Genomic DNA, 57,671 nt, shown 5'->3' with positions numbered 1-57,671 from the left:
CACGGTAAGGATTGTTTTTTGAAACAGCCCTTACCGTGCATAAGAGCTTTATATAACGATTCAACGATGGGCGGGTCGCCCATCGTTGAAGGTTAGTTGCTGATTTTATTCTGTTACGAACCATTCAGCAGGGCTGTTTTGACCAGATACGTCATATTCAACTCCGCCGACACGTGTGTTGAGTGCCTTAATTTCTTCTAGTTCCGCGATGTAAAGCATCGGGAGGTCTTCGTTAACGATCTTCTGCCATTCTACATACAATTCTTTGCGTTTTTCCTGATCAGTGCCGACGATTTCGATATCAAGGGCATCATCGAGCAATTGATCTGCTTCTGGATTGTTGTAGCGTGGGTAGTTCCAAATTTGGTCAGACTTCCAAGTAGGGGTTGGATCCGGGTCGGTCCCGGTACCCCAGCCGCCGAAAAATGTTTCGATAGAAGCGTCATCTTTTTCGACCATATCGTAGTAAAGGTTCACTTCAACCATTTCCACTTCGGAACGCAGTCCGACTTCTTCAAAATACTGTGCAATTTGTTGGGCACGCGATTCGAATGTCGGGTTGCCTGTCGCATAATGAGAGAATTTCACGACAAACTCGTCGCCGTTCGGATCTTCGCGGAATCCATCATCGTTCGTATCGACATAGCCAGCTTCATCCAGCATTTGCTTCGATTTTTCTGGATCGTATTCATATTGAATCAATTCGCTGTCATCGGCTGCATTCCAATGAGAAGACGGAACTGGCTTGTTGACGACATCAGCATAGCCGAAGAAGAATGCATCCACCCATTCCTGGCGGTTCAACGCATACATCATCGCCTGGCGAAGTTCTTTGCTTTGGTATTTCGGCAGTTCTTCTGTGATTGTTTGGGATGCGTTATCGAATTTACCGAGCTTGAATCCTACATAATAATAAGTCAACCCAGGGTAAGTAACGATTTCTACATTTTCTAGAGGTTCTACTTCAGGGCCGGATACCGGCTGAAGGGAGATCATATCGATGTCATTGTTCTGCAAAGCGCCGACAACAGAAGAGTTGTCGATAACGCGCAGGACGATTTTATCCAAGTTCACGTCGCCATTCCAATACTCGTCGAATTTCGAGAATTCAACTGACTCCCCAGGAACGATTTTGTCGACTTTGAATGGCCCGATTCCGATTGGAGTCGAACGCACCCATTCCGAGGCTGACATTTCGGCAACCGGGACATCGCCGAGAACAGATTCAGGCAGCGGGTATGCCCATAGGTTAGTCAAGTTGTTGACGCGTGCTTCGTCGAAAGTGATGTTGATTTCATAATCGCTGACCACTTCGATGCCTGAAATGGAATCTGCATCGCCAGTGCGGTATGCCTCGGCGCCTTCAATCGTTTGCACGTTTGCATAGCGGGGGCCGTCATAATCGGGATCTGCAATCGTTTCAAGTGCAAAAACCCAGTCGTTGACAGTCAATTCTTCGCCGTTATGCCATTTTACGCCTTCTTCGAATGTGAAATTGAAGACTTTATTGTCTTCCGTCTCCCAAGAAGCAACGTTCGGTTCCGGCTCCAAGTTTTCGTTATAGTTGATCAACGCTTCATCGAATAGCTCGATAACTTCGAAATCAGTGGCGATGCCATAAAATGCGGAAGAGAACAAGCCTTCCGGTGGAGCGTCAAGACCGTACACGAGCGTTCCGCCTTTTTGCGGTTCGCCTTCTGCTGCACCTTCAGAACCTTCGCCTTCTGAGCCTGACTCATTGGAAGCATCATCGCCGCCGCATGCCGCAAGGAACGCGGACAGGATCAGCACAAGCGCGAAGAGCCAGAGCAAGGATTTTTTCTTCATCTCTTTTCCCCCTAAAAAGTTTTTTTGATCAATACAAATGGCACGCAACTAGATGGCCTGGCCTTGCTTCTGCCAACGCTGGTTTCTCTTGTGAGCAGATTTCCATCGCCACCGGGCAGCGCGTATGGAACGGGCAGCCGGCAGGCGGGTTTTGCGGGCTCGGCACATCTCCTCTTAAGACAATCCGCTCTTTCCGCTTCAATGGATTCGGTTCCGGAATCGCGGAAATAAGCGCTTGCGTGTAAGGGTGCAGCGGTTCTTTGTATAAATCTCTATTTGAAGCAAGCTCTACGAGGTTGCCCAAATACATCACGCCGATTCGATCGCTCATATGCTTTACGACACTCAGGTCGTGTGCAATGAAGAGATAAGTCAGATCGAATTCGATTTGCAGTTCTTTCAACAAGTTCAACACCTGCGATTGCACGGAAACATCGAGAGCGGACACCGGTTCATCCGCTACGATCAGCTTGGGGTGCAGTGCCAGCGCGCGGGCGATTCCGATGCGCTGTCTTTGGCCGCCGGAAAATTCGTGGGCGTACTTATAATAAGCCTCTTCAGGCAAGCCAACTCGTTTCAGAAGTGTTTTAATTTCCTGCTCCAGCTCTTTTTTATTGCGCTTTTCATAATTCAGGATTGGCTCGGCGATAATATCGCCGACCATTTGAGTCGGATTCAGCGATGCGTATGGATCTTGAAACACCATTTGAAAATCACGCCGCGCTTTTTGCAATTTGGATCCAGATAAACGGGTGATGTCTTTTCCTTCAAAGAGGATCTCGCCTCCTGTCGGTTTCATCAACCTCAAAATGGTCCGCCCCGCAGTTGATTTGCCGCAGCCCGATTCGCCGACCAACCCAAGCGTTTCGCCTTTTCTGATAGCGAACGACACATCGTCTACCGCTTTGACATTGCCGATGGTCCGCTTGAAAAAACCGCCGGTTACCGGATAGTATTTTTTTAAGTTGCGAATTTCGAGGAGATTGTCACGCTTATCTAAGTAATCGATGCGGTCCTGGATGAAATCCCTAGTGGTCATAATGCGGCGACTCCTTCTCTTTCCCTTTTCCCGTTCGCGGACCAGCTTTCTTCATATAACAGGCATGCAGCTTCATGGCGATCGGCCACTTCCGCAAGTTTTGGCGTCACCGCCAGGCATTCCGCCATCGCCTTCGGGCAGCGGTTCGCAAAGCGGCAGCCCACTTGCGGCATATTGACGACGGACGGCACCAGACCTTCAATCGTCGCGAGCTCTTCGACGTCTTCATCCATTCTCGGGATCGCTTTCATCAATAATTCGGTATACGGGTGTTTTGGATCGCGGAACAAATCTTCGACAAAAGCGCGTTCCACGATTTTGCCTGCATACATGACCAGTACTTCGTCGCAAATTTCTGCCACTACCCCTAAGTCATGTGTAATGAGGATGATCGACATATCGTTCGCCTCCTGTATGCCTTTTAACAATTCGAGGATTTGCGCTTGAACTGTGACATCCAATGCTGTTGTCGGTTCATCGGCGATCAACAGTTTCGGCTGGCAGGCAATCGCCATTGCAATCATGACCCGCTGGCGCATCCCTCCGGATAATTGGTGGGGATACTCCGTGACGATTTGTTCGGCACGCGGAATTCCCACTTGCTTCAATAAAGCGACCGACCGCAGCCGTGCTTCTTTTTTCGTCAGCTTCTCATGGTTCAAGATTACTTCTTCTATTTGATAGCCGATGGTGAAAACCGGATTGAGGGAAGTCATCGGTTCCTGGAAAATCATCGAGATATCTTTTCCACGAATGCTGTTCATGCGCTTATCCGAAAACGCGGAAATGTCCTGTCCTTCGAATTCGATTTTACCGCCGCGAATCTTTCCGATGCCGTTTGGCAGCAGCTGCATAATGGACAATGACATGACACTTTTACCGCAGCCCGATTCGCCGACCACTCCGACGATTTGCTTCGGAAGGACATCGAAACTGACGTCCTCAACCGCATTATAATAATCTCCGTCTATTTTGAAACCTGTCTGGAGGTTTTTGACCCGCAAGAGCGGTGTAGTCTCTTTAGATCCATACATAGCTGTCATGAAAACACCTCAAAATTCTATTTTTTCTGTCAATTCTAACTAGTTTTAAGCATATTACAAAAGTATTACATGCGCAATATAATTTTTGTATTTTAAGCAATGATTACCAAAAGAGAAATACATTTCTTCACTTCAACCCTTGCTGTAACTGCATTTCTGCCACCAATCACCAATTGCATATTTTTACCATTATAAGAAATGGATAATAAAAAAAGCTCCCGGCATCGGGAGCTTTCCAATAAGTCTTAAACTTTTTTCAATACGAGTGAAGCGTTATGTCCGCCAAAACCAAGTGAATTACTCATCGCATACGAGAATTCCGCAGTTCTAGCTTCATTCGCCACATAATCCAAATCCAATTCCTCGTCTGGAGTTTCGTAATTGATCGTCGGCGGCATGACGCCTTCTTTCAAAGCTAATGCCGTAAAGATCGCTTCGATACCGCCAGCAGCGCCAAGCAGATGCCCGGTCATTGATTTTGTCGAGCTCATGCCAAGTTTGTAGGCATGGTCGCCAAACACGGTTTTGACTGCCATTGTCTCGAACAAATCGTTGTACGGTGTGCTTGTTCCATGGGCGTTGATATAGCCGACATCCGTTTTTTCGATGCCTGCATCTTCAATAGCCTGCTGCATGGCACGAGCTGCCCCTTCACCGCCTGGGGCTGGAGCTGTAATATGATGCGCGTCGCCTGTCGAACCGTAGCCGACGAGTTCTGCGTAGATTTTCGCACCGCGAGCTTTTGCATGTTCATATTCTTCAAGGATGACAATTCCAGCCCCTTCACCGATGACGAAACCATCGCGGTTTTTATCGAATGGGCGTGATGCAGTTGATGCATCTTCATTTGTCGTCAATGCCGTATTCGCCGTAAAGCCAGCCACGGACAAGCGCGTGATCGGGGCTTCCGCGCCGCCCGAAATCATGACATCGGCATCGCCGCGCTGGATGACTTTAAAGGCATCGCCGATCGAGTTGGTGCCGGATGCACATGCTGTCACCGAGCAGGAATTGATCGCTTTTGCGCCGAAATGGATCGACACTTGTCCAGATGCCATGTCCGGAATGATCATCGGCACGAAGAACGGGCTGATGCGGCGAACGCCTCGGGAGTTCAATACGTCCATCTGGTTTTCAATCGTTTCCATCCCGCCGATTCCAGACCCGATCCAGACACCTGTGCGAAGAGCGGTCTTTTCATCCAGCTCCAGCGCTGCATCTTTCATGGCCATGATGGATGATGCAAGTGCGTAATGGGTGAAGCGATCCATCTTGCGCGCTTCTTTGCGCTCGATATAATCTTCAATTGAAAAATCTTTTAGTTCAGCGGCAACTTTTGCAGGGTATTGATCCGCGTCGATGCGCATCAACGGGCCGACGCCTGAGCGGCCAGCCTTCACCGCTTCCCACGTAGATTCTGCATTATTTCCAAGCGGTGTTACGGCACCGATACCTGTAATGACTACACGACGATTTTCCATTTCTTTTACTTCCTTTCGCATATCCAATTATTTCCCCCACTTCATGGCAATTGCACCCCATGTCAATCCGCCCCCGAAGCCGACCATGACAACGACATCATCGTCTTTGATACGGCCTTCCTCTAAATCTTCCACCAAGGAAATCGGAATCGACGCAGCTGAAGTGTTTCCGTATTTTTGTATGGTCTTTGACATTTTCTCTATTGGCAAATCCAGACGGGCCCGGGAGGATTCCATGATCCGGATATTCGCCTGATGCGGTATGAGAAAATCGACATCTTCTTTGTCCAGTCCGGCTTTTTCAATGACACTGATGGCGGATTCGCCCATTTGGCGCACCGCGAATTTGAATACTTCACGGCCATTCATCACCAAATGCTTGTCTTGATACAAATGTTCTCCGCCTGAGCCATCCGCCCCGAGTTCGAACGATAGAATCCCACGGCCTTCCGACACTTTGCCGATCACAGCAGCGCCAGCACCGTCGCCGAACAAGACGGCTGTATTCCGGTCTTCCCAATTGGTGATTTTTGAGAGCTTCTCAACACCAACTACTAGGACGTATCGATAGGTATCCGATTCGACAAATTGTTTTGCTGTAATGACGCCGTACATGAATCCCGCACATGCCGCAGAAATATCCATAGCTGCCGCATTCACCGCACCGATCTGTTGCTGAATATCACACGCGACAGACGGAAATGGGCGGTCGGGTGTAACTGTCGCCACCAGGATCAATCCGATGTCTGCTGGATCGATGCCAGCAGACGCAATCGCCTTTTGTGCCGCGACCCGTGCCATATCCGATGTATCTTGTTCATCGTTTGCGATCCGGCGCTCTTCAATCCCGGTCATGGTCCGGATCCATTCATCCGAGGTGTCCATGCGCTGCTCTAAATCAAAGTTGGTCAATTTATCTTCCGGTAGGCATCTGCCGGTACCGATGATTCCAGCATTCATATCTATGTCCCTCATTTCAATTAACATCAATTATTAGTACCTGGTGTTAATAATACGCCCTTTTCTCTTCGATTTCAAGTTGCCGCCATATTTCTGACAAAAACTTTCGAAAGGCGCGAAACTTTCTTTCTGAAAAGGCTTCCTTATGCTATGATAAGGCTAGTTATTCTATATATAGAGGTGAAAACAGATGCAATATATCGGAACACTTTTCTGGTCTGTCCTTATTATTTCAATGCTGAACTACGTAGTAAGCGCCGTGCAAAACGTGCCATTCGACTTCATGATCGGTATCTTCATGGCAGTGGCAGTGACTGTATTGGTCATCGTGATGGATGCCATCATCCCAAAAGAAGCAGCGAAAGAATATTAATAACGATAAAAAACGGAAGCCCGAGTGGCTTCCGTTTTTTTTTTTGGCTGAATCTGGCGGTTTACATAAAAGCAAGGTCGAAAGTCGTATTTTCCAAAGCTTATCGTATGACTCCGTGGGCTCGCGCCCAAGCCTCCTCAGCCGCTCGAAACCTTTGTGCTCAGCTAGGCTTCGCCCATTCACTTCTTGCGGGATTTCGGTCGTCTCGCTGATCCACTTATTGAGCAGAAGGATTTACGAGCGAACACTTCTCCAAATACTTAGATAGATCATTAATTTTGAATGTCGAAAAGATGAACCTCTTTAATTCATCAATGGCTATTAGACTTCTTCAACAATTTGAAAAGCCGCATTTCAGTGAAATGCGGCTCTCCTTATACAGTGATAAGCAATTGTTTGTTGGCGTCCATCGAGACTTTCAACGTAGACCCTGGAGTGAAATCCCCCTTGATCAATTCCTTGGCGATGCGCGTCTCGATTTCACGCTGGATAAAGCGTTTCAGCGGGCGCGCGCCAAACACCGGGTCGGTTCCTGCTTCAATGATATAGTCGATGACCGAATCTTCGACTTCCAAGGAAATTTGCTGTTGTTTCATCCGGGCAGCCAGTTCGCCGATCATTTTCTTGGCGATGCCATAGAAATGTTTATTGGACAATGAATGGAAAATGACGATATCGTCGATGCGGTTCAACAATTCGGGACGGAAATGCTTGCGCAGCTCCATCATGACGATATCTTCCATGTCGTGATCATCGCTTTTTTCGCCGATGTGCTGGGAACCGATATTCGATGTCATGATGACGACCGTATTCGAGAAGTTCACCAGTCGCCCTTGGCTGTCGGTGATGCGCCCGTCGTCCAGGATCTGCAGCAAGATATTGGCGACATCTGGATGGGCTTTCTCGATTTCATCCAACAGGACGACGGAATATGGGTTGCGGCGGACCGCTTCTGTCAATTGGCCGCCTTCCTCGTAGCCGATATACCCTGGAGGCGCGCCGACCAGCCGCGATACGCTGTGCTTTTCCATATACTCAGACATATCGATGCGGATGAAATGGTCTTCCGAATCGAATAAGTTCGCTGCCAGCGCTTTCGCAAGCTCCGTTTTCCCGACACCGGTCGGCCCGAGGAAAATAAACGAGCCAATCGGTTTTTGTTCGTCCTTAATGCCCGCCCGTGCACGCCATACGGCTTCTGTCACGAGTTCGACGGCTCTGTCTTGCCCGATGACGCGCTCTTTCAGCGTATCGCCGAGGCGCAAAAGTTTTTCACGTTCCCCTTCGACCAATTTCGTAACCGGGATGCCCGTCCAGCGGGCGACAATACTGGCAATTTCTTCTTCAGTCACTTCTTCGCGAAGCAAACGCTCGCCGCCATCCCCGGCAAGTTCCACTTCCATTGCACTCAGCTCTTTTTCAAGCTCTGGAATTTTCCCGTGGCGCAGCATCGCGGCAGTATTCAAGTCATACTTATTTTCGGCATCTTCCAACTGGCGACGGTATTGATCCAATTGTTCGCGCTTGGCCTGGATTTTCTGAAGCGATTGCTTTTCTTCGTTCCATTGCTGCTGCATGCCTTCAGAAGAAGACTTCAGCGCTTCAATCTCTTCGCGCAGCGCAGCGAGGCGTGTTTTGCTCGCTTCGTCTTTTTCTTTTCGAAGCGCCTGCTCTTCAATTTCGAGCTGCATGAGGCGCCGCGTCACTTCATCCAGTTCCTGTGGCATGGAGTCGATTTCTGTCCGGATCATCGCACACGCTTCATCGATCAAGTCGATTGCCTTGTCCGGAAGGAATCGTTCTGTGATATAGCGGTCAGACATCGTCGCGGCTGCAACGATCGCCCGGTCATGGATGCGTACCCCGTGGTGAAGCTCGAAACGCTCTTTCAACCCGCGGAGAATCGATACCGCATCTTCGACAGATGGCTCGCGCACCATCACTTGTTGGAAGCGCCGCTCAAGCGCTGCGTCTTTTTCGATGTGCATGCGGTATTCATCGAGCGTGGTGGCTCCGATGCAATACAGCTCTCCGCGCGCAAGCATCGGTTTGAGCATATTTCCGGCGTCCATCGCGCCTTCCGTTTTACCTGCGCCGACGATCGTATGGATCTCGTCGATAAACAGGATGATCTGCCCTTCGCTGTCTTTCACTTGCTTTAATACGCTTTTCAGCCGTTCCTCGAATTCCCCCCGGTATTTTGCGCCGGCAATCAGCGCACTCATATCGAGTTCATAGATGACGCGATCCTTCAAGCCTTCCGGCACATCGTTGCGGACGATGCGCTGCGCCAAGCCTTCCACAATTGCCGTCTTCCCGACACCCGGTTCTCCGATCAGTACCGGATTATTCTTTGTCTTTCTGGATAGTATCCGGATGACATTGCGGATTTCCTGATCGCGCCCGATGACCGGATCCATCTTTCCGGACTGTGCTTGTTCAACCAAATTGCGGCCGAATTGTTCCAATGGCGATTTTTGTTCTTCGTTTGGGTTTTGGAATTGAACCAATCAAATCACGCTCCCTTGATTAATTTGACCATCTTTGACTAATTTGATTATATGATTGCCCCGCTCCTTTTGCAATGGAAATGCTCATTAAAAAAAGCTGCAAGGAATTTCTTCCTTGCAGCTTTTTGCTGTTTTTTTAACGAACGCCGAGTGCCATTTTGGCATAGCGCGACATATGGTCTTTGCTCCAGACAGGCTGCCAGACGATTTTTACATCGACTTCCTCAACTTCCGGCAATTCATACAAAGATGTTTTGACCATCTGGACGATTTGCGGCCCCATTGGGCATCCCATCGAAGTGAGTGTCATAGTGACCACGCAAAACCCATCTTCGGATAATTCCACATCATATACAAGGCCCAAATTGACAATATCAACACCTAGTTCCGGGTCGATGACATTTTCGAGTGCGCCTAATAGGTAATCTTTTGTTTCTTGATCCATTCGGAATCCCTCCTTTTCCTGTTAATGCCTATCTTACCAAACATCACAGTGAAATGAAATCGACTTGCTTATTCGCATAAACGGTCGGCGATCCAGGCAGTCACAGATAGCATCCCTTTGCGGCTGACCGCGTGCGCAGCTTCTGTTTCTTTCATAAATGCCAAGCGCTCGGGATAAGCGGCATAATCCTGTTGCAGTGCATGGAAAAGCCGGTTGGTTGGTTCAAAAGGAACGGTCGGGTCTTTCACGCCATGCCAGAAAAAGACCGGGCGCCCGTCAAATGCCTGGCGGTTTAAACTGATATCAAAACGCGATAGGGCCTGAAGCATGCCTTCGCGTTCTTCTTCGGTGAGCGGCAAATCGAAACCGCGTGATTCGTATTGCCGCATTTGGGCTTTCGCGAGCTCCACGTAATTTCCGGAACCCATCATGACGGCTGCCGCTTTGATCCACGGATGGGCCGTCAATGCACCGAGCGTCGTGATGCCACCCATCGATGTGCCTCCGACAGCCGGTTCCCCGCTAGTCAATTGGCGCTTATGCAATTCAGCATGCAAAAATCCGAGTTCTTCGATGGACGTCAAAACAATCTCCCAAAAACGTAAACTGATCTGGACTTCATCGAGTGACTGATCCCGCTCCCCGTGAAGCAATGCATCCGGTAAAATGACACGGAGGCCTTTTTGCGCCCATTGCCAAGCATAATGCAAATTATGCTCTTTGGCACTCGTATGCCCATGGAGAAAAATTACGGTCGGCAGCGGGCCGCCCGCGTGGCCTTCAGGTGTTATATGTAAAATCGGGATATGTCCCCATAATTCGTTGGCTACTTTCATGCGTTTCACTCCTCACCCTAAATCCTACCAATTTTTTTCCGTTCCCGCAAATTCCGGCATTGCCGTCAGGTTTTTTTGACGGATAGCCTCTATTATCGCTAAACTGAAGATAGATAGAAGGGAGCCGGATTTTTATATGAAACAACATTTAATCGTACTCGACTTGGACGGAACTTTATTGACCGACCAAAAAGTCATTTCACACAAAACCAAATCAATATTGGGTAAAGCTAAGGAAGCAGGCCACCAGGTCATGATTGCAACAGGACGGCCATACCGCGCAAGTGAAATCTATTACCGCGAGCTCGCCCTCAATACGCCAATTGTCAATTTCAACGGGGCTTTTGTCCACCATCCGAACGACGAACGCTGGGGACTGCATCATACCCCGATCGGATTGGATGTCGTCCACGAAGTCGTCGAATCGATGCATAATTTCGATTTCCATAACATCGTCGCGGAAGTGCTGGACGATGTCTATGTCCACCACCACGATGAGAAATTGATGGACATCTTCAGCTTTGGCGATCCGAGTATCACCACAGGCGACTTGCGCAATTACTTGAAGACCGATCCCACTTCGATGCTCATCCATGCACCTTATGAAAAAGTCCACGCCATCCACGAGCACCTTTCGGAAGTGCATGCGGAAGTCATCGACCATCGCCGCTGGGGCGCGCCGTGGCATGTTATTGAAATCGTCCGCTCGGGCATGAACAAAGCTGTCGGAATCGACCGCGTTTCAAAATCGCTGGGCATCGCAAAAGAGCATATTATCGCATTTGGCGATGAAGACAATGATCTCGAAATGTTGGAGTTTGCAGGCGTCGGCGTCGCTATGGGCAATGCCATCGAGCCGTTGAAAAACATCGCCAACGAAATCACTTTGAATAATAACGAGGACGGCATCGCCGAACTGCTGATGGACCGTTTGAAACTGAAACTCTAAAGGAGGAAGACCCATGAGATTATTTGCAGATAGCGCATCTGATTTACCGAAAGATTTTTTTGAGCAGGAACAGGTCGTCCTGTTCCCTTTGCGTGTCCATATCGGAGATGCTGAGTACGAAGATATCCGGACTATCGATTCCATGAAAGTCTATGATGCTATCCGCTCCGGCATTCATCCTAAAACCTCTCAAGCTTCTCCAGAAGAAATGCTGAAGGCGTTCGAACAACTGGCAAAAGACGGGGAACAAGGATTCTACATCGCCTTTTCCTCCGAATTGTCGGGAACGTATGCCACGGCTGTCATGGTGGCGGACCAAGTACGGGAAGAATACCCGAATTTGGACTTGACGATTGTCGACTCCAAAGCCGCTTCACTCGGCTATGGCCTGCTTGTGAAGGAAGCGGTGAAATTGCGCAATGCTGGCGAAGAGTTGGCTAGTATCGTCCAGAAAGTCCAAGGCAAGGCCAATCAGCTCGAAAGCCTATTTACAGTAGAAGATTTGGATTATATGGCAAAAGGAGGCCGCATTTCAAAAAGCAGCGCGTTTGTCGGCGGCCTACTGAACATCAAGCCGCTTCTTCACGTCGAAGATGGAAAGCTCGTGCCGATCGAAAAATTGCGTGGCCGCAAAAAAGTCATCAAGCGGATGATCGAGCTGATGAAAGAGCGTGGAAGCAATTTGGACCAGCAAGTGATGGCCATCAGCCATGCCGATGATCTTGAATTCGCTACGGCATTAAAAGACGAAATCGAAGCTGCCTACAACCCAAAAGACATCGAAATCCATATGGTCGGTTCCGTAATCGGTGCCCATACAGGCCCCGGGACGCTTGCTTTGTTCTTCTTTAATAAAACCGATTGAGGAGTGGGCTGTTAATGAAAAAAGTGATTATAGTCGGCGCGGTAGGCGGCGGTGCAACTGCAGCGGGCCAACTCCGGTTCTACGACAAGGAAATGAGCATAACGGTATACGACCGGGATTCGACAATGTCCTATGCGGCATGCGGGACGCCGTATGTAATCGGTGAGGTCATTGAAGATGAAACTTCGATCCTGATGGCCGACCCGGAACAGTTCCAGCAAAAACGCGATATCGACGTCAGGCTCGAACACGAAGTTGTGGAAATTCTCCGTTCTGCGAAAAAAGTGCGTGTCCGCAACGTAAAGACCGGCGACGAGTTCCACGATTCCTATGATGCATTGATTTTGTCTCCCGGCGGCAGCGCCATCATGCCGGATATTGAAGGCGCAGAGAAAGGCCACGTGTTTACGCTGCGCAGCTACGGGGATATGCAAGCCATCCAATCCTATATACAAAATGAAAAGCCCGTACATGGGACAATTTCGGGCGCGGGCTTCATCGGCCTCGAAATGGCGGAAAACCTTAAGCACCTCGGACTGGAAGTCGATATCGTCCATAAATCGAACGCCATCCTATCGATTTTGGACGAAGACCTGTCGCAGCTGTTACATGCTGAGCTGGAAAAAAACGGCGTTCAAGTCCATACCGATACGATTATCGAAAAAATCGATGATCGAAGCGTCCAGTTATCCGATGGAAAAAGCTTGGACACCAATTTTGTGGTCATGAGCATCGGCTTGAAACCGAATACCGCACTTGCCGAGAAGGCCGGGCTCAGCATCGGTGAAACCGGAGGCATCCGGACCAATGATTTCATGCAGACAGACGATGAAGCGATCTACGCCATTGGGGATGCATCGGAGAATTTTGATTTTATCACAGGAGACCCGAAACGCGTCCCTCTCGCTTGGCCAGCGCACCGCCAGGCTTTTCTGGTCGCGCAGCATATTACCGGAAATCCGATTCCGAAAAAAGGGCTGCTCGGCACTTCCGCCTTGAAAGTTTTCGGTTTGGATGCGGCGATGACCGGATTGACCGAAACAGCGATCAAAGAAAAAGGGCTCACCGCCAAAACCGTCATACATACCGGCAACTCAAACGCCGGTTATTATCCGGACCATGAAAAACTGACTTTGAAAGTCCATTATAATCCAGAAACGAGGCTGATTTTGGGTGCACAATGCGTCGGAGGCAAAGGCGTCGACAAGCGCATCGATGTGATTGCGACAGCAATTTATGGAGGGCTGACTATCGATGACTTGCAGGCGCTTGAATTATGCTACGCTCCCCCATTCTCTTCGCCGAAAGATCCCATCAATATGATCGGCTACAAAGCGTTTGGCTGATTTTTACTGAAAGCACCTGTTGCCAGGTGCTTTTTTCATGCAAAAAAGCTGTGACAGGAGTTTCCTGTCACAGCTTTTGATTACTTATTCTGTTTTGCCGCTTCATCCGCTTTCCGTTGCTTGCCCTTTTTCCAGACAATCCATAAGAAGCCCATGAAAATCAAATACATTAGCCCCAGAGTGACGATATAAGCCGTATTCAGCCCTCGTTTTTCCGTAATGTGGTAAGTTTCCACCAATTCACGGTCTAATGTGAGGCGGTACTGACCGTCTTCATCCGGGCGGACAATGTCGCTTTCGAACAGCCCTCGCAGTTCCATTCCTTCGCCGATGACCTCCGGCGCCAAACTCAAGTTTTTCGTTTCGGAAGCGTTATTGATCGCGATGATCCAGGCTTCTTCCTCATTCGAACGCTTATAGACCATCCAGCCTTCTTCTTCGTGAAGCAATTCCAAATCTCCCGTGCGCAATGCTTCAGATGAATTGCGCAGTGAGTTTAAATTGGTGATGTAGTCGATCAATTCCTTTTCGACCGCCATATCCAAAATCTGGTGCGATTCCGGCAACGCCTCGCCGTTCATCGCCGTTTCAGAACCGTACTGGACGACCGGGATGCCCGGCATGGTCAATAATTGCGCAAACAACATGTGCCAGCGGGTCGGCGGATAGCCTCTTGATTCGACGATGTCTGACGTAAAGCGGGAACCGTCAAGTGAATCAACACGGATCAATTGGCCTTCTGTTTGTTGCATCAACTCAGGGACATCGGCTAAGGACTGGTCAAAATTCCGATAGCTGTCGCGGAGCGTCTGTTCTACCCCTTCCTGCACGACTGCATCAAATCCAGCCTGGCGCTCCATTTCGGCATCTGCCAGCACGTAAAACCCTTGCTGCTCTTTCATGGCAGCAGAAAAGCTTTCTACAAATGCCGGGTCCAGTTCCTCTGAATCCTGCAAGCGGACTCCGTCTATTCCGTATGTATCGCGGAAGTCGCTGAACATTTCGATCAAGGCTTGTTGGACTTCTTCATTCCCTGTATCGAGCGAAAGGGTCTGGTCCCCGTTTTCAGTAAACCATCCAGGATTTTCCTGTGCCCATACATGATCTACATTCACTTGTTGTGTTGGCAAGTCGACGATGACTTTCATCTCGCCTTCATGCACTTCATCGATGAGCGACTGGAATTCTTCCGCCGTTCCGAAATGGCGTTCCAATTGGCTATAATCCAGTACTTGCCGCCCATCATAGCTTGCGGTCTGAAAGACTGGCCCAACCGATAGCACCGTAAAGCCCATATCCCGGACGTGCGCAAGTTCGCTTTCCATTCCTGAGAAATCACCGCCGTTGAATGATGCCGGATCAGTGGAGTCCACTTCATAATCATTTTGGATCTGTTTATTGAAATAGCGGTCTACGAGAACGTCGTAGATGCTTTCGTCTTCGATTGTGCGGGTCTCTTCAGCTGCCACACCAGCTGTTGACGGCAATAACAATGCTGCTGCCAACGCCCAAATCATCGTTTTTCTTTTCAAGTCCGTACTCCTCCTTCAATGAGGCCAAGATGATGCTCACCCGGTCTATTTTATCAAACTCGCCTGGCTGCCGCTATGTCAGATTCGTGAAAGCGCCGCTGTTTATGCATAGTTTCGTCCAAACTGTGAAATTCCCCCGGAGGAATAGCCCTATTTTTTCTATTTCGAGGACAACACAAAAAAGCTGCACGTTCCCCTTCAGTAAAAACCGATAAGGAACGTGCAGCTTTCAATTGGATGCAATGCCATTTATGCCAAGAAGTTAAATCCGACAGGCAACTTAAAGCCGAGGAACAAAGTCACGAGCAAGAATACTGCAAACAATGCCCAGAACAAAGTTACGGGCTTTTGTTTCTTGCCGCGCACGAGCACCATTTCCATCATGCCGATGGTCAATAGCCCGAATAGGAATTTCAAGCCGTAAAGCATGGCATCGTATGACGAATGTTCGATGAACAGTGTCAGCCCGGTAATGATGATCAAAACGTAAACCAGTCTCGTGATCATATGGACGATTTTACGCCCCTTGCTGTCGCGGTGCATAAATGCAGCCACGAGGAAAAGCACGATGCCCACTACCCACATGGTAATGTGAAGATGTGTTGTATCAGTTAAAAATCCCAAAAGCTCACCTCATTTAATATAGTCCCCTCAAGTTTACCACATGCAGGACAATTGGAAGTGATTGTTCCTTATGACAAATGTGTGACGAGTGTGCCGATTGACTGGATGGATACTTTGATCGTATCGCCCGCTTTCAAGAACTTCGGCGGATTGAATCCTTTGCCGACGCCAGCCGGGGTTCCGGTCAGGATGACATCACCCGGTTCGAGTGCCACCGATTTGGAGATTTCTGCGATCAGCTCGTCCACACGGCGGATCATGTTCTCCGTATTGCCGTTTTGGCGAACTTCGTCGTTCACTTTCGTCACGAGGGACAGATTCTGCGATTGCGGGATTTCATCCTTGGTCACCAAATACGGACCCATCGGGCAAGAGCCTGGCAAGCTTTTCCCCAGGAAGTATTGCTGGTGTTTTTCCTGAAGGTCGCGAGCAGTCAAATCGAGCGCGATGGTGTAGCCGAATACATGGTCGTAAGCCAGCTGTTTCGGGATCTTATGACCGGCTTTGCCGATCACGACAGCCAGTTCGCCTTCGTAGTCGTAAGAATCGGTCACCTCTGCATGCACAGAGACCGTTTCTTCATCGGCAGCGACGGTATTCGGCGCTTTCGTGAAAACGACCATTTCCGTTGGTGCCTGCCCGCCCATTTCTTCTGCATGGTCAGCATAGTTCTTGCCGATGCAGATAAAGTTTTTCGGAGGTCTCGGGACAGGGGCCTGCCATTCGATTTCCGAAAAAGAGTGTTTGAATTGCTCAGGGGTTTCCGATTGGACAGCCGCCTCCGTCAATTTGCGGATCTGTTCCACAAATTCCATTCCTTGCGACACTCCATCAATCAGCTTATCCGGAAATTCCGGCAATACTTCCAGCTGCTCCTGGATGGCGAGGACATCCCACACGGCTTCTTCTTTTTTAACTTTTGGTCCAAAACGTTCTTCTCCTTGAAAGCGAAACGATAGAAGTTTCATTCGTCAAACACTCCTTTTCTGTGATTGCATTCATTATACACATTCAGCGTTTTGAATTGTGGCTTTTTTCAAAATTATTTCCGTACGTCCAGCGGCGCCAGATCATTTCAATCGGCCCCCGGTTGAATTTACTGAACCACAGTTCCGCAAAAATCAATTGGACAACGAATATACCGAGAGCAATCAAGGTGCCGGTCAATAGATCCACTTGGCCGTATAAACCCAGGCCGAAGGAATAGAAAATGCTCGTCGCGATGATCGATTGCGTGATATAGATGGTCATCGACATCCTTCCTGCTTTGACCAGCGGCGACAAGACTTTGATGAATGTCACGTTGAGCGACAACAAGGCAATGATTCCAGCGTAACCGATCGAAACAAGCGGCCCGCCGAACATTTCCTGGACGTACTGATAGGCATAATTCTTATCGAAAAAATACGGAGTCGATTTTAACAGCAACCCCGCCGTAAGCGAGACGGCTGTAAGCACGAGCCAGGTCTTTTTCTTGGCAGCTGCTTGTTCGATCATACGCCATTTCGCTGCGGCCGCCCCAATCATCATGAGCGGCAGAATGGTGACGGTCATGATGATGAAGCTAAACGGATTATTGACATAATACCAATCCGTTAAGCGCCGGCTGAATATTTCAGCGAAATTGCCCGATTGATAGGCAGCTATCGACTGCTCGGCTTCCTGATAGCCGATATAGATGTTCGGGTCGACCATGACCGCCAGAAACATGATGACGGTGAACATTAGATGCGGAAGCGTGTACAGTAAGACCCCAAGGCCCAGAAGCCAAGCGGGCGGAAGCCGCAGCATCCCGATCAATAACAAGCCCATGAGTGCATAGGTGATCAAAATATCCCCGTACCAGATCAAAAAAGCATGAGCGATCCCGAATGCCAGCAAAACCAATAAACGCTTGACGGCAACCGGCATAAATGGCTGTCCAGATGCTTGGGCGCGCATAAACTGCATCATCAGCCCATAGCCGAACAGCATCGAGAATAAGGGATAAAAACTTGCCTGGACGAAAAGATCCAAGCCCGCGAAGATGGTTTGATCCATATTGCTGCTGAACCATTTATAGGGATCGATGTAAGTTAAAGGCGTGTGGAAGGCCAGCATATTGATGAGCAGGATTCCGAACAATGAAAATCCCCTCATCAAATCGATGGCGTCCACCCGTTCATGTAAAGAAATCGGTTGTAATTTCAAAATAATCCTCCTAGACTTCCACTTCTTCATTTGTAGCGAACAGATACAAGACACGCTGTTTTATCGGAATGCGCAAAATCGCTTCCACCGCTTCTTGGTAAATTGACAATTGAATCGAGTAGCGCTCTTTCATGGCCGATTGGACATTGCCCATCCCGCGCGTTTGATCCGTTTTGTAATCGAGCAGGACCCATTCACCCTTTTCCTTGAACAGGCAATCGACGATCCCTTGGACGATCTGATGGTCGCCGTCTTTATCAGCGCGTGCATAGGTGAACGGAACTTCCCGCCTGACATCCTCAGCGTCCATCAGGCGCTGTGCGATCGTACTATGGAAGAACGCCTCGACTTGTTCAGCTTTGACAGCCTGCGCTTCTTCTTTTGTAAGAATTTCGCGTCCCGTCAACTCATCGAGAAATTGACGGATTTCCGCTTCATCCATCTTCCGCTCAAGCGGCAAATGCTGCATGACGGTATGGACTGCCGTACCGATATCTGCAGCTGACAGTTTGCGGTCCAGCAGGAAGTCCGGGCGATGAGGCGCTTTCTTTTGCGCTTTCGGCTGATAACCCTGGATGAAAGATTCCGGCTCATCCGAACGCTGCAATAGCTGCAGCCGCTTCATTTCCGTCACCGATTGCTTGGAACGTTTTTCGACTGTTGCCTGGTAGGGATAAGTAAAATCGAACCGGCTGTGGATCAGTGCTGCATCGGCTTCTGCTTCCGGCCGGTCTTGTTGCGCTTCCAGTAAAGGCTGTGGCTCTTCCAAGGAAGCCGTCTCAACAATATCGATTTGGAAGCGTGAATGATGCTCGAGCACTTCTCCGCCTGCATGCAGCTCTTGTGCATCAGGATGCCTGGAAACGGCAGGGCCGATCCAATCCAAATAGGATTTTGCACGCGACCGTTTAAAATCAGGCAACAGCAAATCGCCTGATGCCGTCTTCCACTTTTCCAACAACCGGTCAATGTCTTTTACCGAGGCGGTCAAGTAAAGCTTTTCTTTTGCACGTGTCATCGCTACATACAAGACGCGCATTTCTTCGGCCTTCATCTGCAATTGCTTCATCTCTTTAACGGCAAGATAAGGGAGCGAAGTGTATTCGATGCGTGTGTCGGGATTGACGGCCTTGACCGCTAGCCCATATTGCTGGTCGAATAAATACGGTTTGTGGAAATCCATTTCATTGAACGGCCTTCCGGTCCCTGCAAAAAAGACGACCGGAAATTCCAGGCCTTTCGATTTATGGACGGTCATGAGCCGGACCACATTTTCCTTTTCGCTCAACGATTTCGCCGTTCCCAGGTCATCCCCGCGCTCGCGCATGCGGTCGATAAAGCGCAGGAAGCGGAACAATCCGCGAAAAGCGGTTTTTTCGTATTCGAGGGCTCTGTCGTGAAGGGCGCGCAGATTCGCTTGGCGCTGCTTGCCGTTCGACATGGCACCCGCCATTTCGTAGTAATTCGTATCCAAATACACTTTCCAAATCAACTCCGATAACGAGCCCCTGCGCGCCAAATCCCGCCAAGTGTGAAGGCTGTTCGTAAAGCGTGCCAGCTTGAGCCGAGTGGCTTCACCCATCGTGCCGATGCGGATAAACGCTTTCAATGCATCGTAAAAAGTGCCTTTTGCATCGGCCAGGCGGATCGCCGCCAGCTCATTTTCCTGAAGGCCGAAAAACGGCGCGCGCAAAACGGCGGCAAGCGGAATATCCTGATACGGATTATCGATGACGCGCAATGTATTGAGCATGATCATCACTTCAAGAGCATCGAAATACCCGCCGCTCAGCTCCGCGTAGAGAGGGACACCAGCCATTTTGAATTCATCGGAAAACTCACCCGACCAAGTCATCGACCGCATCAACACGACAATATCGCGGTATTCAAGCGGGCGCTCTTTTCCGCTCCACGGATCATGTACGAGCGTTCCCGCATCGATCATGTGTCGGATCTTTTGCGCAATCCAACGGGCTTCCCATTGTGACTTATCCATATCAACGGGCATTTCTTCCGCTTCTTCCGTTTCCGGTTCATGGACGAGCGTCACGTGGATCGGCACATCGTCGTCGGGATAGGGAGCTTTTGGCTTCAATGCCGCATCTTCATCGTAGCTAATTTCACCGACGCGCTCGCCCATGATCTGCGAAAAGATGTAATTGGTGCCATCGAGCACTTCCTTGCGGCTTCTGAAATTGGCGTTTAAATCGATTCGCAGCCCCGTTCCGTCCGCTTCCCGGCTAAAGCGGGAATACTTTCCTAAGAACAGCATCGGCTCGGCCAGGCGGAAACGGTAGATGGACTGTTTAACATCCCCTACCATGAATAAATTGCCATCTTGTTCACTCCCTGATTTCACAAGGCCAAGTATCGTTTCCTGCAGCATATTCGTATCTTGATATTCATCGACCAAGACTTCCTTGAACCGCGCACGGTAATCCTGTGCAATCGCGGAGGGTTGCCCGCCGTCGCTCAAAATTTCCAGAGCGTAATGCTCCAAATCCGAGAAATCCACCAGGCCGCGGTCAATTTTCAAGGCTTTGTAATCTTTCGCAAAACGCTTCGTCAAATCGACCAATGTTGCCATGAGCGGCGCCATTTCGCGCATTTCCTCAAGGAGGCGCTCAGGCGCACGGGTGAAATAGCCGTCTTTTACATCATTAAAGAGTTTTTTCGCTTCATTTCTCCGCGCTTTCGCTTCTTCCGCCAATTGCGGGTCGCAGGAATCTTTTTTCACAGATGCCAAGCGCTCCCATTTAATGTTTCGTGCATACGCATGAAGAGATGCCCAAGATTCATCCAATGCATCGAGTGCGGCACGGATCAGCGTGGCGTCCATCCGGAAATTCTCTTCCAGTACGTGAGGGCCGTCCGCACGGGTGGCTAACTCCCAACCTTCATCGAGCAAATCAAGCGCTGCTTCGAAACTATGGCGTATCGTCAATTTCAGGTCTTCCATAAATGGCAACTCATCAATTGTGGCATGTTCCGGCACATCGTAGAGCTTCGGCAATTGTTCAAGCCACGCTTCCGGTTCGGGGTGTACACGTGAATAATCGTATAATTTACCCAGCAGGATCTCCATGGCCTGGTCGCTGCGGTCAGAAGTGAAGCTGTCCGCGAGCCTGTAAACTTTCTCGCGCCCTTCGCCTTCATAAGCGGATTCGAGCACCGCTTCCATGACATCATCGCGCAGCAATGCCGCTTCCGTATCGCCCGCAATGCGGAATCCGGGATCGATTTCCAATAAATAGGCGTATTGCTTCACGACTTGCAGACAGAATGAATGCAAGGTGGAAATTTGTGCTTTATTGATCAGCCGCAGCTGCTTTTTCAAATGAACGGATTCCGGCCGTGCTGCGACTGCCTGCTCTAGGGCTGCAGACATGCGGTGGCGCATTTCAGCCGCTGACGCATTCGTGAAGGTGACGACCAGCAGCTCGTCAACGGATACCGGGTCTTGTTCATCGAGCACTTTTTCGATCATCCGGTTAATGAGGACAGCCGTTTTCCCGGAACCCGCTGCAGCCGATACGAGCATATCCTGGCCCTTCGCCCATATCGCCTGCCATTGTTCGTCCGTCCATGTGGCATCATTCGGTTTTTCCGGTATCATCAGCGCTCAACTCCTTGCGTATTTTTTCCACTGCCTGGTCAGGACTCAATACCGGCAATTTTCGGTATGTCTGGTCGGGATCGCTCGGGTCGAATTGGCACACCGCACGGAAATTACAGAATTGGCAAGGCGTGTCATCTTTCAAGCGGTAAGGAGAAACGGCTGTATGGCCGTCCAGAATGCCATTCCCTGCCCCTTGGTGTTTTTTCCGGACAAATTTGCGAATCGTTTCCATGTCGTCTTTTTCGACTGTTTTCGACGACCCTTTTGAGACCGAGCCGTTTTTATTGAGGCGGACCGGGATGACATTCGAGTACCCGTCGATCCGATCGTCCATCGCCTGTATGACATCTGGATCTTCCACGACCAAACCGTTCATCTTGAATGACTTCGCCAGTTCTTCTTCCAGTTCTTCGGCAGTCAATAATTTTGTCATTTTCAGCATCGGGTTGTGCATATGGAAATACAGCACCCCTGCCGGTTCCGCCTGCTCCCCGAGCCAGCGCTTCGAATGGGTCAGCGCCACATCCAAATAAGTGAAGGTCTGGAGCGCCAGTCCGTGGTAAACTTCGCCGAGATCCAGGCCTTGCTTGGAAGATTTATAATCGACGACCCGCAAATATGGCTTGCCCCCGATATCGGTCGAATCGATGCGGTCAATGCGCCCCCTGACATTCATCTTGCGCCCGCGATCGAGCGGAATGTCGAGCGGCGGAATCGCTTCTTTCGTGCCGAATCCTACTTCGAGCGCGACCGGCACGAAGCCGGACACTTGTGCATGTTTGCTCAACATGAACGCCGTCTGGCGGATGATGCCTTCAAGTTTGTACTGGATGTACCGGTAGCGATGCGAACTCAACAGGATCTGGTTGACGAAATAAGGGGATAATTGCTCGATCGCCCGCTTCGCGAGATCCGCGCATTGTTCTTTGCTGAGCGACGACCAGGAAACGCCGAGTTGCATCACTTCATCGGAAATCCATTTGATTGCGGCATGGAATAAATCCCCCATTGCCGGCGCCGCCAAACGGTATTGGCTGCGTTCTTCGAGTTTCAAGCCATATGCTGCATAATGGGCGAATTGGCAACTGTGGTAAGTCTCGATGCGCGATACGCTCGAGGCGATCGGCGCACCGTAAAGCGATTCCGCGATCTCTTCCGATAACTTTTCCGCTTTTGCATGGCTCAGGGGCTTGAACACCCGGTCGATGATCGATGACCACAACGGGTCTTCCCGGTAGTAATCGAGCACGGCCTGCCACTGCCCACTAAGCTCGCCGCTCCTGATTTGTGCAGCCAGGTGCGAAAGCGTTGCGCGCGGATGCGTAATGTATTCCAAGGCATCGGGTTCGTGCAGTTCTTCCGGGCCGATCGCTGCCAATTTCGGTTCAATCTGAAGCAGGTCGGTAATTTTCCTGATGTATAAAGAAGGCAATAAAGCCTTTCCTTCCTCGTCTGCAATCGGGTAAGAGACGCTCAGCCGGTCGGAAGCAGAAGAGAACGAGCGATACGCCATATACGTTTCATCCATCAACCGCATGCGTGAGCTTGGGGCGAGTTCGATGCCGATTTTCTGGAACCACTCACGTTCCGCATCCGTCAAGAGCCCTTCGTGTTCGATGCGCTGCGGCAAGACGCCATCATTTGCGCCGATGATGAAGACCGACCGGATGTCCATCAAGCGCGCCAGGTCCATTTTGGCGATGGTCACTTGATCGAGCGACGGCGGAATGCGGGAAAACTCCAATGTTTCAAAACCTTCATCGAGAATCCGCGCTGCGCTTTGAAGATCCAGTTCTTTGTCCCCGAACATCAGGACGAATTGGTCCAGCACGCCGACCCATTGATTCCACGCCTGCTCGTGCTCTGTCGCGGCAAGCAATTGATGAGCGGCTTCCTCGCGGTCTTTCAGCAGCTGGATTTTCGCATAGACATCGAGCTCTTCGATAAATTGAAACAACGCTGTGGCAAAGTCCCGGCCGGTAACACAGTCTCCAAGTCGGGTTTTCAAACGCTCAAGCGGGTCGCGGACCACATCCCTGACAGTCTGCAATTCCATCTGAAGCGCCAATTCCTCGTCTGTCTGGATGCCTGAATGAAACTCGAGCCCACGGTATTTTTTATAGACCCAGCGCTTGTCATCAAACCAGCGGTCTCCGTATATGCCATTGGCCAGGACGAAATTCTCCAGTTGGTCTCCCCGCTCCCGCCATTTGCTGACATTGCCTTCCGGAAAGAACAAATCCGTCTTCAATGCACGGAAAATCGGTTCATACGCATAATTGCCGATGACTGCTTCGAGTGCAGAACGGCTGAATTCGATCAATGGGTGATGAAGCATCGATTTTTTTTGGCTAATGAAATAAGGGATGTCGTATTGGGGAAAAATGGTATTGATCAGTTCGTCATACACTTCGGGCTGGCGGTACAGCACCGCTATATCGTTGTAGCGGCAGCCATCCATCACCTGCTGCCGGATCGAGCGGGCAAGCTCGTGGATTTCAGCGCGCCGGTTGGACGCTTCGACTACTTCGACAGCTCCTTGCCCTTGGATGGAAGGGGCAGGAAAGGTTTCGATGAACCGTTCGATATGCAAAAGTTCCTCGTTCATGAAACGTTTTGGCTCTTGCAGGTATACTTCCGGTTCCAGCCCGATTCCTTCCGATGCGGCGAGTTCCGTCAAACGGTTTGCCGTGACGGCGGATTGGTAGAATAACGACTGTTCGTCCTCTGTATTGCTCGTGTCATCCATCGGCAAGACGATTGTCACCGACTTGGCGTGCTTCAGCAACTCTTCAATGATTTGGAACTCACGTGCGGTAAAGCTGACGAACCCATCGATATAAATAGCCGAATGCTTGATTGTTTCCGAATGGCGGATCTTCTCGCTTAATAAGCCGAGGTGCCCTTCCGAATCCACGAACACTTTGCCAAGCCTGCGGTCGATTTCCAACAGAATGAGCTCTAAATCCGCTGCTTTGTCCTGCAGCGTCCTTGGGGCCCCCGCCGACTCGAGCGACGAGCGGATAGTGCCGAGTTCGTCGCAATCGATGCAATAACGTGAAAACTCTTTGATCAATTGCTCAATTTGGTCAGTAAAGCCCCGTTTGCCTGCGGCTCTTCTGAACAAGTTAAACTCATCCTTATGTTCTTCAAGCAAGCTGCGGATTAACATGCGGTAGCCAAATGTATCGATTTCCTTGCGGCTGATCCCGCCAACCTCCTGTAATACACGCCAGGCAAGGCGCTTAAAAGTCACGGCTTGTGCACGGATCATGCCATTCATGCCGTATGCGGCAGACAACCGATACTCCGTAGAAAATGACATCTGGTCCGGGACGATGAGGAAAATCGGGTCCCCATCAGCTTGATCTTTTAAGCTGGAGGCGATTTCTTCCTGCACAAAACGGGTTTTGCCGGTACCGGCACGCCCATAAACAATTCGTAAAGACATATACTGCACCCCTTCCGGTAGGAACGTTTGTTCTTAATTATACATTAAACAATTGAAAAGAACGACTTTCCCGTTAAGATAGCCGTTCTTTTTCGCGTTCTTCTTTCGCCCTCTTGAAGTCGGCTTCCACTTTTTTATTGAGCCGCTTCTCCAAAATTTTTCCAATCACATAAAGCAGCACGATGACTGCAATGACGATGCCCGTGCGGACCGGCTGTGTGAACAAGGCACGGACATCATAGCCGACGTAGGAAATCGTCAAGACCATGACGAATTTTCCCGCCATCAAGGTCAATAAATAATAATGGCGGCTGATATTCGATAGCCCCGCCACCAAATTCACCAATGCCGAAGGCGTAAACGGGAAACACAGCAGCAAGAATAAAGGCCCGAAGCCGTTGCGCTCCACCCAATGGATGAGCCTTTCAACTTTCTGGTGGCGCGTCATGAAATTCATGAATCGTGCTTGCCCAAACTTGCGGATTAGCAGGAAGACGGTATACGAGCCGGCGACCGCCCCGCCCCATGACAACAGAAAGCCGAGCCATAGGCCGTAGGCTGTCGCATTGGCGAAAACAAAGACAAAAAGCGGCAAGAACGGCAAAAATGATTCAATGAACGGCAGCAAAAAACCGATGAACGGGCCGAATGCCCGGTAAGATTGCGTTAACTCGACGATGTTTTCCATAGTAAAAAAATCCGACATAGGCTCATTCCTTTTAAATTGCGCGATTTTTCAATAATGAATCTAAAAACAGGAGAAATTATGCTATGCTATTATAATTACTTTACACTCTTTCTCCCATTTTGGAAAAGAGAAATACTTGCGGCAAAAGGAGCGGAACAAATTGCAGGAACACGGATTCTCTTCGGGATTAAAAGCCGGCGCCAGCATCGCCATCGGTTATTTCCCGGTCGCGTTGACTTTTGGGTTGCTGGCAAAGACGACAGGGTTATCGCTGATCGAAGCGACCGCCATGAGCATCTTCGTTTTTGCCGGCGCTGCCCAGTACATATCACTTTCCCTCATCACAGCCGGTGTACTCCCGGCACTCATTGTCGTCAATACGTTCATCGTCAACATCCGCCACTTTCTGATGACGGCCGCGTTGAACGAAAAGATGGAACCCGATGCACACTGGAAAAAAGCGCTATATGCATTCGGCATCACCGATGAAACGTTTACGGTATTGGCCACGCAGCCTGGCGACAAGATCCGCACCTCATTTGCGGCCGGGGTCATCGCCATTTCCTATGGCAGCTGGGTTGTGTTCACTTCGCTCGGCCATCTGATCGGCGCCAGCCTTCCTGCTTTTTTGCAGGCTTCCATGTCGATCGCCCTGTATGCGATGTTCGTCGGCTTGCTCGTGCCGTCCATGAAAGGCAACCGGAAAGTCGTCAGCCTGGCATTGATTGCCGCCCTGTTTAACTCGATGTTCTATTTCACCGGCTGGCTGTCCACCGGTTGGGCGATCATGGTTTCGACACTCGCTTCGGCGATCATCATTGAACTGGTTTCACGGAAAGGAGTTGCCGCCTGATGGGTGCCTGGTTTTGGTGGATGATTTTTGGAATGGCCGTTGTTACATATATTCCACGCGCAATACCGTTAACTTTTTTGGAAGGCCGTGAGTTGCCCGAAACCGTGCAGAATGTGTTGCGCAACATTCCGTATGCGGTGCTTGGAGCATTGATTTTTCCGGCCGTTTTCTTCATACAGGAAAACATTTGGTTTGGCGTCATCGGTGCCGTTTCCGCCTTTGCGATCGCGTTTGCCGGGGCGAACGTCATCCTCGTCGTACTCGGGACCATAGCCATTCTTTCCATATACGGAATTTGGTTCGGATAATAAAAAAAGCCGTCACTCATTTTCATGAGCTTCGGCTTTTTTTCTTTTATGATACATATTGCTCGCATACCAGAAACCAGCTGTCAACGAGGCGGCGTTGACGACGAATAATAGCCAAGTATGCGTGAAGCCGGCATAAACGGCCGCGGCAATTAAAGCCACGGTCAATATAAGGCCGACATAATGGTTGAACGTCACACGCGTAAACAAGACGACGAGAAGGCCGGGCACAAATAGCGATAGAAAAAACTTGGTCATCATTGAATCCATATGCTTCTCTCCTTACTCGACAATCAAGAGGCCCAGGCGGTGATGATCATGACGGAAGACGACATGCTGCCGCAAACGCATTTCCAGGTTATGGTCGATGACTTCCAAACGGCAATGCGCCGCATTGAGCTGGATTGCTTCGTATAATTCCGTTTCATTCGTTACGGTCGTGCCGTTTACTTTGCGGATGATTTCCCCGCGCACAAGCCCCATCTTCTCTGCAGGAGATCCCGGAAGAACGTCGATGATCATGACGCCCTGCGCTTGTGGGGTCACGGTATAATTCCCGCTGCGTTCTTTCTGCGCATAATACAAGCTAATTCCCAAGCGGAACAACGCTCCAGCAGCCAAGGCGATGATTGCCATCGGCTGCCAAAGGAAACCGAATAAGGCAAGGGCGATCGTCAAGACAGCCGACCAAGCGACCGATTTCGCGATTTTAGGGTATAGATAGACGGGCAGTGTCCGTTTACTGCGCCCTTGGAACCCAAAGACCAGCGGGAACAAAATAAAGGAAAAGGCTGTTTCCCCAATCGGGATCTGTGGCCAGTACGGTGCGTATTCCGAGATCATTTCTCCAGGTACGACCAGAACAGCGGGTATGAGCCATAGCCGGCGAGAAATATAAGCAGCGGCACGCAAACCGCGAGCCGATTTGTGCAAACGCGGTGAAGCTGCAGCGGCAGCTGACTTTTCGATCATGCGGCTTTCAATGAACAGCAAAAGCCCTGCAATCAACGCGACTGAAATGAGCCAGCCATCCGCAAGCCCTCTGCCTGCCATCTCGGCGAATCCGAGATTGATGGCCCAGTTGTTGGCACCGAATAACCAAACGACCAATGCGGCTGCTCCCGCTAAATAGACGAAAGAAGCGAGGTGGTAAAAACCTGTCAGCATGACGACGATGCTGATGATGCTGAGTGCAATCAGCCATTCCATCGGCACTGCCAGCCCGGCAGCCGCCACGATCGCTGATAAGATCAATGCATAAAGCCAACCATCTTTCAGCAAGCGTTTGAATTCCGTTCCGCCGTACACGATTCGCGTGCGGAAAATGCGGCGTTCTTTTTTTACGCGGAAATATCCAAGCATCGTCGCTGCAAATAATGCGACATAAAAAACAGGGTTGAGAAAAAACATGGCGATTGCCATCAAGAAATCCGTTAACACTCCACTGACACCATCCTTAAGCTAAATGAACTTATCTTCCATTGTACCAAAGATGCAGGGATAGCCCTACATCTTTTTCAATCAGTTAAATGCCAGCTGCAGCTGCCCCAAGATATCTTCGGTGCCTTCGATTCCGGCTGAAAGCCTGATGACGCGCTCAGTCACGCCAATCCGCGCTTTTTCCTCTGCCGATAATGCGCGGTGAGATGTGCCGAACGGATATGAGACGGTTGTTTCGACACCGGCCAAAGTCGGAACGATCTTGATCCAGCCGAGTGATGAGAAGAATTTCGACACGTCGGCTGTTTCAGGCAGTTCAAACGAAACAATCGCGCCTTTCCCCGGATACCATACCCGTGCCTTATCCTGAAGGAAATCGGCAATCGCCTGAGCATTGGCATTCTGCTTTTCCATCCGAAGCGCCAAGGTTTTGACGCCGCGTATCGTCAGCCATGCTTCGAAAGGGCTCAAATTCATGCCGAGATTGACAACACGTTTGGTGGCTTCATCAATCAAATCTGCATCGCCCACTAATACACCTGAGGTCACATCACTATGTCCGCCGAGATATTTCGTTGCGCTATGTACGACCAGATCTACGCCTTCCACATAAGGCGTATACGTATAAGGCGTTGCGAAGGTATTGTCGATCATCACTTTCACGCCGTATTGATTTTTTAACCGGACAAGCCCTTCAATGTCTTCAATCCGCAGGAATGGATTGGTGATCGATTCACTCAAAATCATTTTCACTTCCGGGAAATCAACCAAAATCTGTTCAATGAGGCTGGTATCCGAGAAATCCGCAAAATGGACCGTAATGCCAAGCCTTTTTAATTCTTCTTTCAACAAATGGAAAGTGCCTCCGTAAACATCCTCTGCAGCGAGGATATGGTCTCCCGCTTCTGCAACAGAGAGGATACCGGCTAGTATCGCTGACATGCCGGAAGACGCAGCAACGCCTTTCGGGGCTCCTTCGAGCTGTGCGACCGTTTGCCCAAGTGCATCCGTATTCGGGTTCGCAGTGCGCGTGTAGAGGTAAGTGCCATTTCCTTCGTAATAGCCTTCCAATTCTTCCAAAGAAGAAAAAGAGAAAGCCGAGGTTTGATATAGCGGCATGACTTTCGGGCGGATCGTCCGCTCTTCCATGCCGGCTGTGTGTACAGATTTCGTCTCGATTGATGTCATTATGATTCCCCCTCATTGATTTCTTCGATAAATCCATTCATCATTTCTTCATCCATCGGGCCGACAACCTTATGGAGCACACGGCCTTCTCTATCTATGATATAGGAAGTCGGAATGGAGAATGCTTGGTAGAGCGACCCGATCTCCCCATCCACGTCCATCGGAATCGGAAAGCTCAAACCGAACTCTTCCACAAATTTTTCAATTTCCGGCATGCCGCGATCTTCTGTCGTCAAATTGACAGCGACCACTTCGACATCTTTATCCTGTTGATTTTCATAAAAAGATTGCATATGCGGCATTTCCGCACGGCAAGGCGGGCACCAAGTCGCCCAGAAATTAAGGATGACCGCTTTTCCACGATAATCCGACAAACGCATTTCCTCGCCTGTTAAGCTCGTCAATTCAAAGTCAGGAGCCAATTCGCCTCTTGCCAAACCTTCGTCAGTCGGCAAAAAATCGACATTGCTGCCAAGAGCCATTTTATTCAGCGCCCGGTCTTCCTTTTGGCTGTCAAAGACTGCCCATACAGCTAGAACGATGACCAGAACGGCTGCAACCAGGAGCCCGATCATTTTTTTCGACATTCTTTTCACTCCATTCCGTTACCATCATACGATAAACGAACTGCCCGTAGCCAGTAAATTCGCCGGAATTGCCCCGCAATATATTGTGTCATTGAAAAAAACCGCTAAGGCCACTTTCCGAAACTTCACACATACTGAAGCGGAAAGAATGGCCTTGGCGGCTTTTGGATTAATACGAGAGATAATTGGCCGGATTCACGGCATTGCTGCGCGAACCGTTCCAAGAGCCCACATGAATTTCGAAATGCAAGTGAGGCCCTGTCGAACGGCCGGTATTGCCCATGCCGCCGATATATTGACGCTGTTCGACTTTCTGGCCGACCGATACGCCGATCGAGTTCAGATGAGCGTATACAGTTGCATACGGCTGTCCGTTAATCGAATGGTTGATGATGATGACATTGCCGTAGCCGCCCATGGACCCTGCGTAGGATACGAACCCTGCAGCGGATGCCACGATAGGAGTGCCTGGGCTGTTGGCGATATCATAACCAAGATGTGATTCGTGGCCGTCTCCGATATCACGCCCGCCAAATCCTGAGGTATGGCGCCCTGCAGCCGGCATCACAAAGTTTGCTGATGGCTTAACGACAGGAGCCGGTGCTGGTGTTGGTGCCGGAGTCGGTGCTGGTGCCGGGCTCGCAGTGCTGGCACTTGCGGCTGAAGACTTAGCAGCAGCTTTTTCCGCTGCTGCTTTTTCAGCTGCAGCGCGTTCAGCTGCGGCTTTCTCTGCCGCTGCACGCTCAGCTGCGGCCTTTTCGGCTGCTGCTTTTTCTGCCGCCGCTTTTCGTTCCGCTTCTGCAATACGCGCGCGTTCAGCTTCTTCTTGCTGAGCCAACTTCGCCATGCGGGATTGCTGCCCCATGATCTGCTTTTCGACTGCAGCGCTGACTTCTAGCGCTTCTTCGTGTTGTGCTTCCAAATTGTTCTTTTCTGAAGCTAAACGCTTTTGCTCAGCTTCCATTTGCTTTTTCAAGCCTGCTTGTTCTTTTTTCTGGCTATCCAATGAAGCTTTCAATGTAACCAGTTCTGCACGGCGCTCTTCTTGATTGGCGAGAATCGTTTCAACCGCTTCTTTTTTGGCAGCCAATTCTTTTTTATCGGCTGCTTGTTCACGCATGATTTCGCGGTCAGCTTCAATCAAGGTATTGACTGCCGAAAAACGGTCGATAAAGTCGATGAAGCTGTTAGCGCCCAATAGAACATCTATGTACTCGACAGATCCGCCACTCATTTGGATGGCGCGTGCACGTTCTTTCAGGAGTTCAGTGCGTTCGTCGATTTTGCGTTCGAGCTCTTCAATCGCTTCTTTCAATTCATCGATTTCTTCTTTAGTTTGATCGATTTCTGCCTGTACTGTATTGATCTTGGCTTGTGTTTCCTGCATTTTCTTATCCAATTGCTGGATTTCCGAAACGATGCGGTCAAGCTTCGAAGACGTTTTTTTAATCTCGCCTTCTTTCTTTTGGATGCCTGAACTTAAATCCTCTTCTTTTTCTTCCAACTCTTTGCGTTCTTTTTCCAATTTCTGCTGTTCTTTTTGGACTTGCTGTTGCTCTTGTTCCAATTCATCGAGCTTGCTGCTGTTTGCGTGTGCTGAAGGCATCAGCAAAGACAGTGCGAGAATTGATGAAATACCGGACAACATCCATTTAGACTTCGAATTCAAGTTCGTTTTCCCCCTCTGGATTTACGTTCTTTTTCTATGTCTGTATTTTATTTCCTAATTTATGTAAGCTTTAGGCCTATGGTTAACATGCGACCATAGGCCTTGAATTGATTATACACGTAAAAACTTGCGAATGGACATAAAACTTCCCCAAATTCCGATAAAGACACCCATCGCCAAGATCAACGCGCTCACTTGGTAGATGAAAGGTGAAAACTCCAGAAGCTGGAATAGTTCTCCGCTGAGCCGGGGCTGTGCGAATTCCGTGATTCTCTGGTAAAGCAGTATAATGAGGCCGATTGGTATAATGGACCCGAGGATCCCAAGCCACATGCCTTCCAGAATGAATGGAACGCGGACAAACCAATTGGTCGCCCCGACGAGTTTCATGATCTCGATTTCAGTGCGTCGTGCCACGATTGTGATGCGGATCGTATTCGAAATCAAGAACATCGCTGTAAACAATAACGCTAAAATAAGGACCAGGCCGACATTGCGCCCAGCGTTCAGGAAGTTGAAGAGTTTCTCAATTTTTCCTTCCCCGTATTCCACGTCTTCGATATATTCAAGGCCGGCGATTTCTGTTGCTACCGCCTCTGTCTGTTGGGGTTCTGTCGCTTTCACATAGAAAACGTCAAATAATGGATTGCTTTGCTCGAATAGGCTGAGCTCTTCACCAAAGTCAAGAACAAGATCCGTCAATTCTTCTTCCTTAGTTGAAAAATTGGCTGACTCGACGCCATCGAGCCCGGATATTTCTTCCTCAAGCTCTGCAATTTCCTCTTCTTCCGCATCGAGTGATACGAACACTTTGATTTCGACATCGTTTTCCAAGTCATCGGCTATTTTATTCAAGTTCATCATGATCATGACGAACACGCCGACAAGCAGCAAAGTTACGGTGACGGCGCTGACGGATGCAAAAGTCATCCAGCCGTTTCTGCCGAGGCTTTTGAGGCTTTCTTTGATATGGCGGCCAAATGTTCTAATCTTCATAGCCGTAATCACCTCCGGCTGCGTCGCGCACAATCAGCCCGCCTTCAATGGCGATAACGCGATGTCTTAACTTGTTGACGATTTCCCGGTTATGGGTTGCCATGATGATGGTGGTCCCTGTCGAGTTGATCTGTTCGAAAAGGTTCATGATGTCCCATGACGTATCCGGGTCAAGGTTACCCGTCGGCTCATCGGCAATCATGATTTTCGGCGTATTGACGATCGAACGGGCGATTGAAACGCGTTGCTGTTCGCCGCCGGACAATTCCCGCGGAAACATCTTCGCTTTGTGCTTTAGCCCGACCATGTCCAGCACTTCCATGACCCGCTCTTTGATGATTTGTGGCTTTTCCTCGATAACCTCGAGTGCAAACGCCACATTTTCATAGACGTTCAGGCGTGGCAATAGTTTGAAATCCTGGAACACGACGCCGATGTCGCGCCGCAGGAAAGGCACTTTCCGGTTCTTCAATTTCGCGATATCTTTCCCATCGATGAGCATTTGCCCTGAAGACGGGCGTTCTTCACGATACATCATTTTGATGAATGTGGACTTACCGGCTCCGCTCGGCCCGACGATGTATACAAATTCGCCTTGGGCAATCTCAACATTCAATCCGTTGAGTGCCACAATGCCGTTTGGATATTTTTTGTAGACATTTTTCATTTGTATCATTAATAAACCACCTATATTATTTGGCGTTACACCAAATTAGATTTCCCAAGTACATAGCAAATTTTGCAGCACGGTTATTATAACACTCCTAAACCCCTTTTTTGTTACAGTTACATTTCAATTCGGACTCAGAATCGATACAAAGAATTATCTGAAATTTTAATAATATAAGGTCTTAACACACCTTATATTACCTTATTTTTACCATTTATCTTTATTATAGCCTTGTTTTTTGTCAAAAAAAAAAAAATAAACCGGGCATAATGCCGGTTTATTGTTGGCTTGCAAGATATTCTGCTACAGCTTGTGCTTCTTCGCCTTCGATGATGTTAGGCGGCATAGAGCCTTTACCATTTTCAATGACTGACAGGATCTCTTCTTCAGAAAGACGGGACCCTACATCGTTTAATGCCGGGAAGTTGCCTTGACCTTCCAAATTTTCACCGTGGCACGAAATACAGTTTTGCTGAATGACTGCTTCTGCATCCACTGTCGTAGTCTCCGTTTCTGTATCACCGCCAGTATCCGCTGGCTCTTCAGGAGACGTTTCTTCCCCGCCGCCGCATGCACCAAGTACGAGAACTGAACCGAACAATACGGTCATCAATTGCTTTTTCATGAAACTCCTCCTCATCGTCTTGCTTTTTTACCTTCTATAGGAGTATACCAATTTTAGGCACGTTTGAAACCTTCCCCCAGCACTTCAGAAGCATCCGAAACGATGACAAACGCTTGCGGGTCGATCAATTTGACCAATTGCTTCAACTTCGTGAATTCTGTCTGCGGAATCACGACCATCAAAATCGGCTTTTCATTTCCTGAATAGCCCCCGGTTGCCGTTAATTCCGTAACGCCTCGATCGACTTCATCGTAAATGGCATCCCGGATTTCCACTTGCTTGTTCGTAATGATGTATACCATCTTCGAGCGGCTGAAACCGACCTGTACCAAGTCGATGGTTTTTGTCGTTAAGTACAAACCGATCAGAGCATACAATCCTTTTTCAATATCAAAAACGATGGCAGCTGCCAATACGATCATGCCGTCGATAATCGCGACGCTTGTACCGAGAGTCAGTCCGGTGTATTTGGTGATGATCTGCGCTGCAAGATCGGTTCCGCCAGTCGAAGCTTTGCCACGGAAAACGATGCCGAGCCCGAGGCCGACCATGATGCCCCCAAACAATGAGCCGAGCAGCGGATCTCTCGTCCAAGCTTCCCAATCTTCAGTCAGGAAGACGACGAATGGCAAAAACACGGTACCGACGGCTGTCTTGATGCCGAAATTCTTTCCGAGCAAAATGATGCCTGCGATGAACAGCGGTATATTGAATGCCCATTGGACGAATGCCGGCTTCCATTCGAACAAACCGAATAGAATCGTACTGATGCCGCTGACTCCGCCCGATGCCACTTCGTTCGGCAAGAGGAACACGTTGAATGAAATGGCGACGATCGCCGCTCCAGCCAGTACAGCGATATAATCCAGCACAGTTGTCAATACTGGATGTGGATCTTTAGATTTTCGTATATTCCGTTTACCCATAAGCAGTTATTCCTCTTCCTTCTATATTCACTTGAACCCTGTCAGAGTATAGCAGAACCACCGTTTTTTGTGAACTTCATCTGGATGAAGCAATAGACGTTACACAACGGCACAGCCAATTTGCTGCACTGTTTATTTTATTGAAGGTTTTTCAATACTTTCGATAATGGATAGATGCCGATGCTCTGAATGGCGAGCGACAGCAAAATCACCGCAAATGTTAAAGAGATCAGTACTTGGTCCTGGCCAGATGCCGTTTCTTCAAGCCAGAGAAGCAGCGCGACTGACATGGCGCCTTTAATTCCTGACCAGGCAGTTAACGTGATTGTTGAAAAATCATTCTTGAATTCACGGCGCCATTTGGGCACCCCGTATATGAACAGCGCGATGACGACAAAGCGGACGATAATGGCCAATAAGAAAATCACGATTGCGAACCACCAGCCTGAAAAAGCCAGGTATTCCGCACCGCGTATGCCGATCAACAAAAACAGCACCGCCAATAGAATCGGCGTGACGATATCCCAGAAACCATTAAGCGATTGCGGAAGTGTATCTTCCTTGATTTCCCTGCCAATTTCGTACGAAACGAATATTCCGGCTGCCACCGTCGCAAGCACGCCCGACACCCCGATGGCTTCACCGATGTAAAAAGCGCCGTATGCTCCGATGACGCTCAACATCACTTGATATTTTTTATCATGAGTGAAACGGATTGTCTTGCTCATCAACCAGCCGATTGCGACGCCAAGAATGACGCCCCCGATTGAGACGAGCAGCAATTCTGTGGTAAATTTCCCTAATGAAAATCCGTTTCCGGTTTGATACATCGTCAGGAAAATGGTGAAAAAGACGATGCTCGTTCCGTCGTTGATCATCGATTCCCCTTCCACCACGTCGGCAATCTGTTCCGCTCCGCTGCTTTTCTTTAAAATGGCCGTGACCGATACCGGATCGGTTGGTGTGAGGATGGCCGCCAGCAAAAAGGCTGCGGTGAGGGAAAGGGTAGTGAATACACCCCCCGCCAAGTAAATGGACAAGCCGAGCAGAACGACAGTGAAGATTAATCCAATTGTACTTAAGCTGACGATGATGCCGATATTTTCCTTCAATTGCTTTAAAGGAAATTGATAGGCCGAGGTAAATAAAATTGCCGGCAAGAAGACATTAAAGATGATGTCTTTTGATATATCGAATTCAGCGAAATACGGAATGAATGAAAGGCCCAAACCGACCCCCACCAGCACCACCGGGACTGGAAAAAAATTCTTTTTGATGTCGATCGTATAGACGATATAACCGATGGCCAGTAAGATCAACAATTGATGGGTCATCATGTCCATAACCTCCTCCTTGGCATATTCAAGCATCCTTACTTCTATTGCCTTTTTGAAATTTTAAAAACCCCCGACGCCGCTGCTCTTTTTTTTGAGCAGCCAGTATCGGGGGTTCTTATATTGCGAAGATTTGTGATTGGTTTTTTTCAGCTTATTGCATTTTTGAGCGCAGCATCGCGTGGATGAATCCATCAAGGTCGCCGTCCATGACAGCTTGGAGATTTCCAGTTTCATGGTTTGTACGATGATCTTTGACCATGGAATACGGATGGAAGACATACGACCGGATCTGGCTGCCCCAGCCAATCTCCTTCTGCTCGCCGCGTATTTCCAGCAATTCCTTTTCCTGTTCTTCGATCTTCAATGCATATAGCTTCGCTTTCAGCATTTGCATCGCTTTTTCACGGTTTTTGATCTGCGAACGTTCCTGTTGGCACGTTACGACTGCACCGGTCGGCAAGTGGGTGATCCGGACAGCGGAATCTGTCGTATTGATGTGCTGTCCACCAGCACCGCTTGCACGGTAAGTATCGACTTTCAAATCTTCCGTGCGGATATCGATTTCAATTTCGCCGGTGAATTCGGGCATGACTTCACACGACACAAACGAGGTGTGGCGGCGGCCGGAGGAATCGAAGGGCGAAATGCGGACCAAGCGGTGTACGCCTTTTTCCGCCTTCAAATAGCCATAAGCATTATGTCCTTTGATGCCGAGTGTGACCGACTTGACCCCAGCCTCGTCTCCCGCCAGGTAATCCAGAGTTTCCACTTTGAATCCGCGTTTTTCAGCCCAGCGCGTATACATGCGCAGCAGCATCGAGCACCAGTCCTGGGACTCCGTTCCGCCTGCACCGGGATGCAATTCCAGAATGGCATTGTTCTTGTCATACGGTTCGCTTAATAAGAGTTCCAACTCGAAATTACCGAGATCGTCCAGGAACTGCTTCATTTCTCCGCTTAATTGTTCATGAAGATCCTCATCGGGCTCTTCCCGCAAAAGTTCGAGTGTCATTTCCATATCTTCTTGGCCGTCTTCGAACTTGCGGTAACGGTTGACCGTATCCTTTAAAGCATTCAGTTCGGCAATGACCACTTGAGCCTCTTCCTGGTCGTTCCAGAAATTCGGGTCGATCATCCGCTCATCCAATTCCTGAATGCGGGCTTCCTTGTTTTCTAAGTCAAAGAGACCCCCTGAAGTCCGCCAGTTTTTCGGCTGTTTTGTCGAGCTGGTTGCGAATATCCGCTAATTCCATCATATAAAGTTCCTCCTCATAATAAGGCCGAAGAGCTTTTGCTCTTCGGCAATAAACAACTGTTTACGAAGCTGCCCCGTGGCAGTTCTTGAATTTCTTGCCGCTGCCGCATGGGCATAGGTCATTGCGACCGACTTCCATTTCCTTGCGGGCGGGTTCTTTCTTCTTGCGAGGGGCTTGGCCGCCCTCCTTCGGATTGACCGCTTGGCCTTTCGCCACTTCTTCACGTTCGAGATTGTTCTTGATTTCCGCTTTCATGGCATATTTCGCCACGTCGTCTTCAATCGCCTCAATCATCGCTTCGAACATGGCAAAGCCTTCGTTCTGGTATTCGCGAAGCGGATCGTTCTGTCCGTATGCTCGCAAGTGAATCCCTTGGCGCAATTGGTCCATTGCGTCGATGTGGTCGATCCATTTTGTATCGATCGAACGCAAGAGAACCACTTTCTCGAATTCACGCATACGTTCAGGCGTCATTTCCACTTCTTTTTCGTCATAATGCGCTGTTACTTTTGCACGCACATATTCGATGATCTGTTCTTGCGTCTTGCCTTCCAGATCTTGTTCGGTGATTGTATCTTCCGGCAAGAGATTGGCAGAAATCACTTCCGTCAACGACTTCAAATGCCACTCTTCCGGCTTCTCCGCCGTTGTATAGCTTGCGACCATGCGGCCGATCGAGTTGTCGATCATATTGTCGACAAGTTCGCGCATATTGCCGGTCTCGAGCACTTCCATCCGCTCTTTATAGATGATTTCACGCTGTTCACGCAACACATCATCATATTGCAAAAGGCGTTTCCGCGCATCGAAGTTATTGCCTTCCACCCGTTTTTGGGCAGATTCGACAGAACGCGTCACCATGCGGGATTGAAGCGGCTGGGAATCGTCCATTCCCAATTTGCCCATCATATTGCGCATGGAATCCGAACCGAAGCGGCGCATCAGGTCATCTTCAAGCGATAGATAGAATTGCGTCACGCCGGGATCTCCCTGGCGACCGGAACGTCCGCGCAGCTGGTTATCGATGCGGCGGGATTCGTGGCGTTCAGTACCGATGACCGCGAGCCCGCCTGCTTCGATGACGCCTTCACCCAATTTGATGTCCGTTCCGCGGCCTGCCATATTGGTGGCAATCGTGACGGCGCCTTTTTGGCCGGCATCGAGGATGATTTCAGCTTCATGGGCGTGGTTCTTCGCATTCAAGACCGAATGCTTGATGCCTTTTTTGGTTAAATAGGCAGAAATGATTTCGGACGTTTCAATCGCTACGGTACCGACAAGAACCGGCTGCCCTTTTTTATGGCGCTCGATAATGTCTTCGGAAACTGCTTTGTACTTGCCTTCCGTTGTCGCATAAATCAAATCGACGCGGTCGTCACGGATAATCGGCTTGTTCGTCGGAATGGAGATGACGTTCATATTGTAGATATTGCGGAACTCTTCTTCTTCCGTTTTCGCCGTACCGGTCATACCGGAAAGTTTTTCGTATTTCCGGAAATAGTTCTGGAACGTGATCGTGGCCATCGTCATCGATTCGTTCTGGACTTCGAGGCCTTCTTTCGCTTCGATCGCCTGGTGAAGCCCATCCGAATAGCGGCGGCCTTTCATGAGACGGCCGGTGAATTGGTCGACAATGACTACTTCGCCGTCCTGCACGACGTAGTCGACATCTTTTTGCATCGTGACGTGCGCTTTCAGCGATTGATTGATTGCGTGGTTTAGGCGCACATGGGTCAAATCGAATAAATTGTCGATGCTGAAAGCTTTCTCGACTTTTTCAATGCCTTCTTCCGTCAATACGACGCCTTTCGTTGTTTCATCATACGCGTAATCCGTATCTTTTTGCAGCAGGCGGCCGAATGCATTCGCTTGCATATAGAGCTGGGCAGACTTCGCCGCTTGCCCCGAAATGATCAATGGCGTCCGTGCTTCATCGATGAGGATCGAATCGACTTCATCGATAACGGCAAAATGAAGCGGGCGCTGGACCATATCTTCTTTATACAGGACCATGTTGTCACGCAAATAATCAAAGCCAAGCTCGTTGTTCGTGCTATAGGTGATATCCGCTTGATAGGCTTCACGTTTTTGTTCTTTCGTCAGGCTGTTGACGTTGAGTCCGACCGTCAAACCGAGCCAATTATATAGCTTGCCCATTTCTTCTGCATCGCGGCTCGCCAAGTATTCATTGACGGTCACGACATGGACGCCTTTTTTCGTGATGGCATTCAAATAGACGGCCATCGTCGAGGTCAAGGTTTTACCTTCACCGGTTTTCATCTCGGAAATATTCCCTTGATGAAGCGATGCGGCCCCCATGATCTGCACGCGGAATGGATACATTCCAAGCACGCGTTTCGACGCCTCACGCACTGTCGCAAATGCTTCAGGCAGCATGTCATCGAGCGGCTCGCCTTGCTCGAAACGTGCTGTGAATTCAGCTGTTTTCGCTTTTAAGGCTTCGTCTGTCTTGGCCGTGTATTCGTCGGCCAAAGCTTCGACTTGATCTGCCACTTTTTCCAATCGTTTTAAATCCCGTTTGTTCGGGTCAAATACTTTATTCAATACTCCAAGCATGTTTAACCGCTCCCTGCATGGCGATTCCGGCCGATTCCAGCCTAACAACCGCTGTTGCTCATATTTTCATTCTCTGGGTTTATCTTAATCATCATATGCAGCATTTTCAAAAAAAATCTCACCATTCATTTTAACACTGCACTATAAAGCGTGCAAACAATGCATTTTCTTGCAGATAGCAAAAAAGCACATAAATGAAGCGATTCTTGTTATATTTTCAAGTCGGTGGCCCACTTCAGTAAATCGCGCTCACAAAAAATAAAGCACAACAAAAGCCTCCCGTTACAGGAGGCTTTTACATTGTTATGAAGTTGTCTCGATTAATCCATATGAACCGTCTTTCCGTTTGTAGACGATGTTCGTGCCGTTCGACTCAGCGTCTGTGAAGACGAAGAAGCTATGGCCGAGCATATTCATCTGAAGCACCGCCTCTTCCTCGTCCATCGGTTTCAAGTCGAATTGTTTTGTACGGACGATTTTCAAGTCTTCCTCATCATCCGATTCCGAAGAACCATTGTTCTGCGCTTCGCTTTCTGCTGCCGCAAATGCCAGGCCCATCCCTTCGCGGTCACGGAATTTGCGGTTGACTTTCGTTTTATATTTGCGGATTTGACGCTCCAGTTTTGAAACGATCAAATCGATCGCTGCATAGAGATCATCGTGCCGTTCTTCAGCACGGAGTGTTAGGTTTTTCATTGGAATTGTAACTTCCACTTTTGTTTGGTTATGGTTATACGTTTTCAAGTTGACCATCGCGGTTGCATTCGCCCCATCGGTGAAGTAGCGTTCGATTTTCTCTACCTTCTTCTCGATGTGTTCGCGTATTGCGGGAGTTACCTCAATATTCTCGCCTCTGATGTTGAATTGCAGCATGTGAACTCCTCCTTCTGTTTTGCTATCTATCTATTTCTAGTTGTTCCCTTCCGAATCCTTCTTGAAACGTAAAAAGTTTCAGCACTATAGTAAAAAGGTAAACTATGTGACAAGGAGATGAAGCCCATGTTTACAAATAAAACAATTGTAGTGACAGGTGCTGCACAAGGCATCGGGAAAACCGTCGCACAGTATTTCCAAAAAGAAGGCGCAAACGTCATCGGCTTGGACATTGAAGAAGTCGAGCTCGAGGGGGTGGAATACCGCCGCTGTGATGTAGGGAGCTTTTCGGAAGTCGAACGCGCCTTTTCCGACATCCACGAAGCACACGGCAGCATCCATGTCCTGATCAACAATGCCGGGATTTCCGAATTCACGCCGCTTTGGGAACTGACGGAAGAAGATTGGGACCGCGTGCTCAATACGAATTTGAAGAGCGTCTTTATCTGCAGCCGTGAAGCTGCCCGTTATATGGATGAAGACATCCGGTCAATCGTCAATATGTCGTCGACAAGGGCCTTCATGTCCGAACAAGGGACGGAAAGCTATTCGGCTTCCAAAGGCGGGATTTTTGCGCTCAGCCATTCGCTTGCTGCAAGCCTCCACACAAAAGGCATCCGCGTCAATTCCATCGCCCCGGGCTGGATCCATACCGGCGACCCGGAAGAGTTGCGGAAAGTTGACCATGAGCAGCATTGGAGCGGGCGTGTCGGCACCACGGACGATATCGCCAGAGCGTGCCTGTTCTTATCGAATCCGGACAATTCGTTCATCAGCGGCGAATGTTTGACAATCGATGGCGGCATGACCCGCAAAATGATCTATGAGCATTAACGCAAACGGCTGCTATGCAGCTGTTTTTTTTATTGCCGATGCGCCAGTTGGCTGTTCAAGCTTACGCACGGATCAAGGTAAGGAGGCGGATCGATTCCGCTCCCGCTTCCTGTAAAATTTTTGCTGCCTGCCGCATCGTCGTGCCTGTCGTGTAAAGGTCGTCCACCAGCACGAGCTGTTTCGGAACCGCTTCTCCGTTCAATCGAAACAATTGCTTTGTCGCCATCCGTTCCTGGCGGGTTTTCTCCCCCAAAGTTTCACCGTATTTTTCCAGCAGATGACGGTATGGAATGCCCGCCGCCAGCAGCAATTGATCCACTTGCGAAAAGCTCCGTTCGCGCAGCTTTTCGTTATTCAGCGGAATCGGCACGACCATCGCCCGCTCGTGCGCCAAGGCCTCCCTTATATCCTTCGCAAATACCCGCGCCAATAACACATCCTTCAAGAATTTATATTGGTGGAACCAGTCTTTCATGGCGTCGTTGTAACAGTACAGGCTTTTTCCTGAGTGGATGAGATCGCGGTAGCCATGTTCTTCCCAATACAGGCAATCGCGGCATATCTCTTCGCCTTCCTTGCTGCAAAATTTGCAGCCTTGTCCGGCAGTCTTCGAAAACTCATTCCGGCACGGCTGGCACAGCAATTCCGGAGCTTCGTAAAGGAAGATGCCGCGCCATGAAGGGACAAAATGCAAGGCTTGGTCGCATAAACAGCAATTCACGCTTTCCCCTCCTTGTTATAGAAAAGAATCTCTTGTCTTGCTGCGTCCATTTGCCTGGTGATGCCATTGTGGAAAAAGATGACTTCACCAGCAGGGTCCGTCGCGCTTCGCCCGACCCTTCCCGCAATTTGGATAAGCGCTGACCGGTCGAATACCCGGTGGTCGGCCCCGATGACTGCGACTTGCAAATGGGGTATGGTGATGCCGCGTTCCAATATGGTGGACGTGGCAAGGCCCGATAAAGCCCCTCCCCTCAATTGCATCACTTTTTCTTTGCGCTGTGGATCTTTGGAGTGGACCGCAGCGATGGTCGAATCGATTTTTTGCAGGAGCGGGATTGCTTGCTCGATCAATTGAATCGACGGAAAGAATAGAAGGAACGGCTGCTGTTTCTGAAGCTTGTCTTCTATCCACTTTTTTAACGGAGGAGGGATCTTGCCGTTTCGGATATGGCGTTCATAATTCCATAATGCACGGTAAGCAGGCACGGGCAGGGGGGCACCGTGATAGCGCCTGAAGATGGTGGTGTGTCGGGTAATCTGTTTTTGGAGTGCATGGGATGGAGTGGCGGAAATGTAGATGACCGGAGCGGACCGCTTGCCGGCTTTTTTAACTGCCCGTTCAAGCGATGGGTCAAGCGAATACGGAAAAGCATCCGCTTCATCGACGAATAGTAAATCAAAGGCTTCCTGGAATCGCTGCAATTGATGGGTGGTGGCTAAGATGATTTCTCCGTAGCCGGATTGTTCGGGGCTATCTCCGTAGAGCGTATGGATTACGGCATCGGGGAATGCTTGTTTGAATCGGGGGGAGAGCTCGAGGATGACATCGGTGCGCGGTGCAGCTATGCAAATGCGCAATCCTTTTTGCAGCGCTTCGTAAACTGGGAAAAAAAGAATTTCTGTTTTGCCGGCACCGCAGACCGCATAAAGCAGGTGATCTTCTCGCTTATGGATGCTTTCGGAGATGGCTTTTGTTGCGCTTTCCTGCAACGGCGTCAAATTTCCGGCCCATCCGAAGGCACGTGGGCGGGCGTTTATTACGGCCGGAGTTCGCCATAAAACCAATTCCGTGCAGCTGCTGATGCGCCCCATCTTGATGCAGGCCCGGCAATAGCGGCACACAGTTCCGCATGTTGCGCATGTGTAAGGAATCACGTACTCGGGTGATGTCTCCAAACACCTTGCACACTGGCCGTCAGCCGATATTCCGCTAGCCACGATTGCGTCGCCTTGATCGATTGCTGCTTGTATGAGTTCTTGCGGAAACGGAATGAATTGCCTTATCCATATCCGCCCTGTTAAAAATGCTTCGATTGCTTGCATGGATTCCCTCCTTTTTTATAGCCGAAAGGCCTTGGCCGGTCATTTCTTTGCCCAGCCAAGGCCCATCGCGCCTTCTCCTAAATGCGTGCCAATGACCGGGCCAAAATGGGAAATCGTGAATTCCACATCGGGGCAGGCCAGTTCAAGCTCCGCTTTCCATTTTTCCGCTTCTTCGAGCCGGTTGGCATGGATGACCGTCGCTTGAAGCGGTTCTTTGCCGCAGTCTTTTTTCAATTCTTCCGCGATGCGGTTCATCGCTTTTTTCCGTGTGCGTATCTTTTCATATGGAACGATCAGCTTGTCCTGGAAATGCAGCAGCGGTTTGATCTGGAGCATGCTGCCGACCAGAGCCTGCGCCCCTGACAAACGCCCGCCGCGCTGCAAGTGGCGTAAATCTTCCACCATGAAATACGCACGCAAGGTTTTTTTCATTTCCTCAAGTTCTGACAGGATCCCTTTAGCACCCATGCCTTGCTCCGCCAGTTCCGCTGCTTTTAGCGCGTAGAATCCTTGGACTGCGCAAGCAATTTCAGAATCGAACACATGGACATCCACGTCTTCGGTCATGTCTCCTGCCTGCTTCGATCCGGCCATCGTCCCGCTGATGCCGCTCGACAGGTGAATGGCCACCACTTCCTCGTGTTGCACTGAAAGCTTTTCATACAACGAAATGAACTCACCGATAGGCGGCTGAGAGGTTTTCGGAAGTTCTTCCCGCGCTTTATCGTAAAATTCCACAGTATCCAATTCTGTTTCCGCATAGGAGTCGGCGCCAAATGTAATCTGTAGAGGCACTACATGTATGCCTTTTTCTTTTGCTTGCTGCTGTGGAATATATGCCGTGCTGTCTGTCACAATTGCTGTTTTCATTTTCAATCAGCCTCCACTGCTATTTTACCAAAACTCGCCTGCCAATAGATAAAAAATTCCGGCCCATCGATGGATCTATTTTCAGCATTTTCATCGATGGGCACGAATCCAAAAAAGCTTTTCCGGACACAGGCGCAAGTTTGCCTGCGAGGAAAAGCCCTTCGTTACGTTTTCCATTATTGATTTCCGATAAAATGCAAGCTCGTTACTTTCCAGTCGTCCTGCTCTTTTTTGAAAACGACCACTTGGCGCCCGGATTGCTGCATTCCTTGTTCAGTTCCGGCTTCATTCATTTCCACATCGATGGTCGCGAAAACTTCCGCCCGTTCTTCTTCGTATTTGACGATCGTCTCATCGCTTGTCGTATATGTCGTATCGTAGTTTTCAAAGGCTTCGCTCAATGCCTGCTGGTCTTCTTCACGGTCGAAGCCATCCGGGTTTTCAGCGATGGTCGCCATATAACGGTCCATATCTTCAGCATTGAATGCCGCGATGTATTCCTCATACGCGCCAAGAAGTTCCTGCTTTTCATCTTCTGGAACATCCGCAGCGATGATGTCTCCTTCATCGTCCAAAGTAAATCCTACTTCTTGGTCTTTGATGCCGTGTTCAACTGCATTGTTTTCATTGGTGGCATTGCCGTCTTCTGCACTGTTGCCATTGACCGACGGATCTTCTTCGCCCGAACAGCCGGCGAGCGCGAGAACCAGCCCAGTTGCCATTATCCATTTTTTCATGATGCATTCCTCCTGCGCTCATTTTGCCACAGCCTCGCGCGGAATACAATGAAGAAACGGTGTCAATATGCGACGGGACAATTCCTTCCGCTGTCATGTACAATGAAAGGAAACCTTAAGGAGGCGATCGTTTGGAAAAATGGGAAGCAGAGCGCTTGCTCAACCAGAAGATGCAGGACACACGCACCTATCCGACAAGAAGAACCGCTACACGAGCGAAAAAATATAATTTGACAATGGAACCGGCAGAAGATTATGTTGTGCTGGATTTTGAAACGACCGGCTTGCGTGCCGGCGATGATAAAATCATTCAAATCGGAGCGGTTAAATTTATCGGCCACCACCAACAAGACACGATGTATTTATTAATCAATCCAGAACGGCCGATTTCAAGCACAATCACCCGCATCACCGGCATTCGCAACGGCGATGTCCAAGATGCGCCGGTCATCGAGGAAATCGCTCCGCAATTGATCGACTTTATCGGCGATTTGCCGATCGTCGCCCATAACGCACCTTTCGATATGGGATTCCTTTATGCGCTTGAGCACATCACCCCGGTGCCGCCTTACCAAGTCATCGACACAGTTAGGTTGGCCCGCAAATTCATCACGGAAACGCCGAACCACAAACTGACGACTTTATCCGCCTATCTCGAACTCGAGCACAATGCCCACGATGCGCTCGGGGATTGCCTGGTCACGGCATCGATTTATCAGTTCTGCATCGGACGCATGTAAAAAAGCGCCGGAAGCATAAGCTTCCGGCGCTTTTCACATGTTTGGCATCGATTGATCCGGCTGCTGCCGGATGCTTTTTAACGTACTTCCACCCAACCGTTTTTAATGGCTGTGACGACTGCTTGAGTACGGTCATTGACCTGCATTTTTTGCAGAATGCTCGACACATGGTTTTTCACTGTTTTTTCAGAGATGAACAAAGTTTCGCCGATGACACGGTTGCTCTGCCCGTCCGTCAATAGCTGCAAAACTTCGCTTTCACGTTTTGTCAATAAATGGTAAGGCCGGCGAATTTCTGTCTGGTGGAAAGAGCCTTTGTTTTCGCGTTCGCTCAAACGGCGGAACTCCATCACCAAATTGCGCGTCACTTTCGGATGCAGGTATGATCCGCCTTTTGCGACGACTTTGATCGCCTGGATGATGGCGTCTGCATCCATTTCTTTCAGCATATAGCCGAGTGCACCTGTTTTAAGGGCATGTGTCACATACGATTCGTCATCGTGAATAGACAGCATAATGACTTTAGCATCCGGGAATCTCTCGATCAGTTCGCCCGTAGCTTCGACACCGTTCTTTTGCGGCATGTTGATATCCATCAACACGACATCCGGCTGATGTTCTTCGTATAGTTTGATGACTTCCTCGCCGTCGCCGCCTTCTGCGACAACTTCAAACGATTCTTCGAAGTCCAGGATGCGCTTAACCCCCTCCCGGAACAATTGGTGGTCATCAATAATAATAATTTTTGTCATTGTGTCGTCCTCCTCAAAATACCATATCTTACATACCCGCCTTCAGCGGGATATGAAACATTAACACCGTTCCTTCGCCGAGCGTGGAGTTGATAAAGAACTCCCCGCCGATCAATTCAATCCGCTCCCTCATGCCGGTCAAGCCGAATGACTGGTCCTTGACAATTTCCTGGTCAAAACCGGAACCGTTGTCTTTAATGATGATCGACACTTGTTCAGCAAGCCATTCCATCTTGACCTCGATATCCGTCGATTTGCCGTGGCGGATCGCATTCGAGACCGCTTCTTGCACAAGCCGGAAAATGGAAGTTTCAAAATTATTCGGGAGCCGGACCTCACTTCCATTGGAATGGAAGGACAATCGGACGCCGCGATTATATTCTTCAATCGTTTCCAGATACTTTTTCAAGGTCGGGACGAGCCCGAGATCGTCAAGCGCCATTGGCCGCAAGTCGTAAATGATGCGCCTGACTTCCGTGAGCGCTTGCCGCACCATATCCTTTAGCGAAGAAATTTCCTTGAAGGCTTTATCCGCACCTTTTTCACGGTAGGTTTTTTCGATCAAATCCGAACGCAGCAAGACGTTTGCCATCATCTGAGCCGGGCCATCATGGATCTCGCGCGACAGCCTTTTGCGCTCTTCTTCCTGGGCTTCGATGATTCTCAAACTATAATCCTGCTTGCTCTTCGACTTGTCGACCGCATCTCCGAAATCTTCAAGGTCCGACGACAAATAATTGGTCGCCACATTGATTTGATTGACCAGCCGCTCTGCACGTTCGATTGTCTGGAGCAGTTTCTGGAGATTGCGCTGCAGGCGGTCCCGTTTTTGACGAAACTTTTTTTCTTCGGCGCGGTTCAAGGATAATTGGACTTGCAGTTCGTTGGCCAACTCAAAAGCTTCGCGAACCTGGCTTTCAGTGAAAGACTCGAATGAACCCGATAGTTCTGCGAGTCTCCTCCTTGCCGAGCGGGTCCGCTCTTCAAGTGTGTCGCCTTCCGCGATGATGCGGCTGATGTTCGCCCTGACATTCTCCAATTCGTCCTTCATCTGTTCATAGCTGCGGCGACTTTCTTCGCTAATGGCGAAAATATCCTGTTTCGACTGGTCCATCTTTGCGACCAGCTCGTCAAAGATGGAATCTAATGAAGTTCCATCGCTTTTCTTTGCCATTCTAAAACCGCCTTAGCTATACTTACTGTAACCATCCGTTTCCATGTTTCTTTCGCCTTAAGGGCTTTAACAAGTATATCACTATATACGCAACAGCATATTAAGAATACATTACAAATTATCTGATTTCATTTTACAACAGGGGGAGTAAAAATGCGAGAAAATTACATAACAGTAGGTTCTTCTGCCAGTGCAGAAATACTCATAAATAAGTCCCGTTTCATCGGACATGCGGCAAGGGCTGAAACGGAGGCTGAAGCGATCGCTTTCATCGAATCCATCAAATCGATACACCGCCAGGCTACCCATAATTGTTCAGCTTACATCATCGGCGAGCACGATTCCATCCAAAAAGCGAACGATGACGGGGAACCGAGCGGAACGGCGGGCGTCCCTATGCTGGAAGTGCTGAAAAAACAAGGCTTAAAGGATACCGTGCTGGTGGTGACGCGCTATTATGGCGGCATTAAACTGGGAGGCGGCGGCTTGATCCGTGCTTACGGAAAATCCGCATCGGAAGCGATTGCCGCTAGCGGCGTGGTGGAACGGCGGCTGCACCATTTGATGAAGGTGTCCATCGATTATACATGGCTCGGCAAAATCGAAAATGAAATCCGCCAGTCGGATTATCCGTTAGCAGGAATCGATTATTCTGATGAAGTGGTACTGTCCATACATGTGCCAGTCGAAAAAGAACAACAGTTTATCGATTGGGTCAATGAATTGACGAACGGGCAAGCTGAAATAGAGTCAGCCCACACGGAATTCCTCGAATTTCCCCGTACTTAGTTTCTTTTCATTTACGCACGGAAAAAATCACTGTATAATATCCACAGCACAAAAAAATGAAAATTCGTAATTTCACTGTGCCCTTAAGATTAGTGAAATGGCACATGCATGTGCTTGGCTATTACCAAAGCCGCACATAATCCCCTTTAGAGGAGCAACTATAATGAGTAGAAAAATGAAACGGGAGGCAAAGTCCAGCCGCCGGCGGAAGATCATCAAGATTTCTGCCATCCTGGCCGTCTCTTTGTTGATCAGTTTATCCGCCTTTGGCATTTGGCTCGTGAAAAAAGCCGAGTTTGCCGCGAACAACGCATACGAGTCCGCAGATGGGCGCGACAAATCCGATCTCCGCGATGAACAAGTCGAACCGCTGAACGATAATATTTCGATTTTGTTCATCGGCATCGACGATAGTGCCGCTCGGGACCAAAGCAGCGACAATATCCGTTCCGATGCATTAGTGCTGGCAACATTGAACAATGAAGACAAATCAGTGAAGCTAGTCAGCATTCCGCGTGATACGTACACCTTCATTCCGGATTCGGGCTATGAAGACAAAATCACCCATGCTTACGCACTGAACGGCCCACGCTCTACAATTGAAAGCGTCGAAGGGCTGTTGGATGTGCCAGTTGATTATTATATGACAATGAACTTCGATGCTTTCGTCGATGTCGTTGATGCGCTCGGCGGAATTACGGCAGAAGTTCCATATGATTTGAAAGAAAAAGATGAAACGGATTCGCATAATGCGATTGAACTCGAAGAAGGAATGCAGCAGCTCAATGGCAGTGAAGCATTGGCCCTCGCCAGAACCCGTTACTATGACAATGATATTGAACGCGGCAAGCGCCAGCAAATGATTCTTGAATCGATCATGGATAAAGCCTTGTCGGCAGGATCTATCAGCAAATACGGCAATGTCATCGACGCAGTCGGGGACAATATGAAAACCAATATGAGCTTTCGAGATATGCAGGCATTCTTCGAATATGCGAAAAATGGCAAACCAGACGTGGAGACGATGAGTGTTCAAGGTTACGATGACATGTCGACGGGCATTTACTATTATATGCCCGATGAAGAATCGCTTGAAGAGCTGAAAGATATTCTCCAAAGCCACCTCGGTTTAAAACCCGACACTTCCAACCTTTCATTGAATGAAGACGACCTCACCGAGCAGGCTTTTCCAGCTCCTGGATCGGACCACGAAGATGAACATAAAAACTGGCAACCGTAACGGTTGCCAGTTTTTTTGCGTTATATGATCCTGCCCAAAATATAAAAACGGCCGCAGCCGCTTTTTACTTCCCTATCATTCTTACTAAATTGATCAATGGGCGGTAATTCTTCCCTGCCAGCCCCACAACTTCGACGAACAATTCAATCGCCAGAAGCATGACGCCGATCAGCAGGATACCTCCCCACAATGTCGCTTGGGAGAATAGCAAAGCTGCAAGACCGAATAATGCGGAAATGCCGTAAATAATCAGGACCGTCTGGCTATGCGAGAAACCGATATTCAGCAAGCAATGGTGCAAATGCGATTTATCTGCTTCTGAAATGGATTTCTTTTCACGCACGCGGCGCACGATGGCAAAGAACGTATCCGAAATCGGCACGCCAAGCATGATGATCGGAATGATCAAGGCAACGACTGTCACGTTTTTGAAACCCATCAATGCGAGTACAGAAATCATGAAGCCAAGGAACAACGCCCCTGTGTCCCCCATAAAAATTTTCGCTGGGTGAAAATTATAGAATAGGAAACCGATGGAGCTGGCGGCAAGAATGGCAGCTGTCGACATGACGAAAACGTCGCCCATGATAAAAGCCATCGCCGTCAACGTCAATAGCGCAACGGTTGAAACTCCAGCAGCCAGGCCATCAAGCCCGTCAATCAAGTTGATGGCATTGGTGATACCCACAATCCAAATGATCGTCAGCGGAATGCTGAAGTAGCCGAAATCCAAAACGCCGCCGAACGGCAAGTTAATGAAAGATATTTCGAGCCCTCCGCCAATGACGACAACACTGGCCGCGGCCAGTTGCCCGAGCATTTTGGCTTTTGCTGTAATTTCGAGCATATCATCCAAGACGCCCGTCACGATGATCAAAAACGCGCCGATGATGATAGCTGTTTCAATCGGGATCAGCGTCGACTCAAATGCCGCTGATACCGGATCCTTTGGTTGAAGGAAAAGGTAAGCGATCAAAAATGATCCAAATATGGCTAATCCGCCTAAACGCGGCATGATCCTTGCGTGTACTTTTCGGTAATTGGGCCGATCCACTGCCCCGATGCGAAATGCCAATCTCTTCACAAGGGGTGTCAGGAGAATCGAAGCGATGAATGCCACAACCAGTGTAAGGTATAGCATGTCCTTCCTCCTTAAAAAACTCTCATTTTGCATACATATCCAGCATTATTATAGCATGGCCGATAGAAAAAGAAAGTAATATATATCAGAGTGTTGAATAAGTCTAAAATCTACTAAACTTTTAAAAAAGTAACTACGTTTTGACATTTAAAAATCAAAAATCTAGCTTAGTATTTGGAGAAGCGTTTGCTCGACTCCTGTGGGACCAGCGGGTTTGAGAGACCCCGCAGGTCGCGATAGCGGCTGAGGAGGCTCGATTCCCGCCCCACGGAAAGCGAGCGATAAGCTTCGGAAAATACGACTTCTTACCTTTCTCGACAGCCTGATATATAACCACCTTCTATTTTCCCTTACATTTATAGACGGCTTTCATAAAGAAAAAGTTTCCGGCTCCAGCGCTTTTACAAGAATAATCATCAGCATAGAGCTTTTGGTCCAGACGATAAAATTTTTTGCTAATTTTCAGAATTAATAGGCACTTTTATAGTATTATATCCATAATATGCTATAATAAAACCATGAATGACGAACATCATACTAATTTGAGCGGGAGTGCGAAATATGGACAGCAATCTTCTATTTTATGCATCTAAGAAAGAATGGTCGCCTTATGACGAAGCAGCTGTATTAAAAATGGATTTCCATAAACGGGCAGAGCTTGCACGTTCGATCAATTGTGAAGGGCTGCTCGTAGACTTGTCGCTCGATCAACACCCCGAAGTCCGGAAAGGCGTCGCCGCCAATGCAGCCACCCCTTTGACCACACTAAAACGGTTAGCGGAACAGGATTTATGCATTTCAGTCCAGGAAAAAGCAAAAGAAACACTTAACGAACAACCTTTAAAATCATAAACTCCTGCTCCCCGCTGCCAGCATCGGGGAGCTCTTTATGTTATACAGGAGGTTTATAAACTTCAGGATAGGCAATATAAGCTGTAAGGATATTTTAAAGGAGGCATTCAAATGGCTGATAAAGAAGGTTTCTCAGATAAGTTGAAAGGTGCCGTCAGCAAAGGCAAAGGCGAATTGAAAGACCAGGTCGGGAATGCGACCGATAATCCGGACATGCAAGCTGAAGGCAAATCCGACAAAACAAAAGGCAAGGTGCAGGATACCGTCGGCAAGTTTAAAGAAGGCTTTAATAAAGACAAATAAGCACATGTAACCCGGCTAAATTGCCGGGTTTTTTTATTTCCAAATTTTAATTTTCATAACTGCGCGAATTCAGTTATAATAAGTCCTTGTGTGGCTATGCTTAATTTAAAAGGAGAACTCCTATGAACAAGAAAACGCTTACAAACTCTGAAACTTTAACCATTGGACTTATGCTTTTCGCACTTTTTCTCGGTGCCGGAAATTTAATCTTCCCCCCCTATCTCGGCCAATTGGCAGGTGAACAATTGCTGCCTGCCATTATCGGTTTTCTGCTGACGGGCGTCGGCTTGCCGCTCTTGGGCATACTGGCCATCGCAAAAGCTGGCGGAGACTTGCAGTCGATTGCCGGCCGGGTCCACCCGGTCTTCGGCATCGTTTTCACGATGGTCGTCTATTTGGCTATCGGGCCATTTTTTGGCATTCCCCGAACAGCCACTGTCGCCTTCGAAATTGGCACTGCGCCTTTTTTGTCCGCTGAAATGGCAGCATCGTTCTGGTCATTATTTCTATTCACCCTTATTTTCTTTGTCATAACAGTGCTGTTTGCATTGAATCCGACCAAGCTTGTGGACCGCATCGGCAAAATCCTGACACCGATCCTTATCGTCGTCATCGGTTTTTTAGCTATCAAAAGCTTCGTGACACCAATGGGCCCAATCGGTGCACCTGTAGGAAATTATGATACGGAAGCGTTTTTCGAAAGCTTCCTCCAAGGATATTTGACGATGGATGCAATTGCCGCGCTGGTGTTCGGGATTGTCATTATCCAGTCCATCCGAGCGAAGGGCGTCGAAAACAAGAACACCATCCTGAAAACGACTGCCTATGCTGGATTCATCGCAGCAGCCGGTTTGTCGCTGGTTTACCTTTCCCTCAGCTATATCGGGGCGACCAGTGTAGAAGCTATTGGCATGCAAGAAAACGGGGGTGAAGTGATTGCGCTTGCTTCACGCGTCCTGTATGGCGAAATCGGCGGCATCATTCTGGCTGCCGCGATTACATTCGCCTGCCTGACCACTTCCATCGGTCTGGTGTCAGCGACTTCCCAGTTTTTCAATAAAATCTTCCCGCAATTGCCGTATGTGGTCTACGTATTCATCTTTGCCGGATTTTCAACCGTCATTGCCAATGTCGGTCTGACCCAATTGATCGCAATTTCACTGCCGGTGTTATTGGCCATTTATCCGCTCGCGATCGTCCTTGTCATCCTATCGTTTTTCGATCATTCGTTTTATCAAAAATCTTATGTCTATATCATCCCGCTTGTTCTGACAGGCATCGTAAGTGTCGTTGATGCATTGAAGAGTTCAGGATTCGAATTCCCTGCAATCACACAGATTTTCTCTTACTTGCCGCTTTACCAACAAGGGATCGGCTGGCTTGTTCCAGCAATCATCGGGACACTCGTAGGAATCACGATCGCGCGCACACAACATAAAAAATAATTCGATCCATGCAAAAGGCCGGAGAAATTTTTTCATTTCTCCGGCCTTTTTCTTATTAGAATAGACGCGGCGTAGGTGGTGTACCGGTCTTTTTCTCTACATCTTTATGGAAATCATCAGCGTCTCTAGGATTTTTCGTTGATTCGAAATCGTCGCGGCGTTCCGTATCAGCGAGATGCTCTTCTTCTGAATCGCGTCCAAACGGTGCCGGCCCAAGATTTGGATCGACTCCCGGGGAAGGTTCGTCTTGCCGGCGGTTCACCCCATCTTCCCTGTTCAATTCCTTTTCACCGTCTCGGTCTCCCAGTTTCGGCTCATGCTCCATACGCTTTTCAGCCGGCTTTTCAGCTTCTGATGGCTTGGTACGGTCGCTAGTCGGGTGAATTTCAGCACCTTTCAAACGCGAATCCTGTGATTTACTGTGCAATTGGGATTTATTCGTCTGTTCACGCGTGGCATCGGTTGTATAGATGCCTTCCACGCCGGTATCGTGACGCCCTTCATGCTTTTGGATGTCTTTGTCGATGAGCTTTTCGTCCTCATGCATTCTGCCATCCCGTTCAACATCGCGGCCGAACGGCGCAAATGCCGTATTGCGTCCATCTGCCTCCATGTCCATTGGGCTGTTGTCGTCAGAATGGGAAGAGAAATGTTCGCTTTCTCCATTCCCGTTAGGTGCGCCATCCGTATACAAAAGGACCGCACCGCGTTCAATTTCGCGCTCATAATGGTCAGCCGTGTCGCGGTCTACGCCAAACTCGTCTAGCTTAGCACGTGCTGTGTCTTGTCCTGTCAACAGGGTTTTGATGCGGTTGCCGAATGAATTGGCTTTGTTCGAATCCACACCATAACGGTCGTGGGCTTCATTCACTAAGTTTTTATCATTTGCAAGCACGTGGATATCCTCGTTCCGATAGCCTTTTGAAATAAGCGACTCCAAAGCACGCTCCATTTCATCCTGCGAATAAACAATCTCAAATTGACGGTTTGTCTGTGCCATTCATAAAACCTCCTGATTTAACTTGTCTTGTTTTCTGTTTACCCGCACATTATCGGTACTAAAACATTTCGTTTATTCTATATGGTAATTGCAGGCTTCCCAAATACACGGACTTTGAACATGGTAAAACCCCGGTACATTAAATGACCGGGGTCAAGGCATCATCTGTATTTTTTATTGGTTTTGCTTTGCGCTTCGGTCTTGCTCGTTCCGCCCCTGGCTTTTTCGACTTCTGGTTTTTCCTGAGTCGTAAATGAAACGTGGCGCTCGTCTTTCACTAATGTCGGATCCTGGAGGAAAGTTTCCCCGCGGGCGAACCGGTCTTCCTGTTCATCGTAATTATTATCGACAGACTGGATATACTGACGGCGTTCTGCATCAGTCAGCTCCTGCTCGGGCACTTCTTCCGCTTGTTTCAGTGCATCGATGATCCCTTTCCGTTCATTTTCTACATATAGTAAAATACCGCCCTTAGCCACATCTTCGGTGTAACGTTTCGACTCCGCTTCTGACAAGCCGAGGGAATCAATGGATTCCTTGACCGCACTTTTCCCTGTCACGAAACTTTTCATTTTATCCCCGAACGATCCGGCTTGTTCCACTTCCATTTGACGGCCATCTAGATCATTCGCATGTTCCGCTACTGCATGGATTTCTTCGGCGGAGTACCCCTGTTCGTTGAATTGACGCAGCTTGCGGTCGAGGTCTTCCTGAGAATAAACAATTCCTAGCACCTTTTTATTTGTTGAGTTCATGATAATCCCCCCGTTTGATTGAATTGACTGTTTCACTATTCTTCCTTACCCCTCCTTGTACTTTGTCTAAACTTTCACGAAATTATTTCGGTAGAACAAAAGAACTAGTAGTAAGTCCAATTACTGTAATGATTTGGGTATAATTTTAGTCATTAGGCACTTTTTACCTTTTTTCTCAAAACAGGAGTTATAGAAATAAAAAAGCAGTTTATTTTGAAAATTGATGCTATCATAGATTTAATATATGTAATTAAAGTAAAATGTGGATGTGGAGGCGGTAATTATCGTACTTAACAATCTCTCGGATATACGCTTGCCAGGGCCGCCTGGCCAAGTGGAGAAAAACTCTCCTACATGGATGATTGAAGTACTGCCCATGCAAACGGAAAGGAGAGCGGATATGGACACTGGAATGCGACTGAAATATCACCGGCTGAAAAAACGGCTCAGCATGGAAGAAACTGCATCAGGCATTTTCTCTCCAAAAGAACTGAAAAAAATTGAAACAGGCCTGAAAGAACCCGGCCTGAAAGAATTGGAAGCATTGTGCAAAAAACTCGAGATCCCACTAGCTGCCAAAGACAATCCAATCGGCAAAGTGCTAGTGAAAAACTTTAAAAACTCATTGCTTCATCCCCAAAATAAAGGCAAAATCATGGAACATTACGCAGACATCTGCAACCACCCTCTCCTGCGCGCAGACGAAGATGTCGAACTTGAATTCGACATCCAACAAATCCGCTATTTCATCATCACCGGCGATCTGGAAAGTGCAGAAGAAAAAATAAAAGAGATGGACCGGTTCAAAGAGTTTATGGACCAAGAACAGTATTACCTCTATCACAAATATAATGGCAACTATAATTATATTTTGAATGATTATGAGAATGCGTTAAAAACTTATTTGATTGCTGAAAGAATTGTACCAAAATTGATTTCTCCAGCTGAACTTGGAGACCTTTATTACTCAATAGGAATTTCAAGCACAAAATGTGATGAACATGAGTTATCCTATAAATATTCAGAAATGGCATTAAAAATCTATCAGCAAGAATTCGTTCCTAAACGAATTGTGGAATGTCATCTAAATATTGCTATTACTCATGAACAATTCGGCAATCATAGACTTTCAATGGAGCATTATAAAAACGCTTTAACTATAGGAAGTAAATTGGATATTGATATTCTTAAGTTTACTACTGAATACAATTTAGGCTTTTCGTATTTTATATATCAACAATATGAACTAGCTATACCACATCTAAATAATTCATTAAAGTATATACCAGATGAATATATTGCTGATAGCATTTCTGCCCACTGTGTATTAATTAAAAGTCACTTGGAACTGGGTGATAAATCTAAAGCCAAAGAAATAGCGGCAGTTGGACAACAACTTGTTAAAGCTAAAGAACTGCGAATAGATTCACCGTCAAACGCTATTTTCAAAGACGCTTACATGGAATTTGTAGCGTTAACTTATTTATTAGACGATGAAGATGATAAATTCGAAGAAATTATATTAAATAAATTAATCAATAGTTTTACAAACTCAAATAGTTTTCATGATTTGGGATATTATTTAGGATATTTGGGTAAGATGTATTTTAGACAAGGCCGGTATAAAGAGTCTGCTCAAATAACGGAAAAATCTAGAGACGCGTATAAAGAAGTACTTAATATTAAATGGGAGTGATAAAGAATGAAAAAAAGCTCTGCAATTTTATTAGTATCTACAATTGTATTAAGTACGTTGCCAGCATTCAACACATTATCAGACTCTGAAGACGTAGCTGCTAAAGCTCGTGTGCCTGAGCCTTGGTCCGTTGAAGATCAGTTCGCCGCTAAAGCTCGCGTGCCTGAACCTTGGTCCGTCCAAGACCAGTTCGCCGCTAAAGCTCGCGTGCCTG

The 57,671-nt window shown here is 48.6% G+C and carries 51 protein-coding genes; 14 read left to right on the top strand and 37 right to left on the bottom strand.

Annotation, left to right across the window (positions count from 1 at the left end; all coding sequences use genetic code 11):
* Positions 1-105 precede the first annotated feature (105 nt).
* From opp4A to AB9R92_RS14600, 5 genes are all read right to left on the bottom strand, one after another.
* Complete coding sequence (gene opp4A, locus AB9R92_RS14620) at positions 106-1,827, bottom strand: oligopeptide ABC transporter substrate-binding protein (protein ID WP_370670191.1); 1,722 nt, start codon at positions 1,825-1,827, stop codon at positions 106-108.
* A 28-nt stretch (positions 1,828-1,855) separates the two neighbouring features.
* Positions 1,856-2,866, bottom strand: coding sequence for an ABC transporter ATP-binding protein (locus tag AB9R92_RS14615; RefSeq protein ID WP_370670190.1), 1,011 nt, complete (start codon positions 2,864-2,866; stop codon positions 1,856-1,858).
* A complete protein-coding gene (locus AB9R92_RS14610) occupies positions 2,863-3,909 on the bottom strand; it encodes an ABC transporter ATP-binding protein (protein WP_370670189.1) in 1,047 nt (348 codons plus the stop codon). Before AB9R92_RS14610 ends, AB9R92_RS14615 begins: the two co-directional genes overlap by 4 nt.
* A gap of 245 nt (positions 3,910-4,154) precedes the next feature.
* Positions 4,155-5,390, bottom strand: coding sequence for a beta-ketoacyl-ACP synthase II (gene fabF / locus AB9R92_RS14605; protein ID WP_370670188.1), 1,236 nt, complete (start codon positions 5,388-5,390; stop codon positions 4,155-4,157).
* Between the two features lie 27 nt (positions 5,391-5,417).
* Complete coding sequence (locus tag AB9R92_RS14600) at positions 5,418-6,350, bottom strand: beta-ketoacyl-ACP synthase III (protein ID WP_370670187.1); 933 nt, start codon at positions 6,348-6,350, stop codon at positions 5,418-5,420.
* Between the two features lie 190 nt (positions 6,351-6,540).
* On the opposite strand from AB9R92_RS14600, the gene AB9R92_RS14595 reads away from it, so the two are divergent.
* On the top strand, positions 6,541-6,723 hold the full coding sequence (locus AB9R92_RS14595; protein WP_370670186.1) for a YjzD family protein: 183 nt from the start codon (positions 6,541-6,543) through the stop codon (positions 6,721-6,723).
* 374 nt (positions 6,724-7,097) lie between these two features.
* Here the strand turns inward: AB9R92_RS14595 and AB9R92_RS14590 are convergent, their stop codons facing one another.
* The 3 genes from AB9R92_RS14590 to AB9R92_RS14580 form a co-directional block, all read right to left on the bottom strand.
* Positions 7,098-9,233, bottom strand: coding sequence for an ATP-dependent Clp protease ATP-binding subunit (locus AB9R92_RS14590; RefSeq protein WP_370670185.1), 2,136 nt, complete (start codon positions 9,231-9,233; stop codon positions 7,098-7,100).
* Positions 9,234-9,369: 136 nt separating this feature from the next.
* The gene (locus AB9R92_RS14585; RefSeq protein WP_058383381.1) at positions 9,370-9,678 is read right to left on the bottom strand and encodes a metal-sulfur cluster assembly factor; all 309 of its coding nucleotides are present in this window, start codon (positions 9,676-9,678) and stop codon (positions 9,370-9,372) included.
* Between the two features lie 68 nt (positions 9,679-9,746).
* Entirely contained in the window at positions 9,747-10,514 is a 768-nt protein-coding gene (locus AB9R92_RS14580; RefSeq protein WP_370670184.1) for a prolyl oligopeptidase family serine peptidase, read from the bottom strand.
* Positions 10,515-10,650: 136 nt separating this feature from the next.
* Here AB9R92_RS14580 and AB9R92_RS14575 point away from each other — a divergent pair, with 136 nt between their 5' ends.
* From AB9R92_RS14575 to AB9R92_RS14565, 3 genes are read left to right on the top strand one after another with little or no spacing between them, the layout of a single operon-like run.
* Positions 10,651-11,463, top strand: coding sequence for a Cof-type HAD-IIB family hydrolase (locus tag AB9R92_RS14575; RefSeq protein ID WP_370670183.1), 813 nt, complete (start codon positions 10,651-10,653; stop codon positions 11,461-11,463).
* A 13-nt stretch (positions 11,464-11,476) separates the two neighbouring features.
* Entirely contained in the window at positions 11,477-12,328 is an 852-nt protein-coding gene (locus AB9R92_RS14570) for a DegV family protein (protein WP_370670182.1), read from the top strand.
* A gap of 14 nt (positions 12,329-12,342) precedes the next feature.
* The gene (locus AB9R92_RS14565) at positions 12,343-13,674 is read left to right on the top strand and encodes a CoA-disulfide reductase (protein WP_370670181.1); all 1,332 of its coding nucleotides are present in this window, start codon (positions 12,343-12,345) and stop codon (positions 13,672-13,674) included.
* Positions 13,675-13,754: 80 nt separating this feature from the next.
* Here the strand turns inward: AB9R92_RS14565 and AB9R92_RS14560 are convergent, their stop codons facing one another.
* The 7 genes from AB9R92_RS14560 to AB9R92_RS14530 all read right to left on the bottom strand — a co-directional run bounded on the left by AB9R92_RS14560 (position 13,755) and on the right by AB9R92_RS14530 (position 25,796).
* Positions 13,755-15,206 (bottom strand): alpha-amylase family glycosyl hydrolase, encoded by a 1,452-nt coding sequence (locus AB9R92_RS14560; RefSeq protein ID WP_370670180.1) that lies wholly within the window; start codon positions 15,204-15,206, stop codon positions 13,755-13,757.
* A 249-nt stretch (positions 15,207-15,455) separates the two neighbouring features.
* Positions 15,456-15,830 (bottom strand): YisL family protein, encoded by a 375-nt coding sequence (locus AB9R92_RS14555; RefSeq protein ID WP_370670179.1) that lies wholly within the window; start codon positions 15,828-15,830, stop codon positions 15,456-15,458.
* 68 nt (positions 15,831-15,898) lie between these two features.
* A complete protein-coding gene (locus AB9R92_RS14550) occupies positions 15,899-16,798 on the bottom strand; it encodes a fumarylacetoacetate hydrolase family protein (protein WP_370670178.1) in 900 nt (299 codons plus the stop codon).
* Between the two features lie 43 nt (positions 16,799-16,841).
* Positions 16,842-18,020 (bottom strand): DUF418 domain-containing protein, encoded by a 1,179-nt coding sequence (locus tag AB9R92_RS14545; protein ID WP_370670177.1) that lies wholly within the window; start codon positions 18,018-18,020, stop codon positions 16,842-16,844.
* A 10-nt stretch (positions 18,021-18,030) separates the two neighbouring features.
* On the bottom strand, positions 18,031-21,636 hold the full coding sequence (gene addA, locus AB9R92_RS14540) for a helicase-exonuclease AddAB subunit AddA (protein ID WP_370670176.1): 3,606 nt from the start codon (positions 21,634-21,636) through the stop codon (positions 18,031-18,033).
* Entirely contained in the window at positions 21,614-25,090 is a 3,477-nt protein-coding gene (addB, locus tag AB9R92_RS14535; protein WP_370670175.1) for a helicase-exonuclease AddAB subunit AddB, read from the bottom strand. Before addB ends, addA begins: the two co-directional genes overlap by 23 nt.
* A 73-nt stretch (positions 25,091-25,163) precedes the next feature.
* The gene (locus AB9R92_RS14530) at positions 25,164-25,796 is read right to left on the bottom strand and encodes a TVP38/TMEM64 family protein (protein ID WP_370670174.1); all 633 of its coding nucleotides are present in this window, start codon (positions 25,794-25,796) and stop codon (positions 25,164-25,166) included.
* Positions 25,797-25,938: 142 nt separating this feature from the next.
* Between AB9R92_RS14530 and AB9R92_RS14525 the strand changes: the two genes are divergently transcribed.
* Together AB9R92_RS14525 and AB9R92_RS14520 are read left to right on the top strand one after the other, a co-directional pair.
* Positions 25,939-26,631 carry an AzlC family ABC transporter permease gene (locus AB9R92_RS14525; RefSeq protein WP_370670173.1) on the top strand — a complete coding sequence of 231 codons (693 nt, stop codon included), beginning with the start codon at positions 25,939-25,941 and terminating at the stop codon, positions 26,629-26,631.
* A complete protein-coding gene (locus AB9R92_RS14520; RefSeq protein WP_370670172.1) occupies positions 26,631-26,939 on the top strand; it encodes an AzlD domain-containing protein in 309 nt (102 codons plus the stop codon). Before AB9R92_RS14525 ends, AB9R92_RS14520 begins: the two co-directional genes overlap by 1 nt.
* A gap of 12 nt (positions 26,940-26,951) precedes the next feature.
* On the opposite strand, the gene AB9R92_RS14515 is transcribed toward AB9R92_RS14520, so the two are convergent.
* From AB9R92_RS14515 to hpf, 13 genes are all read right to left on the bottom strand, one after another.
* Entirely contained in the window at positions 26,952-27,209 is a 258-nt protein-coding gene (locus AB9R92_RS14515; RefSeq protein ID WP_370670171.1) for a CsbA family protein, read from the bottom strand.
* Between the two features lie 12 nt (positions 27,210-27,221).
* A complete protein-coding gene (locus AB9R92_RS14510) occupies positions 27,222-28,379 on the bottom strand; it encodes a PDZ domain-containing protein (RefSeq protein WP_370670170.1) in 1,158 nt (385 codons plus the stop codon).
* Positions 28,380-28,460: 81 nt separating this feature from the next.
* Positions 28,461-29,567, bottom strand: coding sequence for a trans-sulfuration enzyme family protein (locus tag AB9R92_RS14505; protein ID WP_370670169.1), 1,107 nt, complete (start codon positions 29,565-29,567; stop codon positions 28,461-28,463).
* On the bottom strand, positions 29,567-30,154 hold the full coding sequence (locus AB9R92_RS14500) for a redoxin domain-containing protein (RefSeq protein ID WP_370670168.1): 588 nt from the start codon (positions 30,152-30,154) through the stop codon (positions 29,567-29,569). The genes AB9R92_RS14505 and AB9R92_RS14500 overlap by 1 nt, the downstream gene beginning before the upstream one ends.
* 169 nt (positions 30,155-30,323) lie before the next feature.
* Entirely contained in the window at positions 30,324-31,823 is a 1,500-nt protein-coding gene (locus AB9R92_RS14495; RefSeq protein WP_370670167.1) for a murein hydrolase activator EnvC family protein, read from the bottom strand.
* A gap of 111 nt (positions 31,824-31,934) precedes the next feature.
* A complete protein-coding gene (gene ftsX, locus AB9R92_RS14490) occupies positions 31,935-32,819 on the bottom strand; it encodes a permease-like cell division protein FtsX (protein ID WP_370670166.1) in 885 nt (294 codons plus the stop codon).
* Positions 32,809-33,495, bottom strand: coding sequence for a cell division ATP-binding protein FtsE (gene ftsE / locus AB9R92_RS14485; protein ID WP_370670165.1), 687 nt, complete (start codon positions 33,493-33,495; stop codon positions 32,809-32,811). The genes ftsX and ftsE overlap by 11 nt, the downstream gene beginning before the upstream one ends.
* A gap of 271 nt (positions 33,496-33,766) precedes the next feature.
* Positions 33,767-34,114 carry a cytochrome c551 gene (gene cccB, locus AB9R92_RS14480; RefSeq protein ID WP_370670164.1) on the bottom strand — a complete coding sequence of 116 codons (348 nt, stop codon included), beginning with the start codon at positions 34,112-34,114 and terminating at the stop codon, positions 33,767-33,769.
* A 53-nt stretch (positions 34,115-34,167) separates the two neighbouring features.
* Entirely contained in the window at positions 34,168-35,040 is an 873-nt protein-coding gene (locus tag AB9R92_RS14475; protein WP_370670163.1) for a YitT family protein, read from the bottom strand.
* A 137-nt stretch (positions 35,041-35,177) separates the two neighbouring features.
* Positions 35,178-36,377 (bottom strand): cation:proton antiporter, encoded by a 1,200-nt coding sequence (locus tag AB9R92_RS14470; RefSeq protein ID WP_370670162.1) that lies wholly within the window; start codon positions 36,375-36,377, stop codon positions 35,178-35,180.
* Between the two features lie 151 nt (positions 36,378-36,528).
* A protein-coding gene (gene prfB / locus AB9R92_RS14465; protein ID WP_370670612.1) for a peptide chain release factor 2 occupies positions 36,529-37,630 on the bottom strand; the annotation gives its coding sequence in 2 pieces (ribosomal slippage) (positions 36,529-37,557 and positions 37,559-37,630; 1,101 coding nt in all).
* A gap of 63 nt (positions 37,631-37,693) precedes the next feature.
* The gene (gene secA / locus AB9R92_RS14460; protein WP_370670161.1) at positions 37,694-40,210 is read right to left on the bottom strand and encodes a preprotein translocase subunit SecA; all 2,517 of its coding nucleotides are present in this window, start codon (positions 40,208-40,210) and stop codon (positions 37,694-37,696) included.
* Positions 40,211-40,513: 303 nt separating this feature from the next.
* Positions 40,514-41,083, bottom strand: coding sequence for a ribosome hibernation-promoting factor, HPF/YfiA family (hpf, locus tag AB9R92_RS14455; RefSeq protein ID WP_370670160.1), 570 nt, complete (start codon positions 41,081-41,083; stop codon positions 40,514-40,516).
* Positions 41,084-41,209: 126 nt separating this feature from the next.
* On the opposite strand from hpf, the gene AB9R92_RS14450 reads away from it, so the two are divergent.
* Positions 41,210-41,917 carry an SDR family NAD(P)-dependent oxidoreductase gene (locus AB9R92_RS14450; RefSeq protein WP_370670159.1) on the top strand — a complete coding sequence of 236 codons (708 nt, stop codon included), beginning with the start codon at positions 41,210-41,212 and terminating at the stop codon, positions 41,915-41,917.
* A gap of 61 nt (positions 41,918-41,978) precedes the next feature.
* Here AB9R92_RS14450 and AB9R92_RS14445 read toward each other — a convergent pair whose 3' ends face one another.
* The 4 genes from AB9R92_RS14445 to AB9R92_RS14430 form a co-directional block, all read right to left on the bottom strand.
* Positions 41,979-42,638: a ComF family protein gene (locus tag AB9R92_RS14445; protein WP_370670158.1), complete on the bottom strand. Its 660-nt coding sequence runs from the start codon at positions 42,636-42,638 to the stop codon at positions 41,979-41,981.
* On the bottom strand, positions 42,635-43,963 hold the full coding sequence (locus AB9R92_RS14440) for an ATP-dependent helicase ComFA (protein WP_370670157.1): 1,329 nt from the start codon (positions 43,961-43,963) through the stop codon (positions 42,635-42,637). Before AB9R92_RS14440 ends, AB9R92_RS14445 begins: the two co-directional genes overlap by 4 nt.
* A gap of 39 nt (positions 43,964-44,002) precedes the next feature.
* Entirely contained in the window at positions 44,003-44,833 is an 831-nt protein-coding gene (locus AB9R92_RS14435; RefSeq protein WP_370670156.1) for a DegV family protein, read from the bottom strand.
* 176 nt (positions 44,834-45,009) lie between these two features.
* Entirely contained in the window at positions 45,010-45,570 is a 561-nt protein-coding gene (locus AB9R92_RS14430; RefSeq protein WP_370670155.1) for a DUF4440 domain-containing protein, read from the bottom strand.
* A 131-nt stretch (positions 45,571-45,701) separates the two neighbouring features.
* On the opposite strand from AB9R92_RS14430, the gene AB9R92_RS14425 reads away from it, so the two are divergent.
* Positions 45,702-46,310 (top strand): 3'-5' exonuclease, encoded by a 609-nt coding sequence (locus AB9R92_RS14425; protein ID WP_370670154.1) that lies wholly within the window; start codon positions 45,702-45,704, stop codon positions 46,308-46,310.
* A 77-nt stretch (positions 46,311-46,387) separates the two neighbouring features.
* On the opposite strand, the gene AB9R92_RS14420 is transcribed toward AB9R92_RS14425, so the two are convergent.
* Positions 46,388-47,062, bottom strand: a complete 675-nt coding sequence (locus AB9R92_RS14420) for a response regulator transcription factor (protein WP_058383351.1) — start codon at positions 47,060-47,062, stop codon at positions 46,388-46,390.
* A 28-nt stretch (positions 47,063-47,090) separates the two neighbouring features.
* A complete protein-coding gene (locus AB9R92_RS14415; RefSeq protein ID WP_370670153.1) occupies positions 47,091-48,236 on the bottom strand; it encodes a sensor histidine kinase in 1,146 nt (381 codons plus the stop codon).
* Positions 48,237-48,389: 153 nt separating this feature from the next.
* Here AB9R92_RS14415 and AB9R92_RS14410 point away from each other — a divergent pair, with 153 nt between their 5' ends.
* Together AB9R92_RS14410 and AB9R92_RS14405 are read left to right on the top strand one after the other, a co-directional pair.
* On the top strand, positions 48,390-49,025 hold the full coding sequence (locus tag AB9R92_RS14410; protein WP_370670152.1) for a YigZ family protein: 636 nt from the start codon (positions 48,390-48,392) through the stop codon (positions 49,023-49,025).
* Positions 49,026-49,188: 163 nt separating this feature from the next.
* A complete protein-coding gene (locus AB9R92_RS14405; protein ID WP_370670151.1) occupies positions 49,189-50,265 on the top strand; it encodes an LCP family protein in 1,077 nt (358 codons plus the stop codon).
* A gap of 64 nt (positions 50,266-50,329) precedes the next feature.
* Here AB9R92_RS14405 and AB9R92_RS14400 read toward each other — a convergent pair whose 3' ends face one another.
* Positions 50,330-51,406, bottom strand: a complete 1,077-nt coding sequence (locus tag AB9R92_RS14400; RefSeq protein ID WP_370670150.1) for a glycosyltransferase family 4 protein — start codon at positions 51,404-51,406, stop codon at positions 50,330-50,332.
* Positions 51,407-51,967: 561 nt separating this feature from the next.
* Here AB9R92_RS14400 and AB9R92_RS14395 point away from each other — a divergent pair.
* From AB9R92_RS14395 to brnQ, 3 genes are all read left to right on the top strand, one after another.
* Positions 51,968-52,258 (top strand): hypothetical protein, encoded by a 291-nt coding sequence (locus tag AB9R92_RS14395; protein WP_370670149.1) that lies wholly within the window; start codon positions 51,968-51,970, stop codon positions 52,256-52,258.
* Between the two features lie 111 nt (positions 52,259-52,369).
* Positions 52,370-52,561 (top strand): CsbD family protein, encoded by a 192-nt coding sequence (locus AB9R92_RS14390; RefSeq protein ID WP_370670148.1) that lies wholly within the window; start codon positions 52,370-52,372, stop codon positions 52,559-52,561.
* Between the two features lie 122 nt (positions 52,562-52,683).
* On the top strand, positions 52,684-54,006 hold the full coding sequence (gene brnQ / locus AB9R92_RS14385; protein WP_370670147.1) for a branched-chain amino acid transport system II carrier protein: 1,323 nt from the start codon (positions 52,684-52,686) through the stop codon (positions 54,004-54,006).
* A 55-nt stretch (positions 54,007-54,061) separates the two neighbouring features.
* On the opposite strand, the gene AB9R92_RS14380 is transcribed toward brnQ, so the two are convergent.
* The gene (locus tag AB9R92_RS14380) at positions 54,062-55,006 is read right to left on the bottom strand and encodes a YflT domain-containing protein (RefSeq protein ID WP_370670146.1); all 945 of its coding nucleotides are present in this window, start codon (positions 55,004-55,006) and stop codon (positions 54,062-54,064) included.
* Positions 55,007-55,167: 161 nt separating this feature from the next.
* Positions 55,168-55,761, bottom strand: a complete 594-nt coding sequence (locus tag AB9R92_RS14375; protein ID WP_370670145.1) for a general stress protein — start codon at positions 55,759-55,761, stop codon at positions 55,168-55,170.
* A gap of 400 nt (positions 55,762-56,161) precedes the next feature.
* Here AB9R92_RS14375 and AB9R92_RS14370 point away from each other — a divergent pair, with 400 nt between their 5' ends.
* Positions 56,162-57,457: a transcriptional regulator gene (locus AB9R92_RS14370; RefSeq protein WP_370670144.1), complete on the top strand. Its 1,296-nt coding sequence runs from the start codon at positions 56,162-56,164 to the stop codon at positions 57,455-57,457.
* Positions 57,458-57,671: the final 214 nt, after the last annotated feature.

This window comes from Planococcus sp. SSTMD024 (assembly GCF_041320495.1).
GTDB lineage: Bacteria > Bacillota > Bacilli > Bacillales_A > Planococcaceae > Planococcus.
This window is presented reverse-complemented; position numbering and strand designations above follow the sequence as displayed.

Excerpts from the sequence above, each read along its gene's own strand:
- opp4A (WP_370670191.1), bottom strand. The coding sequence starts at position 1,827 with ATGAAGAAAAAATCCTTGCTCTGGCTCTTCGCGCTTGTGCTGATCCTG.
- AB9R92_RS14615 (WP_370670190.1), bottom strand. The coding sequence starts at position 2,866 with ATGACCACTAGGGATTTCATCCAGGACCGCATCGATTACTTAGATAAG.
- AB9R92_RS14610 (WP_370670189.1), bottom strand. The coding sequence starts at position 3,909 with ATGACAGCTATGTATGGATCTAAAGAGACTACACCGCTCTTGCGGGTC.
- fabF (WP_370670188.1), bottom strand. The coding sequence starts at position 5,390 with ATGGAAAATCGTCGTGTAGTCATTACAGGTATCGGTGCCGTAACACCG.
- AB9R92_RS14600 (WP_370670187.1), bottom strand. The coding sequence starts at position 6,350 with ATGAATGCTGGAATCATCGGTACCGGCAGATGCCTACCGGAAGATAAA.
- AB9R92_RS14595 (WP_370670186.1), top strand. The coding sequence starts at position 6,541 with ATGCAATATATCGGAACACTTTTCTGGTCTGTCCTTATTATTTCAATG.
- AB9R92_RS14585 (WP_058383381.1), bottom strand. The coding sequence starts at position 9,678 with ATGGATCAAGAAACAAAAGATTACCTATTAGGCGCACTCGAAAATGTC.
- AB9R92_RS14580 (WP_370670184.1), bottom strand. The coding sequence starts at position 10,514 with ATGAAAGTAGCCAACGAATTATGGGGACATATCCCGATTTTACATATA.
- AB9R92_RS14575 (WP_370670183.1), top strand. The coding sequence starts at position 10,651 with ATGAAACAACATTTAATCGTACTCGACTTGGACGGAACTTTATTGACC.
- AB9R92_RS14570 (WP_370670182.1), top strand. The coding sequence starts at position 11,477 with ATGAGATTATTTGCAGATAGCGCATCTGATTTACCGAAAGATTTTTTT.
- AB9R92_RS14565 (WP_370670181.1), top strand. The coding sequence starts at position 12,343 with ATGAAAAAAGTGATTATAGTCGGCGCGGTAGGCGGCGGTGCAACTGCA.
- AB9R92_RS14550 (WP_370670178.1), bottom strand. The coding sequence starts at position 16,798 with ATGAAACTTCTATCGTTTCGCTTTCAAGGAGAAGAACGTTTTGGACCA.
- addA (WP_370670176.1), bottom strand. The coding sequence starts at position 21,636 with ATGATACCGGAAAAACCGAATGATGCCACATGGACGGACGAACAATGG.
- addB (WP_370670175.1), bottom strand. The coding sequence starts at position 25,090 with ATGTCTTTACGAATTGTTTATGGGCGTGCCGGTACCGGCAAAACCCGT.
- AB9R92_RS14530 (WP_370670174.1), bottom strand. The coding sequence starts at position 25,796 with ATGTCGGATTTTTTTACTATGGAAAACATCGTCGAGTTAACGCAATCT.
- AB9R92_RS14520 (WP_370670172.1), top strand. The coding sequence starts at position 26,631 with ATGGGTGCCTGGTTTTGGTGGATGATTTTTGGAATGGCCGTTGTTACA.
- AB9R92_RS14515 (WP_370670171.1), bottom strand. The coding sequence starts at position 27,209 with ATGGATTCAATGATGACCAAGTTTTTTCTATCGCTATTTGTGCCCGGC.
- AB9R92_RS14505 (WP_370670169.1), bottom strand. The coding sequence starts at position 29,567 with ATGACATCAATCGAGACGAAATCTGTACACACAGCCGGCATGGAAGAG.
- AB9R92_RS14500 (WP_370670168.1), bottom strand. The coding sequence starts at position 30,154 with ATGTCGAAAAAAATGATCGGGCTCCTGGTTGCAGCCGTTCTGGTCATC.
- ftsX (WP_370670166.1), bottom strand. The coding sequence starts at position 32,819 with ATGAAGATTAGAACATTTGGCCGCCATATCAAAGAAAGCCTCAAAAGC.
- ftsE (WP_370670165.1), bottom strand. The coding sequence starts at position 33,495 with ATGATACAAATGAAAAATGTCTACAAAAAATATCCAAACGGCATTGTG.
- cccB (WP_370670164.1), bottom strand. The coding sequence starts at position 34,114 with ATGAAAAAGCAATTGATGACCGTATTGTTCGGTTCAGTTCTCGTACTT.
- AB9R92_RS14475 (WP_370670163.1), bottom strand. The coding sequence starts at position 35,040 with ATGGGTAAACGGAATATACGAAAATCTAAAGATCCACATCCAGTATTG.
- AB9R92_RS14470 (WP_370670162.1), bottom strand. The coding sequence starts at position 36,377 with ATGATGACCCATCAATTGTTGATCTTACTGGCCATCGGTTATATCGTC.
- secA (WP_370670161.1), bottom strand. The coding sequence starts at position 40,210 with ATGCTTGGAGTATTGAATAAAGTATTTGACCCGAACAAACGGGATTTA.
- hpf (WP_370670160.1), bottom strand. The coding sequence starts at position 41,083 with ATGCTGCAATTCAACATCAGAGGCGAGAATATTGAGGTAACTCCCGCA.
- AB9R92_RS14450 (WP_370670159.1), top strand. The coding sequence starts at position 41,210 with ATGTTTACAAATAAAACAATTGTAGTGACAGGTGCTGCACAAGGCATC.
- AB9R92_RS14440 (WP_370670157.1), bottom strand. The coding sequence starts at position 43,963 with ATGCAAGCAATCGAAGCATTTTTAACAGGGCGGATATGGATAAGGCAA.
- AB9R92_RS14435 (WP_370670156.1), bottom strand. The coding sequence starts at position 44,833 with ATGAAAACAGCAATTGTGACAGACAGCACGGCATATATTCCACAGCAG.
- AB9R92_RS14430 (WP_370670155.1), bottom strand. The coding sequence starts at position 45,570 with ATGAAAAAATGGATAATGGCAACTGGGCTGGTTCTCGCGCTCGCCGGC.
- AB9R92_RS14420 (WP_058383351.1), bottom strand. The coding sequence starts at position 47,062 with ATGACAAAAATTATTATTATTGATGACCACCAATTGTTCCGGGAGGGG.
- AB9R92_RS14415 (WP_370670153.1), bottom strand. The coding sequence starts at position 48,236 with ATGGCAAAGAAAAGCGATGGAACTTCATTAGATTCCATCTTTGACGAG.
- AB9R92_RS14410 (WP_370670152.1), top strand. The coding sequence starts at position 48,390 with ATGCGAGAAAATTACATAACAGTAGGTTCTTCTGCCAGTGCAGAAATA.
- AB9R92_RS14405 (WP_370670151.1), top strand. The coding sequence starts at position 49,189 with ATGAGTAGAAAAATGAAACGGGAGGCAAAGTCCAGCCGCCGGCGGAAG.
- AB9R92_RS14400 (WP_370670150.1), bottom strand. The coding sequence starts at position 51,406 with ATGCTATACCTTACACTGGTTGTGGCATTCATCGCTTCGATTCTCCTG.
- AB9R92_RS14395 (WP_370670149.1), top strand. The coding sequence starts at position 51,968 with ATGGACAGCAATCTTCTATTTTATGCATCTAAGAAAGAATGGTCGCCT.
- AB9R92_RS14390 (WP_370670148.1), top strand. The coding sequence starts at position 52,370 with ATGGCTGATAAAGAAGGTTTCTCAGATAAGTTGAAAGGTGCCGTCAGC.
- brnQ (WP_370670147.1), top strand. The coding sequence starts at position 52,684 with ATGAACAAGAAAACGCTTACAAACTCTGAAACTTTAACCATTGGACTT.
- AB9R92_RS14380 (WP_370670146.1), bottom strand. The coding sequence starts at position 55,006 with ATGGCACAGACAAACCGTCAATTTGAGATTGTTTATTCGCAGGATGAA.
- AB9R92_RS14375 (WP_370670145.1), bottom strand. The coding sequence starts at position 55,761 with ATGAACTCAACAAATAAAAAGGTGCTAGGAATTGTTTATTCTCAGGAA.
- AB9R92_RS14370 (WP_370670144.1), top strand. The coding sequence starts at position 56,162 with ATGGACACTGGAATGCGACTGAAATATCACCGGCTGAAAAAACGGCTC.